Source organism: Roseicella aerolata (assembly GCF_020523605.1).
Taxonomy (GTDB): domain Bacteria; phylum Pseudomonadota; class Alphaproteobacteria; order Acetobacterales; family Acetobacteraceae; genus Paracraurococcus; species Paracraurococcus aerolatus.
On the sequence record NZ_JAJAQI010000026.1, the window covers coordinates 1 to 53,441 of the forward strand.

At 71.8% G+C, this 53,441-nt stretch carries 57 protein-coding genes and 1 tRNA gene (1 of these 58 running past the window's edge); 20 read left to right on the forward strand and 38 right to left on the reverse strand.

Going from position 1 to position 53,441, the window contains the following annotated elements:
* Positions 1–116 precede the first annotated feature (116 nt).
* Positions 117–1,544: an FAD-binding oxidoreductase gene (locus LHA35_RS16715; protein ID WP_226610017.1), complete on the reverse strand. Its 1,428-nt coding sequence runs from the start codon at positions 1,542–1,544 to the stop codon at positions 117–119.
* 141 nt (positions 1,545–1,685) lie between these two features.
* Between LHA35_RS16715 and LHA35_RS16720 the strand changes: the two genes are divergently transcribed.
* Complete coding sequence (locus LHA35_RS16720; protein WP_226610020.1) at positions 1,686–1,877, forward strand: hypothetical protein; 192 nt, start codon at positions 1,686–1,688, stop codon at positions 1,875–1,877.
* A gap of 73 nt (positions 1,878–1,950) precedes the next feature.
* On the opposite strand, the gene LHA35_RS16725 is transcribed toward LHA35_RS16720, so the two are convergent.
* The 4 genes from LHA35_RS16725 to LHA35_RS16740 all read right to left on the reverse strand — a co-directional run bounded on the left by LHA35_RS16725 (position 1,951) and on the right by LHA35_RS16740 (position 4,769).
* On the reverse strand, positions 1,951–2,628 hold the full coding sequence (locus LHA35_RS16725) for a protein-L-isoaspartate(D-aspartate) O-methyltransferase (protein ID WP_226610022.1): 678 nt from the start codon (positions 2,626–2,628) through the stop codon (positions 1,951–1,953).
* 377 nt (positions 2,629–3,005) lie between these two features.
* Positions 3,006–3,566 (reverse strand): DUF2937 family protein, encoded by a 561-nt coding sequence (locus LHA35_RS16730; RefSeq protein WP_226610025.1) that lies wholly within the window; start codon positions 3,564–3,566, stop codon positions 3,006–3,008.
* Between the two features lie 100 nt (positions 3,567–3,666).
* Positions 3,667–4,191, reverse strand: a complete 525-nt coding sequence (locus LHA35_RS16735; protein WP_226610027.1) for a chromate transporter — start codon at positions 4,189–4,191, stop codon at positions 3,667–3,669.
* Positions 4,188–4,769 carry a chromate transporter gene (locus LHA35_RS16740; protein ID WP_226610030.1) on the reverse strand — a complete coding sequence of 194 codons (582 nt, stop codon included), beginning with the start codon at positions 4,767–4,769 and terminating at the stop codon, positions 4,188–4,190. Before LHA35_RS16740 ends, LHA35_RS16735 begins: the two co-directional genes overlap by 4 nt.
* Positions 4,770–5,095: 326 nt before the next feature.
* Here LHA35_RS16740 and LHA35_RS16745 point away from each other — a divergent pair, with 326 nt between their 5' ends.
* On the forward strand, positions 5,096–5,416 hold the full coding sequence (locus tag LHA35_RS16745; RefSeq protein ID WP_226610033.1) for a c-type cytochrome: 321 nt from the start codon (positions 5,096–5,098) through the stop codon (positions 5,414–5,416).
* A 50-nt stretch (positions 5,417–5,466) separates the two neighbouring features.
* Here LHA35_RS16745 and LHA35_RS16750 read toward each other — a convergent pair whose 3' ends face one another.
* Together LHA35_RS16750 and LHA35_RS16755 are read right to left on the reverse strand one after the other, a co-directional pair.
* On the reverse strand, positions 5,467–5,967 hold the full coding sequence (locus tag LHA35_RS16750; RefSeq protein ID WP_226610036.1) for an HdeD family acid-resistance protein: 501 nt from the start codon (positions 5,965–5,967) through the stop codon (positions 5,467–5,469).
* 199 nt (positions 5,968–6,166) lie between these two features.
* Positions 6,167–7,420, reverse strand: coding sequence for a cation:proton antiporter (locus tag LHA35_RS16755; RefSeq protein ID WP_226610038.1), 1,254 nt, complete (start codon positions 7,418–7,420; stop codon positions 6,167–6,169).
* A 293-nt stretch (positions 7,421–7,713) separates the two neighbouring features.
* Here LHA35_RS16755 and LHA35_RS16760 point away from each other — a divergent pair, with 293 nt between their 5' ends.
* On the forward strand, positions 7,714–8,433 hold the full coding sequence (locus tag LHA35_RS16760) for a response regulator transcription factor (protein WP_226610041.1): 720 nt from the start codon (positions 7,714–7,716) through the stop codon (positions 8,431–8,433).
* 597 nt (positions 8,434–9,030) lie between these two features.
* Here the strand turns inward: LHA35_RS16760 and LHA35_RS16765 are convergent.
* Positions 9,031–9,106, reverse strand: a tRNA-Ala gene (locus LHA35_RS16765).
* 139 nt (positions 9,107–9,245) lie between these two features.
* On the opposite strand from LHA35_RS16765, the gene LHA35_RS16770 reads away from it, so the two are divergent.
* From LHA35_RS16770 to LHA35_RS16790, 5 genes are all read left to right on the forward strand, one after another.
* Positions 9,246–9,557, forward strand: coding sequence for a YggT family protein (locus LHA35_RS16770; RefSeq protein WP_226610044.1), 312 nt, complete (start codon positions 9,246–9,248; stop codon positions 9,555–9,557).
* The gene (locus LHA35_RS16775; protein WP_226610047.1) at positions 9,554–9,871 is read left to right on the forward strand and encodes a DUF167 domain-containing protein; all 318 of its coding nucleotides are present in this window, start codon (positions 9,554–9,556) and stop codon (positions 9,869–9,871) included. The genes LHA35_RS16770 and LHA35_RS16775 overlap by 4 nt, the downstream gene beginning before the upstream one ends.
* On the forward strand, positions 9,868–10,731 hold the full coding sequence (gene folD / locus LHA35_RS16780) for a bifunctional methylenetetrahydrofolate dehydrogenase/methenyltetrahydrofolate cyclohydrolase FolD (RefSeq protein ID WP_226610050.1): 864 nt from the start codon (positions 9,868–9,870) through the stop codon (positions 10,729–10,731). Before LHA35_RS16775 ends, folD begins: the two co-directional genes overlap by 4 nt.
* Positions 10,731–11,009, forward strand: coding sequence for a hypothetical protein (locus LHA35_RS16785; protein ID WP_226610052.1), 279 nt, complete (start codon positions 10,731–10,733; stop codon positions 11,007–11,009). Before folD ends, LHA35_RS16785 begins: the two co-directional genes overlap by 1 nt.
* 287 nt (positions 11,010–11,296) lie before the next feature.
* Positions 11,297–12,160 (forward strand): DMT family transporter, encoded by an 864-nt coding sequence (locus LHA35_RS16790; protein ID WP_226610055.1) that lies wholly within the window; start codon positions 11,297–11,299, stop codon positions 12,158–12,160.
* Between the two features lie 65 nt (positions 12,161–12,225).
* On the opposite strand, the gene LHA35_RS16795 is transcribed toward LHA35_RS16790, so the two are convergent.
* The 8 genes from LHA35_RS16795 to LHA35_RS16830 all read right to left on the reverse strand — a co-directional run bounded on the left by LHA35_RS16795 (position 12,226) and on the right by LHA35_RS16830 (position 19,059).
* Positions 12,226–12,861, reverse strand: a complete 636-nt coding sequence (locus tag LHA35_RS16795; protein ID WP_226610057.1) for an FMN-binding negative transcriptional regulator — start codon at positions 12,859–12,861, stop codon at positions 12,226–12,228.
* A gap of 182 nt (positions 12,862–13,043) precedes the next feature.
* Complete coding sequence (locus LHA35_RS16800) at positions 13,044–13,328, reverse strand: hypothetical protein (RefSeq protein WP_226610060.1); 285 nt, start codon at positions 13,326–13,328, stop codon at positions 13,044–13,046.
* Positions 13,328–13,993 (reverse strand): NUDIX hydrolase, encoded by a 666-nt coding sequence (locus LHA35_RS16805; RefSeq protein WP_226610062.1) that lies wholly within the window; start codon positions 13,991–13,993, stop codon positions 13,328–13,330. Before LHA35_RS16805 ends, LHA35_RS16800 begins: the two co-directional genes overlap by 1 nt.
* A gap of 14 nt (positions 13,994–14,007) precedes the next feature.
* The gene (locus LHA35_RS16810; RefSeq protein ID WP_226610064.1) at positions 14,008–14,583 is read right to left on the reverse strand and encodes a hypothetical protein; all 576 of its coding nucleotides are present in this window, start codon (positions 14,581–14,583) and stop codon (positions 14,008–14,010) included.
* Positions 14,584–14,837: 254 nt separating this feature from the next.
* Complete coding sequence (locus tag LHA35_RS16815) at positions 14,838–15,509, reverse strand: potassium channel family protein (RefSeq protein ID WP_226610066.1); 672 nt, start codon at positions 15,507–15,509, stop codon at positions 14,838–14,840.
* Positions 15,502–16,833: a TrkH family potassium uptake protein gene (locus LHA35_RS16820; protein ID WP_226610068.1), complete on the reverse strand. Its 1,332-nt coding sequence runs from the start codon at positions 16,831–16,833 to the stop codon at positions 15,502–15,504. The genes LHA35_RS16815 and LHA35_RS16820 overlap by 8 nt, the downstream gene beginning before the upstream one ends.
* Positions 16,834–17,019: 186 nt before the next feature.
* On the reverse strand, positions 17,020–17,796 hold the full coding sequence (locus tag LHA35_RS16825) for a potassium channel family protein (RefSeq protein WP_226610070.1): 777 nt from the start codon (positions 17,794–17,796) through the stop codon (positions 17,020–17,022).
* Positions 17,797–17,823: 27 nt separating this feature from the next.
* Positions 17,824–19,059: an argininosuccinate synthase gene (locus tag LHA35_RS16830; protein WP_226610073.1), complete on the reverse strand. Its 1,236-nt coding sequence runs from the start codon at positions 19,057–19,059 to the stop codon at positions 17,824–17,826.
* Positions 19,060–19,205: 146 nt separating this feature from the next.
* Between LHA35_RS16830 and LHA35_RS16835 the strand changes: the two genes are divergently transcribed.
* Entirely contained in the window at positions 19,206–20,249 is a 1,044-nt protein-coding gene (locus LHA35_RS16835; RefSeq protein ID WP_226610075.1) for an alpha/beta fold hydrolase, read from the forward strand.
* A 69-nt stretch (positions 20,250–20,318) separates the two neighbouring features.
* Positions 20,319–22,604: a beta strand repeat-containing protein gene (locus LHA35_RS28700; protein ID WP_264185602.1), complete on the forward strand. Its 2,286-nt coding sequence runs from the start codon at positions 20,319–20,321 to the stop codon at positions 22,602–22,604.
* A 238-nt stretch (positions 22,605–22,842) separates the two neighbouring features.
* Here LHA35_RS28700 and LHA35_RS16855 read toward each other — a convergent pair whose 3' ends face one another.
* The 7 genes from LHA35_RS16855 to LHA35_RS16885 form a co-directional block, all read right to left on the reverse strand.
* Positions 22,843–24,063, reverse strand: coding sequence for a urate hydroxylase PuuD (locus LHA35_RS16855; RefSeq protein WP_226610077.1), 1,221 nt, complete (start codon positions 24,061–24,063; stop codon positions 22,843–22,845).
* Between the two features lie 374 nt (positions 24,064–24,437).
* Positions 24,438–25,193 carry a hypothetical protein gene (locus tag LHA35_RS16860; protein WP_226610079.1) on the reverse strand — a complete coding sequence of 252 codons (756 nt, stop codon included), beginning with the start codon at positions 25,191–25,193 and terminating at the stop codon, positions 24,438–24,440.
* 4 nt (positions 25,194–25,197) lie between these two features.
* Positions 25,198–26,283, reverse strand: coding sequence for a malate/lactate/ureidoglycolate dehydrogenase (locus LHA35_RS16865; protein ID WP_226610081.1), 1,086 nt, complete (start codon positions 26,281–26,283; stop codon positions 25,198–25,200).
* A 122-nt stretch (positions 26,284–26,405) separates the two neighbouring features.
* The gene (locus tag LHA35_RS16870) at positions 26,406–27,509 is read right to left on the reverse strand and encodes an ABC transporter ATP-binding protein (protein ID WP_226610083.1); all 1,104 of its coding nucleotides are present in this window, start codon (positions 27,507–27,509) and stop codon (positions 26,406–26,408) included.
* Positions 27,510–27,598: 89 nt separating this feature from the next.
* The gene (locus LHA35_RS16875; protein ID WP_226610086.1) at positions 27,599–28,504 is read right to left on the reverse strand and encodes a carbohydrate ABC transporter permease; all 906 of its coding nucleotides are present in this window, start codon (positions 28,502–28,504) and stop codon (positions 27,599–27,601) included.
* Positions 28,504–29,442 carry a carbohydrate ABC transporter permease gene (locus LHA35_RS16880; protein WP_226610088.1) on the reverse strand — a complete coding sequence of 313 codons (939 nt, stop codon included), beginning with the start codon at positions 29,440–29,442 and terminating at the stop codon, positions 28,504–28,506. Before LHA35_RS16880 ends, LHA35_RS16875 begins: the two co-directional genes overlap by 1 nt.
* Before the next feature lie 76 nt (positions 29,443–29,518).
* The gene (locus LHA35_RS16885) at positions 29,519–30,877 is read right to left on the reverse strand and encodes an ABC transporter substrate-binding protein (RefSeq protein ID WP_226610091.1); all 1,359 of its coding nucleotides are present in this window, start codon (positions 30,875–30,877) and stop codon (positions 29,519–29,521) included.
* A 200-nt stretch (positions 30,878–31,077) separates the two neighbouring features.
* Here LHA35_RS16885 and LHA35_RS16890 point away from each other — a divergent pair, with 200 nt between their 5' ends.
* From LHA35_RS16890 to LHA35_RS16900, 3 genes are all read left to right on the forward strand, one after another.
* Positions 31,078–32,538 carry a YsnF/AvaK domain-containing protein gene (locus LHA35_RS16890; RefSeq protein ID WP_226610093.1) on the forward strand — a complete coding sequence of 487 codons (1,461 nt, stop codon included), beginning with the start codon at positions 31,078–31,080 and terminating at the stop codon, positions 32,536–32,538.
* Between the two features lie 61 nt (positions 32,539–32,599).
* Positions 32,600–33,742 carry an NAD(P)/FAD-dependent oxidoreductase gene (locus tag LHA35_RS16895; RefSeq protein ID WP_226610096.1) on the forward strand — a complete coding sequence of 381 codons (1,143 nt, stop codon included), beginning with the start codon at positions 32,600–32,602 and terminating at the stop codon, positions 33,740–33,742.
* Positions 33,743–33,777: 35 nt separating this feature from the next.
* Positions 33,778–34,758: a threonine ammonia-lyase gene (locus tag LHA35_RS16900; protein WP_226610098.1), complete on the forward strand. Its 981-nt coding sequence runs from the start codon at positions 33,778–33,780 to the stop codon at positions 34,756–34,758.
* A 193-nt stretch (positions 34,759–34,951) separates the two neighbouring features.
* Here the strand turns inward: LHA35_RS16900 and LHA35_RS16905 are convergent, their stop codons facing one another.
* Positions 34,952–35,158 carry a hypothetical protein gene (locus LHA35_RS16905; RefSeq protein WP_226610101.1) on the reverse strand — a complete coding sequence of 69 codons (207 nt, stop codon included), beginning with the start codon at positions 35,156–35,158 and terminating at the stop codon, positions 34,952–34,954.
* 68 nt (positions 35,159–35,226) lie between these two features.
* Complete coding sequence (aceA, locus tag LHA35_RS16910; RefSeq protein WP_226610103.1) at positions 35,227–36,552, reverse strand: isocitrate lyase; 1,326 nt, start codon at positions 36,550–36,552, stop codon at positions 35,227–35,229.
* A gap of 146 nt (positions 36,553–36,698) precedes the next feature.
* Here aceA and LHA35_RS16915 point away from each other — a divergent pair, with 146 nt between their 5' ends.
* A complete protein-coding gene (locus LHA35_RS16915; protein WP_226610106.1) occupies positions 36,699–38,132 on the forward strand; it encodes a helix-turn-helix domain-containing protein in 1,434 nt (477 codons plus the stop codon).
* Between the two features lie 151 nt (positions 38,133–38,283).
* On the opposite strand, the gene LHA35_RS16920 is transcribed toward LHA35_RS16915, so the two are convergent.
* The 4 genes from LHA35_RS16920 to LHA35_RS16935 form a co-directional block, all read right to left on the reverse strand.
* On the reverse strand, positions 38,284–38,841 hold the full coding sequence (locus tag LHA35_RS16920) for a lipid-binding SYLF domain-containing protein (protein WP_226610108.1): 558 nt from the start codon (positions 38,839–38,841) through the stop codon (positions 38,284–38,286).
* A 94-nt stretch (positions 38,842–38,935) separates the two neighbouring features.
* Positions 38,936–39,847 (reverse strand): ABC transporter permease, encoded by a 912-nt coding sequence (locus LHA35_RS16925; RefSeq protein ID WP_226610111.1) that lies wholly within the window; start codon positions 39,845–39,847, stop codon positions 38,936–38,938.
* Positions 39,848–39,962: 115 nt separating this feature from the next.
* A complete protein-coding gene (locus tag LHA35_RS16930) occupies positions 39,963–40,916 on the reverse strand; it encodes an ABC transporter permease (protein WP_226610113.1) in 954 nt (317 codons plus the stop codon).
* A gap of 59 nt (positions 40,917–40,975) precedes the next feature.
* Entirely contained in the window at positions 40,976–42,592 is a 1,617-nt protein-coding gene (locus LHA35_RS16935) for an ABC transporter substrate-binding protein (RefSeq protein ID WP_226610115.1), read from the reverse strand.
* Positions 42,593–42,856: 264 nt separating this feature from the next.
* On the opposite strand from LHA35_RS16935, the gene LHA35_RS16940 reads away from it, so the two are divergent.
* The 3 genes from LHA35_RS16940 to LHA35_RS16950 are packed head-to-tail and all read left to right on the forward strand — an operon-like array spanning position 42,857 to position 45,193.
* Positions 42,857–43,861: a flagellar motor protein MotB gene (locus LHA35_RS16940; RefSeq protein ID WP_226610118.1), complete on the forward strand. Its 1,005-nt coding sequence runs from the start codon at positions 42,857–42,859 to the stop codon at positions 43,859–43,861.
* Entirely contained in the window at positions 43,858–44,724 is an 867-nt protein-coding gene (gene motA, locus LHA35_RS16945; RefSeq protein WP_226610120.1) for a flagellar motor stator protein MotA, read from the forward strand. The genes LHA35_RS16940 and motA overlap by 4 nt, the downstream gene beginning before the upstream one ends.
* A gap of 31 nt (positions 44,725–44,755) precedes the next feature.
* Positions 44,756–45,193 (forward strand): PaaI family thioesterase, encoded by a 438-nt coding sequence (locus LHA35_RS16950; RefSeq protein WP_226610123.1) that lies wholly within the window; start codon positions 44,756–44,758, stop codon positions 45,191–45,193.
* Here LHA35_RS16950 and LHA35_RS16955 read toward each other — a convergent pair.
* The 3 genes from LHA35_RS16955 to LHA35_RS16965 are packed head-to-tail and all read right to left on the reverse strand — an operon-like array spanning position 45,169 to position 48,071.
* Positions 45,169–46,401 (reverse strand): hypothetical protein, encoded by a 1,233-nt coding sequence (locus LHA35_RS16955; protein WP_226610126.1) that lies wholly within the window; start codon positions 46,399–46,401, stop codon positions 45,169–45,171. The two genes, LHA35_RS16950 and LHA35_RS16955, sit on opposite strands and share 25 nt — an antisense overlap.
* Positions 46,398–47,540, reverse strand: coding sequence for a hypothetical protein (locus LHA35_RS16960; protein WP_226610128.1), 1,143 nt, complete (start codon positions 47,538–47,540; stop codon positions 46,398–46,400). The genes LHA35_RS16955 and LHA35_RS16960 overlap by 4 nt, the downstream gene beginning before the upstream one ends.
* A 39-nt stretch (positions 47,541–47,579) precedes the next feature.
* On the reverse strand, positions 47,580–48,071 hold the full coding sequence (locus LHA35_RS16965) for an MmcB family DNA repair protein (protein WP_226610130.1): 492 nt from the start codon (positions 48,069–48,071) through the stop codon (positions 47,580–47,582).
* Between the two features lie 80 nt (positions 48,072–48,151).
* Between LHA35_RS16965 and LHA35_RS16970 the strand changes: the two genes are divergently transcribed.
* Entirely contained in the window at positions 48,152–48,595 is a 444-nt protein-coding gene (locus tag LHA35_RS16970) for an Rrf2 family transcriptional regulator (RefSeq protein WP_226610132.1), read from the forward strand.
* Between the two features lie 104 nt (positions 48,596–48,699).
* Here LHA35_RS16970 and LHA35_RS16975 read toward each other — a convergent pair whose 3' ends face one another.
* Positions 48,700–48,990 (reverse strand): 4a-hydroxytetrahydrobiopterin dehydratase, encoded by a 291-nt coding sequence (locus tag LHA35_RS16975; protein WP_226610134.1) that lies wholly within the window; start codon positions 48,988–48,990, stop codon positions 48,700–48,702.
* A 66-nt stretch (positions 48,991–49,056) separates the two neighbouring features.
* Between LHA35_RS16975 and LHA35_RS16980 the strand changes: the two genes are divergently transcribed.
* Positions 49,057–49,452 (forward strand): metallopeptidase family protein, encoded by a 396-nt coding sequence (locus tag LHA35_RS16980; RefSeq protein ID WP_226610136.1) that lies wholly within the window; start codon positions 49,057–49,059, stop codon positions 49,450–49,452.
* A gap of 2 nt (positions 49,453–49,454) precedes the next feature.
* Here the strand turns inward: LHA35_RS16980 and LHA35_RS16985 are convergent, their stop codons facing one another.
* Positions 49,455–50,207 (reverse strand): trypsin-like serine peptidase, encoded by a 753-nt coding sequence (locus tag LHA35_RS16985; RefSeq protein WP_226610139.1) that lies wholly within the window; start codon positions 50,205–50,207, stop codon positions 49,455–49,457.
* 456 nt (positions 50,208–50,663) lie between these two features.
* Between LHA35_RS16985 and LHA35_RS16990 the strand changes: the two genes are divergently transcribed.
* Positions 50,664–51,623 carry a phytanoyl-CoA dioxygenase family protein gene (locus LHA35_RS16990; RefSeq protein WP_226610142.1) on the forward strand — a complete coding sequence of 320 codons (960 nt, stop codon included), beginning with the start codon at positions 50,664–50,666 and terminating at the stop codon, positions 51,621–51,623.
* A 266-nt stretch (positions 51,624–51,889) separates the two neighbouring features.
* Here LHA35_RS16990 and LHA35_RS16995 read toward each other — a convergent pair whose 3' ends face one another.
* The 4 genes in view from LHA35_RS16995 to thpR are tightly spaced (at most 40 nt apart) and all read right to left on the reverse strand, a layout consistent with a single transcriptional unit that may run on beyond the window.
* Positions 51,890–52,357: a copper chaperone PCu(A)C gene (locus tag LHA35_RS16995; protein WP_226610144.1), complete on the reverse strand. Its 468-nt coding sequence runs from the start codon at positions 52,355–52,357 to the stop codon at positions 51,890–51,892.
* 11 nt (positions 52,358–52,368) lie between these two features.
* Entirely contained in the window at positions 52,369–52,881 is a 513-nt protein-coding gene (locus LHA35_RS17000) for a YcnI family protein (protein ID WP_226610147.1), read from the reverse strand.
* A gap of 33 nt (positions 52,882–52,914) precedes the next feature.
* Entirely contained in the window at positions 52,915–53,256 is a 342-nt protein-coding gene (locus LHA35_RS17005) for a hypothetical protein (RefSeq protein ID WP_226610149.1), read from the reverse strand.
* A 40-nt stretch (positions 53,257–53,296) separates the two neighbouring features.
* On the reverse strand, positions 53,297–53,441 hold the final stretch of the coding sequence (gene thpR, locus LHA35_RS17010) for an RNA 2',3'-cyclic phosphodiesterase (RefSeq protein ID WP_226610152.1). 392 nt of this gene lie beyond the right edge of the window; only the last 145 of its 537 coding nucleotides appear in the window; its start codon lies beyond the right edge, outside the window; it ends in the stop codon at positions 53,297–53,299.

Genomic DNA, 53,441 nt, shown 5'->3' on the forward strand with positions numbered 1-53,441 from the left:
CAGGACCGTCGGCACCCTCTGGGATACCATCGGCAGTCTCCTCGACCGCTTCAGTCCGAGCGAGTGCGCCGCCTACTTCCAACACTGCGGCTATGCACAGTCAGGGCAATAAAGGTCTAGGGCAGCACCTTCCCCGGATTCATCAGCCCCTGCGGGTCCACCGCCGCCTTGATCCGGCGCATCAGCTCCAGCTCCGCCCCGCCGCGCCAGCCCTCCATCATGTCGGTCTTGAGTCGCCCGATCCCGTGCTCGGCCGAGAAGCTGCCGCCGAGGTCGCGCACCACCTCGTTCACCGTCTCCATGATGTCGTGGCTGCGGGCCAGGAACGCCGCCGGGTCCATACCCACCGGCTGCTCCAGGTTCATGTGAATGTTGCCGTCGCCCAGATGCCCGAAGGGCACCGGCCGCACCCCGGGGATCAGGTGGCGGCAGGCCTCGGAGGCGCGGCGGATCAGCTCCGGCACCTTGGAGACGGGGACGGAGACGTCGTTCTTCACGCTCGCCCCCTCGCGCTTCTGCGCCTCCGGATGCTCCTCCCGGATCCGCCAGATGGCGTGGCGCTGCGCCTCGCTCTCGCCGATCGTCGCGTCCAGCACCTCCCCGGCCTCCAGCGCCTCCTCCAGCACCGCCTCGATCAGGGCGCGCAGCCCCGCCTCGGGGCGGGAGGAGGCGAGATCCACCAGCACGTAGTGGTCATGCCCGGGCAGCGGCACCGTGCCGCCCTCGATATGCCGCGCGTAGAAGCCCACCCCCTCGCCCGACATGTATTCGAAGGCGCGCACCGCGCCCTCGTCCCGGTCGCGGAAGCGGCGGAACAGGCCGAGCGCGGCATCCTCGTCCCGCACGGCGCAGAGGGCGACCTCCGTCTCCCGCGGGCGGGGGAAGAGGCGCAGCACGGCGGCGGTGATGAAGCCGAGCGTCCCCTCGGCGCCGACGAAGAGGTGCCTGAGCGCGTAGCCGGTGTTGTCCTTGCGCAGCCGCCTGAGCCCGTTCCAGACCTGCCCGTCCGGCAGCACGACCTCGAGGCCCAGCATCAGCTCCCGCGCATTGCCGTAGCGGACGGTGGTGTTGCCGCCGGCATTGGTGGAGAGCACGCCGCCCACCGTCGCCGTCCCCTCGGCGCCGAGGGAGAGGGGGAAGAGGCAGCCGGCCGCGGCCGCCGCATCCTGCGCCGCCTTCAGCACCACCCCCGCCTCGGCCGTCATGGTCATATCGAGCGGGTCGATGTCCCGCACCCGGTTCAGCCGGGCAAGCGAGACCACCACCTGCCGCCCGCCCTCATCCGGCGTCGCGCCGCCGACCATCGAGGTATTGCCGCCCTGCGGCACCAGCGGCGTGCCGGCGGCGGCGCAGAGTCTCACCGCCTCGGCCAGTTCCGCGACCGTGCCGGGGCGGACCACGCAGGGCGTGCTGCCCCGGTAGAGGTTCCGCCAGTCGGACAGGTGCGGTTCCAGGTCGGCCGGGTCGGTCAGCAACCCGCGCGGGCCGAGCAGGGCATGGAGGCGGTCGAGCAGGGGGGACGGCAGAGGCTGGTCGTCGGGCATGGCCGGACACTCCGCCGGAAGGGCGCGCCGGTCAATTGCGAAGGCCGCAGGGATGACGCGCGGCGCGCTCCACCGCAGGCCGGCCATGGTCGGTCGCGGGCCCTGGCCGCCGGTGGCGCTCGCCCTGTTGCTGGCCGTGCAGTGGCGGCAGCCTTCGCGCATGGGCTAGCGCCGCTCGCGGCCGGGGCCGACGGCCATGCGGTCGAGATCTGCACCGCCGATGGCCTGCAAACCACGGTGCTGGAGGAGGACGGGAAGCCGCCAGCCTTCGCGCCGCATTTCTATCCCGGCGAGGGGCGGAGCCGGTATCTCGGGACGCGGATCGCGTTCTGACGGCGGGGCATCCGCGGGGCTGGACCGCGCCCGCCGCGCGGCCTGCCCGGCGCGCCGCCGGCCCGGGCCATCCTCACAGCACGGTCTCCAGCCGGCCGAAGCGCACCGGGATCGAGCCCCGCATGCGCCCGTGATCCGCGGCGTCCTTGTCGATGGCGATGAGCTGCTGCGCCTCGGCCGGCCCGAGCGGCATGACCAGGCGCCCGCCCGGCTTGAGCTGATCGAGCAGCGCGGGCGGCGGCTGCTCGGCCGAGGCGGTCACCAGGATCTTGTCGAAGGGCGCATGCTCCGCCCAGCCGCGGGAGCCGTCGCCGACGCGGATCCCGACCGTCGCATAGCCGAGCTGCTGCAGCCGTGCCTCGGCCTGGCTCGCCAGTTCCTCGACGATCTCGACGCTCCAGACCCGGTCCGCGAGCTCGGCCAGGACCGCCGCCTGGTAGCCGAGCCCGGTCCCGATCTCGAGCACCACGTCATCCGGCTCGGGCTCGAGCAGGTCCAGCATGAGCGCATTGATGAATGGCTGCGAGATGGTCTTGTCGAAGCCGATCGGCAGCGCCGTGTCCTGATAGGCGAGCGTGGCGAGTTGCGGCGGCACGAAGACGTGGCGCGGCACGCGCAGCATCGCCGCCAGCACCCGCCGGTCGAGCGTCGCATGGCCGAGCTCCTCGTCCAGCAGGTCGGCATGGATCTCGATCACCTCGACCATGTGCCGGCGCAGGGTGGCGAAATGCTTGTCGGTCATCGGCTTCATGGCGGGCGGCCCTTCCTCCGGTCACGCCGTCTGCGGCCTCTCGCGCGCGCCGCCCTCCCCCTTTGCCATGGTGGGCGGAACCTGGCGGGTGGACGCCATCGGCGAGGCTGTCCGTGGCCTGCCCGGTCCGGGGCTTCAGGATGTCCGGCTCCGCCGGCATGGCGGCGACGGCCCTCCCCTCCGCGGGACGAGCCTTGCGCCGCGAGCCCTGCGCCGTCTGGCCGTCACGACAGCCTCGCCTTGGTCTGGGGAGGCCGCCCCTCCCTTGGCAAGGCCCATCACCCGAGCGTGCGGCCCCTGCCGGGCCGCGGGCCTGGCGTCCCGCCTCCGGATGGATGGCTCCCCGGCGGGTGCATCGCGCCTCTGCGCAATCCGCGCTACCTCGCCGGTCGGTGCGTCCCGGCCCGCCCCAGCCCGGCGAGAGTACCGGCCAGCGAGACGACCAGCTCCGCCAGGAAGGATCCCGCCACCAGCCCGACGAGGCCGTAGGTCACCGCCGCGGCGCTCAGGATCACCTGCGCCACATGGGTCTCGAGCGCGGTGCGCAGCACCGCCCGCTTGTCCCCCCGCGGGTCCTCGGCCAGGTCGAGCAGAGCGGTCACCGGCTGCAGCAGCGGCGGGTCGGCCCGAATGCGGTCATGGGCGGCGCGCAGGGCGCCTGCGCGCTCCACCGAGGCGGCCAGCGCCTGGGCATTCGCCGGCTCCACCCGCCGCAGCGCGGCGATGACCGCCTCGTCCGAGATGCCGGCATCGCGGTAGAATTGCCGGGCCGCGGCCTTCCGCTGCTCGATGTCGCGCCTGGCATCCTCGGCGATCTGCAGCAGCGCGGTGGCATAGCCATGGGCGATGGCCGGCACCTGCATGGCCGCGAGGGCAAGGGCGAGCGGCAGGATGAGCCGGAGCGCATCCGACAGCCAGCGCGCGACGAACCCCGCCATCCCTGCCTCCCGCCCTGCACCGGCCCAGCCCCGGCGCGGGAGGCAACGCGCGGGCGATCCGGCGTATCCGGATCGCGCGGCCGGAAGGCGCCCCGTGGCCTCAGCGCAGCAGCACGAGTCCCAGGATCCCCCCGCCCGCCAGCACCCACAGCGGGCTCCAGTTCGTCCGCCACACGAAGAGCGTGGAGGCCGCGACGACGATCAGCGGCAGCAGACCGAACTGGCTCGACGCCTCCGCCATCACCAGCCCCGCCGCCAGCAGCAGCCCGACCGCGATCGGCACCAGCCCGCCCTGCGCCGGCTTCAGCCAGGGCGCGCCGCGCAGTCGGTGCGTCAGCCCGGCGACACCCCAGGCCAGCACCGCCGCCGGCAGCAGCATGCCGAGCGTCGCCATCGCCATCCCACCCCAGGAGGCGATGCGCCAGCCCATGACGCTGGCGACCAGGATGTTCGGCCCGGGCGCCGCCTGCGCCAGGGCGTAGAGCTGGGCGAAGGTGGCGTCGTCCAGCCAGCCGCGCAGCTCGACGAGCTGGCGGTGCATCTCCGGCAGCACGGCGTTCGCCCCGCCGACCGCGACCAGGGACAGGATCGCGAAGGTCAGCAGGATCTGCAGCAGCAGGGTCATCGGGAGGCCGCCCCGTTCAGGATCAGCCCGGCCCGCCAGAGCGAGGCGAAGATGGAGAGCGGCGCCAGCGCCAGCACGATCAGCGGCAGGGGCAGCCGCAGCCAGGCGGCGGCAAAGGTGGCGAGCAGCAGGAGGACCAGCGCCTCCGGCGCCAGCTTCAGCTTCCCCGCCATCTTCATCGCGGTGCCGATCACCATGCCGGCCGCGGCGGCGGCGATGCCCGCCATGGCGGGCGCCACCTCCGGCAACTGGCCGTAGCGGTCATAGAGCAGGCAGAGAACGATCAGGATCAGCAGCGGTGCGCAGTAGATCCCGGCCGTCGCCAGCAGCGCGCCGGCAAGGCCATGGAAGCGCCGCCCGATCATCACCGCCGCATTGCCGACATTGGGGCCGGGCAGCACCTGGCCGAGGCCGAGCACCTCGGCATATTCGCGCTCGGTCAGCCAGCGCCGCTCCTCGACGATGACGCGGCGCGCCCAGGCGGCGACCCCGCCGAAGCCGAAGAGGCCGATCTTGAGATAGCCGAGGAAGAGGTCGAGGCGGGTGGGAACAACGGTCGCTGGCGGCGCTTCGGGCAAGGCATGTCTCTCCGATCGGGCGCCATGCTCGCCGGAAATCGGGAAGGGGTCCATCCGGGCCCGCCGCAACCCGTGTTCCCCGCGCGAACCGGCGGCCAGGGCGCTCCCGCGCGGCCGGTCCGGCCCCCCCATGCCCTTCCGCGCGACAGCAGGCCCGCCCCCGGCCCCCCGGCGGCGCCAAGGAAGTGTTGGCGATTTGAGGCACGACACGGGGTCGATCGGCTTGCCAAGATCAGGGCGTGCCGCCGGGCAGTGGGAGGTTTACCATGAGCAATGCCGCCAGCCCTTGCACATCGCTGCCCGGAGCCCTGGGCCTTGCTCGATGGGTGGGTCCTGCGATCGGGATCGCGGCCCTTGTCCTGCTCGCGCTGCCCGCGCCGGCGCAGGCACAGCGGGCGACGGCCGCCGAGGGGCAGCGCCTGGCGGAGCGGTATTGCGCGCGGTGCCATGTGGTGCGTCCCGAGGGCGGCGCGGGATGGACCGATGCGCCCGCCTTCCGTGACCTGGCGCAGGACCCGCGCATCTCCCGGCCGTGGATGCGGCAATTCGTGACGAAGCTGCACCTGCACATGCTCGACACCGATCGCAGCCCGGCGGAGGCGGATGCGATCACTGCCTATCTGCTGAGCCTCCGCCGGCAGAACTGACCGGACTACGCGTCATCCTGGCCGCCGGGGTCCCTCCCCGCCGGCTTCCGTCAGCCGCGCCCCATCGCCGGCCCGTGCGGGTCGTTGCGGATACGCCGCAGCCGCCAGCCGAGGCCGATCATCAGCGCGCCGGCCACCAGCGCCTCCAGCCCCACCAGCCAGACCAGCGCTAGCAGCCCCGGCCCCGGGTTCAGCACCAGCCAGGCGCCGAGGAAAACGGCGATGGCGCCGAACAGCCCCATCAGGATGCTGCCCAGCCGGAAGGCCATGACGATCCGGGTGACGCCGATCGCGAGGCTCCAGAACCCGGTGACCAGCACCAGGGCCAGGGCCGAGAGGCCGGGGGCCAGCAGCACCACGAGGGCCGCCAGGATGGAGATGATGCCGTCCACCCAGAACCAGACCCCATGGCGCTCCGGCGGGCCCTTTACGGCCTGATAGAGGGTGGAGACGCCCTCGATCGCCATCCAGGCCGCGAGCACGCCGAGGATGAAGGCGAGGCCGGCCCCGGGCGCGGCGAAGGCCACCAGGCCGAAGAGGATCGCCACCACGCCGCGAAGCCCGAAGACTCACCAGCCCGCCGCCATCCGGCGGACCAGGGGGAAACGGCCTTCGAGGCTGGGCGGGTTGGCCGGGCTGGCGGACATGGTTGTGGCTCCCTCGGCTGCATCACCGGAACCAAGGCCGGGCGGCAGCGGCTGCGCCAGGCGGCGGGGATGACAATGCGAGGACCGGCGCCGCGATGGTGCCTCAGCCGCGCCCGAGGGGCAGGACACCCTGCACGCGCCGCTTGTCGTCCAGCATCCGCATGGCCGGCGTCACCGTCACCCCATGCAGGATGATCGAGATCAGGACGGTGAGGCCGAGCACCGCCCAGAGCTGCTCGGCCTCCCGGAAGGGCGCCTCGTTCAGCCCATAGGCCAGGTAGTAGAAGCAGCCGAGCCCGCGGATGCCGAAGAAGGCCACGGCCGCCCGTTCCGGCAGCGGCGCCGGCGCGCCGAGCAGGGAGAGCAGCCCGGCGGCCGGCCGCACCAGGAAGAGAAAGAGCAGCGCCGCCGCCACGCCCCACCAGTCGAGCGGCGCCAGCAGCCCGCCGGCCAGCGCGCCGCCGAACAGCACCAGGATCACCATCATCAGCAGCCGCTCGGTCTGCTCGGCGAAATCGTGCAGGCGGTCATGGTAGCGGTGCTGCCGCTCCGCCGCCCGCATGGCGACCGCGGCCACGAAGACGGCGAGGAAGCCGTAGCCATGGATCATCTCCGTCACGCCATAGGTGAGGAAGGTGACGCCGAGGGCGACGAAGCCATCCCCGGTGCGCGACAGCCGGGCGCGGTTCGGCACCCGGAAGCTGAGCCAGCCGAGCGCCGCGCCGATCGTCAGGCCGGCCCCGATCCCGGCCGACAGCTTCCATGCGACATCGATGGCGACCCATTCCCAGACCCAATCGCCCGCCAGCGCATCGTTCAGCGCCAGCGCGACGGCAAGGTTCACGAAGGGGAAGGCCAGCCCGTCATTCAGGCCGGCCTCGGCGGTCAGGGTGAAGCGGACCTCGTCCTCCTCGCCCGATTGCGGCGGTCCGACCTGCACATCGGCCGCCAGCACCGGATCGGTCGGGGCCAGCGCGGCGCCGAGCAGCACCGCCGCCGCCGCGCCGAGCCCGAGCAGCCAGTGGCCGAGCAGCGCGATGCCGAGGATCGAGAGCGGCATGGCGAGGCCGAGCAGCCGCCAGGTCAGCGACCAGCTCCGCCAGCCGAAGGGCCGGTCCAGCTTGAGCCCGGCGCCGGTGAGGGCGACGATGACCACCAGCTCGGTCAGCCGCTCCGTCACCTCCGGATAGAGCAGCGGGTGCGGCGTATCGCCGGCCGAGAGGCCGAAGGCGGCGAAGCCGAAGGCGACACAGAACATCGGCAGCGAGAGCGGCAGCTCCTTCAGCGCCATGGGCAGCCAGGCAACGAGGAGGATCAGCGCACCGGTCCCCGCCAGCAGGGTGATGTAGGGATCCATGCGTCGGGATGTGTCCGGTCGGATGAGGTGAGAGCCCAACGCGGTTAGGGCAGTCCGGTCGCTGCCGCGCGATTGCCGCTTTCCTGCCCTGGGATCTCCGCATCCCTCGCCGATACTTAAATTGTCTAAATGCTGTGAACACGGCTCGGCCCACAGCATCGTGTTCGCCCGGAGGCGCTTAGTGCTTTGGGCCGAACATGATATCGCGTATTCAATCTCACCGGTTGAGCAGCTGCGCAAATTTTTACCGACTGCGCGATATCACCCCGAACTGCCCAACGAAGGAGAGTTCCATGACGCTGGCCCGCCCGATCCTGATCGTCGAGGATGATGCGACACTGCGCGCCACCCTGGCCGAACAGATCGCCCAGGACGGCGAATTCGCCGCGGATGAGGCCTCCAGCGCCGCCGAGGCCGCGGCCAAGCTGGATGCGCCGGATGCCCGTTATGATGCCATCCTGCTCGATATCGGGCTGCCGGACGGCGACGGGCGTGATTTCTGCGCGCGGCTGCGGCGCGAGGGCCGGAAGCTGCCGATCATCATGCTGACCGGCGCGGATGCCGAGACCGACGTGGTCCGCGGGCTGGAAGCCGGCGCGAACGATTACGTCGCCAAGCCCTTCCGCCTGTCGGAGCTGCTGGCCCGGCTGCGCGCCCAGCTCCGGGTCTTCGACAACTCCGAGGATGCGGTCTTCACCATCGGGCACTATCAGTTCCGCCCGAGCGCCCGGCTGCTGCTGGACCCGGCCAAGAACCGCAAGGTGCGGCTGACCGACAAGGAATGCCGGATCCTGAAATACCTGCTGCGCGCCAATGCCGCGCCGGTGAACCGTGCCACCCTGCTGGCCGATGTCTGGGGCTTCAACAGCGGCGTCACCACCCATACGCTGGAGACCCATATCTACCGCCTGCGGCAGAAAATGGAGTCCGACCCGGCCAATCCGCAGCTTCTGCTGACCGATCGCGGTGCCTACCGGCTGGAGCCGCGGGCGGCGGAACGCCTCGCCGCCTGACGGGCGCAGGGCGCGGGAGACGCGCCCGGGCTCCGCCGCCACGACCTGCGGCGGAAGGACGGTCACGGAGGCACGCAGGCCCGCGCGTAGATCGCGGACGGGCGTGAAGCTCCCGGAGCGCGGATCTGCCCTGCGATCAATGACCTCCGGTGGATTGGCGTACAGTTCCGAACGCCATCCGCCGGAGCCGCCGCGGCCGACCCACGGCAGGAAGGCTGGCAACACGCAGGCCGACAATGCAGCCTCGTGACACCCACAGCTGATGATGCGCCCCCTGATGAAAGCCGCATGGCGTGGTGCCGGTGGCAGCGCATGCCGGTCTGGATGCCGCCGCCGCGCCTCGGGTCCGAAGGCAGCCGTCGGGCAACGGGGCGGCATTCAGGCCGGCCAGCCGGCAACGAGGCTGCCGGCCTCCCCTGCCCCAATCGCGCGCTCGACCTGCGGAGCAGTAGGGGGACGCCCTGGCCGGGCAGCCTGCCCGGTGCGCGGGTGCCGGATGAGATCCTCGCGCCGCTCCGTGACGGGAACTGGCCCGATGGAGTCCGGCAACACGCGATGAAGCGCTATCGGATCAGGTCTGCGAGGAGCGGGGGGAAATGGTGGAGCTGAGCGGGATCGAACCGCTGGCCTCGTCATTGCGAACGACGCGCTCTCCCAACTGAGCTACAGCCCCGTACCACTTCCCGCGGGCTTGGGGTTCCGCGGGGAGCGGCGATATGCCCCAGGGCGCGGTGCAGGTCAAGCGCCCCCTGCGCTTGTCGCGGCGTTTTCCCGTCACTAGGTTGCGCCGGCGTTTCTGGCGGGATCGGCTGATGTTCCTGGATGTGGTGTTCTTCCTGGCGAGCGCGGTGCTCGACCTGCTGTGGTGGGCCGTGCTGCTGGCGGTCATCGTCCAGCTGCTGATCCAATTCGGCGTGCTCGACACCCGCAACCGGCTGGTCTGGACCGTCTCCGACTTCCTCTACCGGGTGACCGAGCCGCTCTTCGGCCGGATCCGGAGAGTGCTGCCGAATTTCGGCCCGCTCGACCTCTCCCCGCTGGTGGTGCTGCTGCTGATCACCGCGGGGCAGATCCTGCTGGGCGCCATCCGCAATTCCCTGCTCCGGGGCGGGATGTATTTTTGAGCAATTGGTGGCGGGCAGAGCCGGGCGGCGTCTCCCTGCGGGTGAAGGTGCAGCCGCGCGCGAAGCGCGCCGGGCTGCTCGGCCTCGCCCCCGGCGCAGACGGGCCGCGGCTCCGCCTTGCCGTCACCGAGGCGCCGGAGGATGGGCGGGCGAACCGGGCGGTCTGCGCCGCCCTCGCCCGCGCGCTCGGCCTGCCGCCCTCCGCGGCGGAGGTCGCGCAGGGACAGGCGGCACGGGAGAAGCTGATTTTCATCGCCGGTGACCCCGGGGCCCTGGCGCCCAGGGTCGAGGCATTGCTGGAGGCGCTGGCATGACATCCCCTCCCCCGGGGCAGATCATCGATGGCAAGGCGGTGGCGGAGCGGCTGCGCGGCCGGCTCGCCGCCCGCATCGCCACCCTGCCCTTCCGGCCCGGCCTGCGGGTAGTGCGGGTCGGGGACGACCCGGCCAGCGGCGTCTATGTCCGCAACAAGGACCGCGCCGCGGCGGCCGCGGGCTTCGACAGCGCCACCATCCAGCTTCCGGCCGAGACGCGGGAAGCCGATCTGCTGACGCTGATCGAGGCGCTGAACCTCGACCCGGCGGTGGACGGCATCCTGGTGCAGCTGCCGCTGCCGCCGCAGATCCGGCCGGACATGGTGATCGCCGCCATCGACCCGGCCAAGGATGTGGACGGCTTCCACGCGGTGAATGCCGGCCGCCTCGCCACGCGGCAGCCGGGCCTGGTTCCCTGCACCCCGAAGGGCGTCATGCACCTGCTGCGGGAGGCCGGGGCGAAGCTCGCCGGCGCCCGGGCGGTGGTGCTCGGGCGCAGCATGATCGTCGGGCGGCCGATGGCGCAGCTGCTGCTGGATGCCGACTGCACCGTCACCATCGCGCATTCCCGCACCCGCGACCTGGCGGCCGAGTGCCGCCGGGCGGAGATCCTGGTGGCGGCGGTCGGGCGGCCGGAGATGGTGCGCGGCGACTGGATCGGGGATGGCGCCGTGGTCATCGATGTCGGCATCAACCGCACGCCGCAGGGCAGGCTGGTGGGCGATGTCGCCTTCGCCGAGGCGGCGGTGCGCGCCGCGGCCATCACCCCGGTGCCGGGCGGCGTCGGGCCGATGACCATCGCCTGCCTGCTGGAGAACACGCTGGAAGCGGCGCTGCGGCGCCGCGGGGCTGTCACCTGATGGTGCTGCACCGGCTGCTGCAGGGGATCGGGATCATCGCCCTGCTGTTCTGCGCCGACCTCGCCTGGGGCGCCACGCCCTGGGGCGGAGAAGGCTGGTCGCGGGCCCGGCTGCTCTATGCCGGGACCGGCGCGGTCTCCGCCCTCGCCCTGGTGGCGATCGGCGGCATCGGCCTGGCGCTGCAGCGGGCGGAGGCGCAGCGGGCGGCGCTGGAGGCGAAGCTCGAGGAGATGCAGTCCCTGCTGGCCGAGATGGCAAAGCGGCTGCCAAGGGACTAGAGCAGATCGCGGAGGGGCGTGAACGCCCGGGAGCGAGGCTCCGCTCGAGAAACAAGGAACACCACCGGATGCGCGTTCAGAGATGAGCGCGATCCGCAGCAGGCCGCCACGGCCCCCGCCGGGTCTGCCGGCTGCGGTCCGCAGCGCTTCAGGTCGGGGCTAGGCGCTGCGCGGCGGCCGTTTCGGGGCGGCACAGGGCAAGGCGCGCGGCGGCCGATGGCGCGCAGGCGCCGATCATCACGGGGCCGGCTGCCGGAGTCGTGCCCCGCCGGCCCGGGGAGGCATCGATGGCGGGGCTTGGCCTCGGGCTTCTCTTCGTCTCGATCTGGGCCTCGGCCTTCACCGCTATCAAGGGCGTTGTGCCGGAATGGCCGGCGCTCTGGGGCCTCGCGGCGCGCTTTGTCCTGGTCGTGCCCATCCTGCTGGCGGTGGTGGCCTGGCGACGGGCGGCGCTGCCGCGCCGGGGCGATGCCTGGCGGCTGGCCGCGATGGGCGTCTTCGGCACGGCGGGGTACCTGGCGGGCGCCTGGACGGCCTCGACCGTGCTGCCCTCCGGCCTGGTCGCGCTGCTCTCCTCCACCGCGCCGCTCTTCGTCGCGGCGGGGGAGGTGCTGTTCCTGCGGCAGCGGGTGCCGCCGCTGGCCTGGGCAGGGCTCGGGCTCGGCTGGCTCGGCGTGGCCGTGCTGGGGGTGGGCCGCGGCCCGGGCGGCATGGCGGACGGCGCCTTGTGGGGTGTGGGGCTGGCGCTGGCCGGGGCGCTGAGCCAGGCGGCCGGCATCCTGGCCTTCGCCCCGGCCCGGCGGCGGGTGGAGCCCTGGACCGCCAATGCGGCCCAGACGGCGGTCGCGGCGGTGACGCTGCTGGTGCTGGCCGCGCTGGCGGAGCCGGCGCTGCCCGGGGCGCCGAGCCTCACCCTGGTGCTCTCGCTGGCCTATGGCGTGCTGGTGGTCGGCGTCGGCGGCTATGCCCTCTATTTCGTCATGCTGGAGCGGCTGCCGCCGGCGACCGCCGCGGCGCTGCAATTGCTGGCGCCGCCACTGGCCGCGGTGTTCGGCTGGGCGCTGCTGGGTGAGCGCCTCGCCTGGACGGACGTCCTGGGCGGCCTCGTGACACTCTCCGGCCTGGCGCTGCTGTTCCGCGCCAGGCGCTGAGCCGGGCCGGGTCCGGGGGGCGCCTGCCCCCTGGCGGGGGTGCCTGGGGGCCGGCGCCCCCTCCATCAGGTGGTTGCCGCGACGGTCCGCATGGCTTCGGCAACGGCCCGGTCCCTTGGATCCGCGCTCGCCGCCAGCCCCGCCTCCGCGCCCGCGCGGTCCGGCTCCGCCCGGTTCTGGCTCAGCTTCCGCTTGCCGGTCAGCCGCTCGATTTTGAGCGAGACGCCGACGATGCCCTTGAGCTGTCCCGCGACGAAGGGCTCGGGCGCATCCGCGACGGCCCAGGGACGCGGCTGCCTCGCCTCCTGCCGGTCGGTCAGGAGGGAGACGATGGCGTGCAGCCGGGCCGGATCCTCGATCAGCTCGACCGGCCCCTCGGCATGCACCGCCTCGTAATTCCAGGTCGGCACCACGCGGTGGTGCTCCGCCTTGGAGGGGTACCAATTGGGCGAGACATAGCCCTCCGCCCCCTGGAACACCGCGAGCGCCCGGCCGGCCTCGCGCAGGCCCCGCCAGTGCGGGTTGGCGCGCGCGACATGGCCGAGCAGCATGCCCTCCTCCTCCAGCAGCACCAGCGGCAGATGGGTCACCTCCGGCACGCCCTGCGCGCCGTTCGAGACGAGCAGGGCGAGGCGGGCGGCGCGGATCAGGCCGTAGAGGATCTCCGGGCGGTCCTCCCGGAAGGCGGGCGGGTTGTACATGCCGGGAGCGTGCCGGAAATCCGGGCGCGCCCGCAACGGCGCCGGACGCGGGGCGGGGTTGCGCGGCGGTGGGCCCTGTCGGCGGCCCGGGCCCGTGCTTCCCGTGCCGGCCCCTCGCCCGCTCCCCTGACTTGCGCCACCCGTCAACCGGCGGCGCGGCGGTCACGGGCGGCGGCGGGCGCTCACCCGGCCTTCGGGGTCCGCTCCCCGCCCTTCGCGGCGTCCCCGGCCTTTCCGTGCTCCCCGGGCTTGCGGCCCTGGGAATGGGCCTCCCGGTCCGCCTCCCGCGAGTCCTGGTCGGTGCGCGCCGCGGCGGATTCCGTTGCGGCGCGATCGCCGCCGCCATAGCCGGCCTTCGGCGCCGCCTCGCCCGCCGCGCCGGCATCACCGGTGTTGGGCGCGCCCCGGCGCTTCTCCTCCCCGGTCCAGCCCGGCTCGCCGGTGCCCTTTCCCTTCACATTCGGCATCACCTGCTCCTTTGGTCCGGCAGCGGAACGCCGGGGGCGCGACGCGGTTCCAAGGCGCCCGGGGATGCCGCAGGGTCGGGCCGGGGCGGCCATGCCTCCCCGGCCGATCCCGGCCCCGAGCAAGCGCCGCGGCCTGCTCCCGCGGGAGCAGGAACGGGGGTGGCGGATCGGGCCAAGGATGGAAGCCGGGCCGGACTCATCCGCCCTTCCAGGTAGCGCCGGACATGCGGCGGCATCCCCGGGTCGAGGAGCGCCTCGGCCGGGTCGAGGAAGCCCGCCCAGACGACCTCGCGGTTGTCGGGGCGGAGCGGCGGCGGGGCGTCCAGCGCCAGTTCGAACACCGTGACCTGGTCGCGGCAGGATTCGAAGCGGGCCATCACGCTCATGGCCCGGCGGAGGCGCGGAGCCGGCGCTGCCAGCCCCACCTCCTCCCGCAACTCGCGGCTGGCGGCGATGGCCGGGTCCTCGCCCCGGCGGAGGGCGCCGCCGGGGAAGGTCAGGCCGGGGCGGTAGGACTGGCGCAGGAGCAGCACCCGGCCGCCATGCCAGACGGCGACCATCCCCCCATGCCGCGCCGGCCGCCGCAGGGCCCACCAGAGCCGGGCCAGCAGGAAGGCGGCGCGGTAGCCCAGGCGCCAGGCCGCATCGGCCCGTGCCGCCGGCACCCCGCCCGGCCGGTTCAGAAGGCCCGCCCGGCCACCGTCTGCCCGATCACCGGCACCACCGCGCCGACCAGGGTGCCGATCAGCGCCGCCTGGTCATTGCCCCGGCGGTCGCAGGAGATCACCGCGGTCCAGACCACGCGGCCGGTGGCGCGGTCGCGCAGCTCGACGCTGCCGTTCAGGCGGCGCACCGGCGGGGCGGCGCGGCGGGCGAGGCGCGGCACGTCCTGCATCCAGTGCAGGTCGTCGCTGTCATGGAAGCGGTCGCTGTCATCGAGGCGGAAAGGGTCGGGCGTCCGCCCGGCGGCGCCATTCGTCCCGATGCTGCCGCGCCAGGAGAGGACATGCGTCGCCGGCTCCCCCACCCGCTTCCCGGCAGCGCGGAGCGCCGCGAAGACCTGCTCCCGCAGCGCCCGGCTGGTGGCGTCGTCGCTGCTGAGCGCGATGCCATAGACCGCATCCCGCGGCACGGGCCGCAAGGCGGTGGCGGAGAGGTGGCCCGGGCAGGCGGGCTGCGCCAGGGCCTCGCCGGCCGGCAGCAGCGCAGCCAGCAGCAGCGCGGCAATCGACATGGTGCGCATCGGGTCAGGCATCCCCCCTCGTCCGGAGCCCGCCGGCGGAGGACCGCGGGCCGGCCAGGGGTAGCGCAGCTTTGCCCGCTGGAACAATGCCCGGACGGGCAGGCCGCGCAGGGACCCAGCCCGTCTCATACCTGCGGCATGAATGCCCCATTCATGCCGGGCGCCCGGACGGGCGCCGCCGCCAGTGCGGCGTAGCCAAGGTTTGCGGAGCAAACCGCCCGGCGATTGAGGGGCCGTTGATGGGTCACCATCAACGGCGTTTCGTATCAGGTGATCGCCGCGAAGGCCTCGACCAGCCTGGTGGGGCCGGAGACGATGAGCAGGTCGCCCTGCTCGATCCGCGTCTCCGGCTTGGCATAGGTGAAGTCCGCCTTCGGCCGCTTCACGCCGACGACGGTGACGCCGTACTTGCTGCGGAGGGCGCACTCGCCAAGGGTGCGGCCGATCGCCTCGCGCGGCGCCCGCGTCTTGACGATGGCGAAGCCGTCGTCGAACTCGATGAAGTCGATCATCTTGCCGGTCACCAGATGGGCGACGCGCTCGCCCATCGCGGCCTCCGGATAGACCACGTGGTGGGCCCCGGTGCGCTCCAGGATGCGGCCATGCTTGGGGCCGAGCGCCTTGGCCCAGATATCCGCGATTCCCAGTTCGCTGAGCGCGAGCACGGTCAGCACGCTGGCCTCGATATCGGTGCCGATGCCGACCACGGCCCGGGCGAAATCCTGCACGCCGAGGCGGCGCAGGGTCTCGCTGTTGGTGGTGTCCGCCTGCACCACATGGGTGAGGCGGTCGGCCCAGGACTGCACCAGCTCGGCATTCTCGTCGATGCCGAGGACGTCGTGGCCGAGGCGGACGAGGGATTCCGCCACTGCGCCGCCGAAGCGGCCGAGGCCGATGACGACGACGCCGTCGCCGCCGGGGGGAGTGTTCCTAGCCAACGATGGGGCGCTCCTCTGGATAGCGGTAGGGGCTCCGCTTGCTGCGCAGGGCGAGGCCGGTGGCCACGGTGATGGTCCCGACCCGGCCGACGAACATCAGGACCACGATCACGACCTGCCCGGCCGGGGGGAGGTCGGGGGTGATCCCGGTGGACAGCCCGACGGTCGCCGCGGCGGAGATGATCTCGAAGACCACCCGCTCCAGCGGGAAGTCGCTGACGCTGAGGAGGATCAGCGTCCCCGTCCCTACCAGGCCGACGGCCAGCAGCACGACGGTCAGCGCCTGCCGTTGCACGTCGCGGGAGATGCGCCGCCGGAAGGCCGTGACATCGGGCTCGCCCCGGATCTCCGCCCAGATCACCAGGCCCAGCACCAGGAAGGTCGTCACCTTGATGCCGCCGGCCGTGCCGGCGCTGCCGCCGCCGATCAGCATCAGGCCATAGCTGATGGTGAGGGTTTCCGGCCGCATCTGCCCCACATCGGTGGCATTGAACCCCCCGGACCGGGTCATGACGGAGTGGAAGGCGGCACCCAGCACCCGGCTCGCGGGGTCGAGCGCCCCGAGGGTCGCGGGGTTGCCCCATTCATAGAGGAGGACCGCCAGCATCCCGCCGAGCAGGAGCGCGCCTGTCCCGAGGAGCGTGATCTTGCTGTGCACCGACCAGCGCCCCGGCCGCCGCGGCTCCCGCCGCAGGTCGTGCAGGACGGGGAAGCCGATGCCGCCCAGGACCACCGAGAGCATGATCGGCCCGAGGATGAGCGGATCACGCGCGAAGCCCATGAGGCTGTCGGAATAGGTGGAGAAGCCGGCATTGCTGAAGGCGGAGACCGCCTGGAACAGGCCGTGCCAGAGCGCCTCTCCCCAGGGTTCCTGATAGGCATGGCGCAGGCGGAGCGCGAGGAGGCCGGCCGTCACCAGCTCGACCCCGACCGTCACCAGCAGGACCAGCTTCAGGATGGCGGTGACATCGCCAAGGGCGAGGCTGCGCGTCTCGGCCTGGGCGATCAGCCGGGTGCTGAGGCTGAGCCGGCGGCTGACCAGCAGCCCGAGCAGCGTGGCGCCGCTCATGATGCCGAGACCGCCGATCTGGAACAGGAGCAGGATCACGACCTGCCCGAAGGGCGAGAAATAGGTCGGCGTGTCCACCACGATCAGGCCGGTGACGCAGACCGCCGAGGTGGCGGTGAAGAGCGCCACGAGGAAGGGGGCGCTCCCCTCGCCCGCCCGGGAGATGGGCAGCATCAGCAGGATGGTGCCGAGCGCGATGGCGAGGAGGAAGGCCAGCGGCACCAGCCGGGCCGGATGCTGCAGCGCAGGGGGCAAGGCGATGCTCTCCGCCGATGGGAACGGGCCTTACGGGGCTGGGCGCGGGACGCGCCGCGGCCCGCGCGGGGCCGGCCGGCCGGTCAGGGCCGCGCCCCGCCATGGCGGGCGAGGCGCGCGCCCTGCGACAGGGCCGGGCGCGCCGGCGGCGGCAGGGCGCTCGGGGCGATGCATGTCGGGTCGGGCCTAGCCCTCATTCGGGATGTTCAGCAATTGGCCGCAGGCCTTGCAGTGCACGGCATCCGGCTCGTGCCGCTCCAGCCCGCAGGCGGGACAGGGATAGCGCACCTTCACCGGGCGGAACAATGCCTGGGCGAGCCGCAGGAAGAGCGTGACGCCGGCCAGCATGATCACCACCGAGAGCATCCGCCCCGTGATCCCGGGCAGGGTGATGTCGCCGAAGCCGGTGGTGGTGAGCGTGGTGACGGTGAAGTAGAGCGCGTCTGCGTAATTATGGATGCCCGGATTGGTGCGGTGCTGCGTCTCGAAGACCACGCCGCTCATGATGAAGAGGAAGACGAGGAGGTGGGCGGCGGCGAGCGTCGCCTCCTCGTTGCGGCGGAAGAAGGGCAGGTCGCTGCGGAGCGTGGTGATCAGCCGGACGGAATGCAGCAGCCGCAGGGTGCGCAGCACGCGCAGGAAGGCGGCCGCCCCCTGCAGGAAGGGCGCCAGGATCAGCGACAGGATGGCAACCAGGTCGGCGAGGTTGAGCGGGCTGAACAGGGTCCGGCGCGGCACGCCGCTGGCCGCGATGCGGAAGCCGAACTCGGTGAGCAGCAGCAGGCCGAGCAGGACGTCCACCGTCAGCTCGAAGGTGGTCAGGGGCAGGAAGGAGGCCGTGACGATCCAGCCGATGCTGAGCACGTCCAGCCCGAGCAGGGCATAGCGGAAGCGCTTGGCCGGCGGCGTCCCCGCCTCATAGAGGTGGCGCAGCACGACCCGCAGGCCGTGCTGCCTCGCCATCTCCCGGACCAAGCGCGCCGGCCCGGCCTAGAGGGCGCCGCCCTTGCGGCCGGCCATGGCGCCGAGGCGGAGCCGCAGCGCGTTCAGCTTGATGAACCCTTGCGCATCGAACTGGTCGTAGGCGCCCTGGTCCTCCTCGAAGGTGACGTGCTTCATGGAATAGAGGCTGTTCGGCGAACGCCGGCCGGTGACGATGACATTGCCCTTGTAGAGCTTGAGCCGGACCTCGCCGGTCACGCTCTTCTGGCTCTCATCCGCCATGGACTGGATCATCCGGCGCTCCGGGCTGAACCAGAAGCCATTATAGACCAGCTCCGCATAGCGCGGCATCAGGCTGTCCTTGAGGTGCGCCGCCTCGCGGTCGAGCGTGATGCTCTCGATGGCGCGGTGCGCCTGCCAGAGGATGGTGCCGCCGGGCGTCTCGTAGCAGCCGCGGGACTTCATGCCGACGAAGCGGTTCTCCACCAGGTCCAGCCGGCCGATGCCGTTGGCCTTGCCGAGCGCGTTCAGCTCGGTCAGCAGCGCGGCGGGGGAGAGGCGCTTGCCGTTGATGCCAATGGCATCGCCGCGCTCGAACTCCATGACGATCTCGGTCGGGCTGTCCGGCGCGTCCATCGGGCTGATGGTGCGCTGCCAGACCATCTCGTCCGGGGCGTCCCAGGGCTCCTCCAGGATCTTCCCCTCGGAGGAGGAGTGCAGCAGGTTGGCGTCCACCGAGAAGGGCGCCTCGCCGCGCTTGTCCTTGGCGATCGGGATCTGGTTCTGCTCGGCGAACTCGATCAGCTTCGTCCGGCTGGTCAGGTCCCATTCGCGCCAGGGGGCGATGACCTTCACATCCGGCTTCAGGGCGTAGTAGCCGATCTCGAACCGGACCTGGTCGTTGCCCTTGCCGGTCGCGCCATGGGCGACGGCGTCCGCCCCGACCGCTTCGGCGATCTCGATCTGCCGCTTGGCGATCAGGGGGCGGGCGATGGACGTGCCCAGCAGGTACTGCCCCTCATAGAGGGCGTTCATCCGGAACATCGGGAAGACGAAGTCGCGGGTGAATTCCTCCCGCAGGTCGTCGATGAAGATGTTCTCGGGCCGGATGCCGAGGAGCAGCGCCTTGTCCCGGGCCGGGCCGAGCTCCTCCCCCTGGCCGAGATCGGCGGTGAAGGTCACGACCTCGCACCGATAGGTGGTCTGCAGCCACTTCAGGATGACGCTGGTGTCAAGCCCGCCGGAATAGGCGAGCACCACCTTCTTCACGTCCTTCACGCGCATCGAAAGATTCCTTGGCCGGCCGAGGGGACACCCTTCGGCCCGAGAAGCAGCGGTGTCCTGCCCCGACCGCGTCCATGCGACAAGAGGCTAGTTGCAAGCGGCACCGGTGATGTGGTTTCCTCACCTTTATGGGATATCACATACTCTTGTATTTTATCCTGTGTGCCGCCGCCCTGGCCCCCGCCCGGGCCGAGCCGCCACGCGCCCCGGTCCTCGATATCGCCGCCGTGCCGCATCTCGGCCGGGAAGGGCGGGAGGACTATGCAAGCTTCCTGTTGCAGGCGACGCCGCGCGCCTTCGCCCTCAGCCCCGAGGGCGCCTGGGGCTGGGCCGCGGCGCTGCCGACGGCCGCAGCGACCGAGGCGCGGGCGCTGGAGCTCTGCGCCTCCTGGGGCGGCGGGGGCTGCCGGATCTATGCCCGCGACCTGGCCGTGGTCTGGCCAGGGCGCGAAAGCCCGCCGCCGCCGGTCCCGGACGCCACCCCCATCAAGGCGGGGCCGGGCTGGACGCTGGTGCCGGATGGGCGCTTCCTCTGGCAGGGGCCGCAAGCCGCGCGCGGCGCCTATGTCTGGGCGCATGGCCGCGCCGCGGGCGGGCAGGACAGCCGCGGCAGCCAGCCCCAGCCGCACGTCCGCGTCTTCAACAACGAAGGCTATGACGTGCTGCGCTTCGACCGGGCGCCCGCGACCGATGAGACCGACATCGCCGCGGACTGGTTGCGGAACGCCCTGCAGGTGCTGCGCGCCCAGGGCTATGCGCGCATCGTGATGGGTGGCCAGTCGCGCGGGGCCTGGAATGCGCTGCAGGTGCTGGACACGCCCGGGCTGGTCGATGGGGTGGTGGCGATCGCCCCCGCTGCCCATGGCGCGCGCGGCAGCCCGGCCTGGGCCTGGGCGCTGGAGGATCTGCAGCGGATCGTCACGGCGGCGCGCAGCCCCACGGCCCGGGTGGTGGTCGCCAATTTCGCCCAGGATGAATTCGACCCCGATCCGGGCGGGCGCGCGACGCTATTCCGGTCACTCGCCACGCCGAAGATCGGCAGTTTGCTTTTTTTGGATCGGCCGAACGGACTTGTCGGCCACGGGGCCGGTGCCGACTGGCGTTTCACACAGAGCTACGGGGAATGTTTGCTGCACTTCATTGAACGCCAGGCACCGGACTGCATCGGGAGAACACAACCAGGGCGATAATTTCGCGATGGAAATTCCTCACATTTAGTTTATCAGGCGCCCCGTCACATCAGCGTATCGGGGTTTGCCATGGCGGTCATCACAGGAACGGCGGGCGCCGACACCATTCTGCCGACCGGGGTTTCGGCCGGCGTCACGGGTGGCGTGCCGACCGGCGCGGATGACACGATTGATGGTGGCGCGGGCGATGATCGCCTGAATGGCGGCCATGGCAACGACCTGATCCTCGGCGGCGCTGGTGCTGATACCATCATCGGCAGCACCGGCAACGATACGGTTGATGGCGGCGAGCTGAGCACCCGCAACACCATGGATTACCGCGGGGCCGCGGGTTATGGCGGGGCCGGGGTCAGCGTTGTCTTCACCAGCAGCACATCGGCCACCGTCACCAAGACCGACGGCACCGACACGCTCAGCAACATCAACCAGGTCTTCGGCAACAGCCAGGCCGATAGATTCGATCTCTCCGCCATCGGTGCCACTGGCGGTCTCGCCTTCATCATTCGTGGCGGCGCCGGCGACGATACCATCATCGGCAACGGCACCGACCGGGTGGTCGCCGACTACAACGGCGTCACCACGGCGATCCGCGTCGATCTCGGCGCCGGCACCGCCTCCGACGGCCAGGGCGGCACCGACAGCCTCGTCAATGTCCGCGCCGTGCTCGCCTCGAACGGCGGCGCCGACACGCTGATCGGCAGCAGCGGCGATGATACCTTCATCCTCTCCGGCGGCGGCAACAAGACCATCGCCGGCGGCGCCGGCACCGACACCTGGCGCTACCAGGGCTCGGCCGCGGTGGTCGTCGATCTCGGCACGGATTCCACCGGCGGCGCCTATGCCGGCTTCGCCACCCATGCCGGCAGCCAGTCCAGCCTGAGCTCCATCGAGCGGGCCTATGGCGGGCTGGGCAACGACACCATCAAGGGCTCGCACGGCGACAACACCCTGGCCGGCGATGCCGGCAACGACCTCATCGACGGCCGGCTCGGCTTCGACGTCCTCGACTACTCCGTCTGGAGCACCAGCCCGATCACCACCGGCGTGATCGTCAACCTCAGCAGCGCCACCGAGACGGTGAGCGGCGCCGGCCTCGCCGCCGGCACCGCCCGCGACAGCTGGGGCGGCACCGACACCATCACCGGCATCGAGGGCGTGATCGGCACCGACTTCGCCGACACCCTGCTCGGCTCCGATGCCGAGAACCTGCTCACCGGCGGCACCGGCAACGATCTCCTCAGCGGCGGCGGCGCCGATACCCTGCTGGGCGGCGAGGGCAACGATACCCTGCGCGGCGGCGACGGCAACGATCTCCTCCAGGGCGGCGCGGGCTTCGACATCGCTCTCTATACCACCCTCTCCAGCGCCGCGACCTGGTCGCGGAATCCGACCACCGGCAGCTGGACGGTGACGACCGCCGAGGGGACGGACACGCTGACCGATGTCGAGGCGCTGCGCTTCAGCGACCGCACAGTCATCGTCGTCGGGGCGACGGCGAACGACTTCAACGGCAACGGCACCTCCGATATCCTCTGGCGCCATTCCAGCGGCGCGATCACCACCTGGTCGATGCAGGGCACCGCCGGCACCACCGGCTTCAGCGCCGATGTGGGCGCGGGCTGGACGGCGGCCGAGGTCGCCGATTTCAACGGCGACCGGAAGGCCGACATCCTGTGGCGGCATACCGATGGCTGGGTCGCGCTCTGGCAGATCGACGGCGGTTTCGTCAGCGGCGGCGGGACCTTCGCCCATGTCGATGCTGCATGGTCCATCGCGGCGGCCGGCGACCTGAACGGCGACAGCTTCGCCGACATCGTCTGGCGGCACACGGATGGCACCCTCGCCGTCTGGCTGATGCGGGGCACGGTGTTCTCCGGAGGGGCGAGCATCGCCCAGGTCGATACGGCCTGGACGGTCGCGGGCCTCGCCGATTTCGACGGCGACGGCCGCGGTGACATCCTGTGGCGCCATGACGACGGCAGCGTTGCCGTCTGGAGGATGGACGGGACCACCGGCCTCGGCGGGGCCACCATCGCCTCCCCCGGCGCGAACCAGCGGATCGCCGGCACCGGCGACTTCAATGGCGACGGGAAGGCCGACATCCTGTGGCGCGCGGATGACGGGAGGGTCGCCGTCTCGATGGTGGACGGCTTCACGGTCCTCTCCACGACCGAGGTCGCCGCGCCGGGCACGGCCTGGACGGTGGCACAGGTGGGCGACTTCGACGGCGACGGAAAGGCTGACATCTTCTGGCGCAGCACCGACGGCTCGGTCGCGCTCTGGCTGATGGACGGCGCGACAGTGAAGTCGGCAACCCCGCTCGGCAATCCCGGCACCGAGTGGTCCGTCATCTGAACAGAAACCGGCGCCGCCAGGTGGAGGGGCGCGCCGGTCCCCATCCCCGGCGAGACGGCCATCCCGGTGGGCAACTGATACCGTCCCGCAGGCATGCGGATGCATGTCTGCGTCCCCGGCCCCCTCATGGCGGCTGCCGGTCAGGATCTATGCCGGCCTGACATCGGGTGCGCAGGGCCGGCCCGCCGCCATGCCGGCCGCCGGGCACCGGGGCGGAGGCGCCTCGCCCTCCCCTCCTTCAACGCGCCAGCCAGGTGGCCAGCGCGCGGCGCTCCTCCGGCTCCATCCGCGTGATGTTGTTGGGCGGCATGGCATTGCTCAGCACCGCCTGCAGGCGGATTGCCGCCGCCTCCCGCGCGATATGCTCCGGCGTGTCCAGCCGCACGCCCTTGGGCGCGATCGAGATGCCGGCCCAGACCGGCGCCGCCGCATGGCACATGGCGCAGCGGCCGGTCACGATCTCCACCACCTCGGCCGGCGGCGGCGCCACGCCGCGCGGCAGCGCGGTGCCGGATGCCTCGACCGCCGCGAGGCCCAGGCGTTCCCGCCCGACCGGCGAGGAGGTCAGGCTGACGATGCCCGCCAGCAGGATGCAGGCGGCGGCGACGGCCCAGCACCACCAGGCATTGCCGCGGCCGCCGTGGCGCAGGTTGTAGAAGACGCGGATCACCGCCCCTGCCACCAGGATCAGCCCGGTGATGACGAAGGCGAAGGGCGTGGACCACAGCATCGGGTAGTGGTTCGCCAGCATCAGGAACAGCACGGGCAGCGTCAGGTAGTTGTTGTGCGTGCTGCGCAGCTTACCGATCCTGCCGAGGGCGGGGTCCGGCGCCTCCCCCCTCATCAGCGCGGCGATCACCTTGCGCTGGTTGGGGATGATGACCATGGCGACATTGCCCGCCATCCAGGTCGCCATCACCGCCCCGGTATGGATCATGGCGCCGCGGCCGCTGAAGACCTGCTGGAACAGGAAGGCCAGCAGCATGACGAAGCCGAGGCCGATGGCGGCCAGCCCCGCCTCGCTCTCGCCGATCCTGGACCGGCAGAGCCGGTCATAGGCAACCCAGCCGAGCCCCAGCGAGCCGATGCCGATCGCCGCCGCCGTCACCGGGCCGATATCCGCGACCCCGGGATCGATCAGGAAGAGTTCGGAGGCGCCGTAATACATCCACGCCAGCAGGCAGAAGCCCGAGAGCCAGGTCGTGTACGCCTCCCATTTGTGCCAGAGCAGTTGCGGCGGCAGTTCGCCCGGCGCCACCAGCCATTTCCGCACCTGGTAGAAGCCGCCGCCATGCACCTCCCACATCTGGCCGCCCTTGCCGGCAGGAATCTCCGGCACGGGCTTCAGCAGGGCGTCGATATGCATGAAGTAGAAGCTGCTGCCGATCCAGGCCATGGCGGCCAGCACATGCAGCCAGCGGAGCAGCATGCCGCCCCATTCATGGAGATAGGGATCCATCAGCACCCCGCCCCCCGAGCGCGGTGGCCCCGTGGCGACGGTGCCCCGACCACACTCCATCCCTGATCCGACAATTCCGGTCCCCTTCGGCCAGACTGCGCGAGGTCCCGGCGTCCATCCCCCGGCCGCCCTGTTACGCCCTGGCCGCTGCCGGCGGCAAGCGACATGCCGGCAGCGGAGCGGGCAGAGGCCCGCCCCCCGATCCGCTGGTGCCCCTTGTTTTTCGGGCAGAGTCACGCTTCCCGACGTTCACGCCCGTCCGCGATCCGCTCTACAGCGGATTGGCGTTCAGAACTGAACGCCAATCCGCTGTAGAGCGCTGTTTGTAAAGCAGCTTCACGCTGCGGGGCGTTCACGCCCCTCCGCGATCTGCTCTAGGCGCCGCGCGGCGGCATCGCCTCCGGCGGTGTCCGGCCGGGGATCGCCCCCATCAGGCCGAGATCGATGGCCGTGCGGGTGACCATCACCGCGAAGCCCGGCCCGTTCCGCAGGGCGGCGAGACGCATCCGCGCCGCCGGCTCCGCCACCAGCCGTTCCAGCGCCGGGCCGTCATCGGGTAAGGGCAGGCTGGGGAAGACCGGGCCGCGCTGCGGCGGCGTGCCCAGCAGCAGCCGCTCCACCGCCCGGCTGTCGAGCGCGATGGCGGTGCCGCAGGTCATCGCCAGGTCGTCCTCCGGGAAGGCCAGACGGGCGCCGACCAGCGTGCCGGGTGCGCGGCCGCGCATCAGGTGGTTGTCCCAGATCACCACCGGCGCACCATCCGGGAAAGCTTCCGCCGCCACGCCACCCTCCGGCCGCGGGCCGAGCAGCCGGTACAGGCCGAAACGCGCCTCCATCAGGGCGCGCAGCATGCGGTCCTCCTCGCTGCCCGGCAGCGGCGGCTCGGCCCTGGCCTGGCGTTCGATGGCGCGGCCATGGCCGCCCACCGGATCGAGCACGCCGAGGTCGAGGACGGCGGCGAGTTGCATCTCATCCGCCGGCACCACCTGCTTGCCGTCCCAGAGCGTCAGGGCGCGCGCCTGGCTGGCGACGCTCGCCAGTGGGATGCGCTTCGACGCCTCCGTCAGGAGGTGCCGGCGAATGGGCGCGTAGCGGGCATAGCGCGCCGCCGCGGTCAGCGTCCCGGACACGCGCTCAGTTCGGGGTGGCGACGCCGAGGGAACGGGCGCAGCGGACGATGCCTTCCCAGGTATCCGGCTGCAGCGGCACCCCCTTCGCCAGGCGCTCGGCGCGCAGCCGCGCTTCCGGCTCGCCGGGCGCCAGCACCTCTCCGCCCGGGGTGTCGGGGCGGCAGGACTTCACCCAGGCGACGTAATCCTCGGCGGTCTTCCGGAACTCGGCATCGGTGCCGAAATGCTGCGGCGAGATGTAGATGGAGAGCATGCCATTGGCGATGCGCCCGCGCGCATCCACCGGGCCGGAGCACCCGCCGCCGGTGAAGGCGCCGGCCAGCAGCTCGCACATGAAGGCGAGGCCGGAGCCCTTGTGCTCGCCGAAGGCGCGGATGGCGCCGAGGCCATTGGCCGGGTTGCGCGGCCCGACCGGCGGATAGTCGCCGTAGAGCGTATGCGGGTCGGCGGAGAGGCGGCCGTCCGGCTCGATCAGCGCGTCATGCGGCAGCGGCTTGCCGCCGTTCGAGGCGACCAGCACCTTGCCCTCCGCGACGCGGGAGGTGGCGAAATCCAGCACCACCGGCGGGTCGGTGGGCACGCCGACGCTGAAGGGGGCCGTGGAGAAGCGCCGCTCCGTCCCGCCGAAGGGCGCGACCAGCACGCTGCCTGCGACATTGACGAAATGGATGGAGATCAGTCCGGCCTCGATCGCCTGCTCGGCATAGGCGCCGATGCGGCCGACATGGCCGGCATTGCGCAGCGCGATGACGGCGGTGCCGTGCTTCCGCGCCCGCTCGATGCCGAGCGCCGTCGCCTGCGGCGCGACGGTCTGGCCGAAGCCGAATTTCCCGTCCAGCAGGGCGAAGGCGCCGCCATCCGTCACGACATCGGCGCTCTGGCCCGCGAGGATGTAGCCGGCCTGCTGCCATTCGACATAGCGGGGCACCCGGACCACGCCATGGCTGTCATGCCCGGCCAGGTTGGCGCCGAGGAGGTGGTGGGAGATGCGCCCGGCCTCGGCATCGTCGCAGCCATTGGCGCGGAAGATGTTGGCGACGAGCGTCTCGAGCGTATCGGCGCCGATCAGCACCGGGGCGTTGGTGTCCATGCTTCCCTACTCATGCCAAAAGGGCGCGGAGGGCAAGCCCCGCCGCGCCCTTTCCCGCCAGAATGCGACATGCGGCCGGCGACGGAGGGCGGTTCTGCGTGCCGGCACATAGGCGCCGCCCCCTAGATGACCTTGTCGGTCTGCGGGTCGATCAGGTGCATCTGGCTCATATCGGCGGCCAGCGGCAGCGGGCGGCCGGGCTCGGCCGGGATGGCCGGGTCGATGCGGGCGCTGACCTCGGTGCCCTGCAGCCAGAAATGCACCAGCGTCTCCATGCCCATCGGCTCCACCACCTCGGGCGTCAGCTGCACGGGCGCCAGGTTCGGGCGGTGGTCGTTCGGCCGCACCTCGGTCAGGTGTTCGGGCCGGAGGCCGAAGAGAACCTCCTTGCCGGCATAGGGCTGGTAGCGCTGGGTGCGCTCGGCCGGCACCGGCAGGGTGATGCCCTCCGGCAGTTGCACGTTCAGCGCCGCGCCACCGTTCACCAGCTTCGCCGGCAGGAAATTCATCGCCGGGCTGCCGATGAAGCCGGCGACGAATTTGGTCGCGGGGCGGTGGTAGAGCTCGGTCGGCGGGCCGACCTGCTCGATCACGCCGTGGTTCATCACCACCACGCGGTCGGCGAGCGTCATCGCCTCCACCTGGTCGTGGGTGACGTAGACCGTGGTGGTCTTGACGGTCTGGTGGACCTTCTTGATCTCGGTCCGCATCTGCACGCGCAGCTTGGCGTCGAGGTTGGAGAGCGGTTCATCGAAGAGGAAGACCTTGGGGTCGCGCACGATGGCGCGGCCCATGGCCACGCGCTGCCGCTGCCCGCCCGAGAGCGCCTTCGGCTTGCGATCGAGCAGCATGCCGATATCGAGGATGCGGGCGGCATTCTCGACACGCCGGCGGATCTCCTCCTTGCTGAACTTCCGCAGCATGAGCCCGAAGGCCATGTTGTCGTAGACCGTCATGTGCGGGTAGAGCGCGTAGTTCTGGAACACCATGGCGATGTCCCGGTCCCGCGGCGGGATGTCGTTCACGATCGTGCCGCCGATCGCGATCTCCCCGCCCGAGATCTCCTCCAGCCCCGCGATCATGCGCAGCGTGGTGGACTTGCCGCAGCCGGAGGGGCCGACGAGCACGACGAATTCGTGGTCGTCGATCTCCAGGTCGATGCCCTTCACGGCCTGGACGCCGCCTTCGTATTCCTTGACGACCTTGCGGATCGATACCTGTGCCATTGTCCCGAACGCCCCCTTGTCTTTGGGCCATCCGCTCCGGACCTCCGCGGCGGCCGCCAGGGCCGCCGCCGCTCCGGTCCACCGGATGGCTAGCCCTTGGTCGCACCGGCGGTCAGGCCGGCGATGTAGTAGTCCATCAGCAGCGCGTAGAGGATGACGGGCGGCAGCGCCGCCAGCAGGCTGCCGGCCATGATCTGTCCCCAGGCGAAGGTGTCCGCGCGCACCAGCTGGGAGACGATGCCGATGGTCAGCGGCATGGAATCCGGCGTGGTGATGAAGGAGGTCGGGTAGACGAAGGCGGCCCAGGAGACGGTGAAGGCGAAGATCGTCGCGGCGATGATGCCGGGCAGCGCGACGGGGATGAAGATCTTCGTCAGCATCTGCATCCAGTTGGCGCCGTCGATCAGCGCCGCCTCGTCCAGCTCCTTCGGGATGGATGCGAAGTAGCCGATCATGATCCAGGTGCAGAAGGGCACGGTCAGGGTCGGGTAGACCAGCACCAGCCCCCAGATCGAGTTCAGCAGGCCGAGGCCACCGACGATCTGGTAGAGCGGGATGAAGAGCAGCGTCTCCGGCACCAGGTAGGTCAGGAAGACGCCGGTCGCCAGGGTCTGGCTGCCCCAGAACTTCATCCGCGCCAGCGAGAAGGCGGCGAGCACCGAGATCACCATGGTGACCGAGACCACCAGCACGGTGACGATGGCGCTGTTCAGGAAGAAGCGCAGGAACATCGGGTCGCCGAGGATGGCGCCGTAATTCTCCAGCGTCGGGTCGCGCACCAGCCAGGGGCTGCCCGACATGTTCGCCACCTCGGCGCTCGTCTTGAAGCTGGTGATCAGCATGTAGATGGGCGGCGCCAGGAAGAAGAGGGCGAAGATCACCAGGCAGACATAGGCCGAGACGAGCGCCCAGCGCCGCTCCTTCGAGAGCGAGCCGACCTTGCGCCCGAAATAGGAACCCGCCGGCGCGGCGGCGTTGGCGGTGGAGGCGGACATCACATCTGCTCCTTGTTCCGCTTGGTCACGTCGCGGAGGATGAAGAAGGCGAAGATCGCCAGCAGCGGGAACATGAAGAGCGAGACCGCCGCGCCGCGCGGCACGTTGCCCGAGAGGATGCCGACCTGGAAGGCATAGGTGGCGAAGAGGTGGGTCATGTCGCGCGGGCCGCCATTGGTCAGCACCCGGACGATGTCGTAATTGGCGAAGGTGACGATCAGGCTGAACAGCACCGTGATGCTGATGATGTTGCGCATCATCGGCAGGGTGATGTGCCGCAGCCCCTGCCAGCCCGTCGCGCCGTCGATCGCCGCCGCCTCATAGAGCTGGTCCGGCACCGATTTCAGCGCCGCCAGGTACATGATCATGAAGAAGGGCGCGCCGACCCAGACATTCACCAGGATGACGGCGAAGCGGGCCCAGTTCGGCTCGCCCAGCCAGGGCACCGCCGGCACGCCGACCACGCTGAGCAGCCAGTTGATGGAGCTGTAGGAGGGATCGAACATCCACCACCAGCCGAGGGTGGAGAGCGCCGGCGGCATGACCCAGGGGATCAGCAGCATGCCGCGCCACTTCTTCTGGCCCTTGGCCGGGATGTGGTGCAGCTGGTGCGCCAGGATGAAGCCGATCAGCGCCTTCAGCAGCACGGCGCCGACAGCGAAGATGCAGCTCTGCCAGATCACCATCCAGAAGGTTTCGGTATCCAGCAGGATCTCGAAATTGCCGAGCCCGATGTTCCGCACCATGGTGCGGTTCAGGGTGGAGAGGTAGAGCGCATAGAAGAACGGGTAGACCACCAGCCCGCCGATGACCGCGAGCAGCGGCAGCGCCATGACGAAGGCGATGGTGGATCGCCGGCGCGCGAAGCGCTGGAGGCTGTTGACCCCCGGGCTTACCGCAGCCGGCGCGGTGGCTGTCATTGTTCCGTCGGCGGCCATGGCGCACCTCCCCCCAACTCGGGATTCCCTTGGGCACGGGCAGGGAAGTTCCCCGCCCGGCCGGTCACAAAACCACTCAGCCGCGCGCGAAGTTGCGCAGTTCCCGCTCCGCCCAGGCCAGCGCCTGGTCGATGCTCTCGCCACCCTGCGAGATGCGCGCGATCACCTTGGTGTTGATCGCCTGGTTGTAGGCCTGCACCGCGATCTCGGCCGGGGCCGGGGCGAAGGCGACATTCAGCTCGCCCTTCTGGTGCGGCTTGTTCGGGTAGTTGTAGACCACGCCCTGCGGCGGGCCCTCCGTCTCCCAGACCTTGAAGTCGGACATGCTCTGGAAGGGCGGGATGTCGTAGCCGCTGCTGGTCGTGGTCTGCCGCTCGGCGCTGCTGCGCTCGGAGAGGAATTCCAGCAGGCTCTTCGCCGCGGATTTGTTGCGGCTGAAGCTCCAGATGCCCCAGAAATAGGGCAGGTAGGGCACGAAGCGCCCTTCCGGCCCGGCCGGGATCGGCGCCTGCCAGATCTTCTCGGCCACCTGGGGGTTGTCGCGCTTGGCCACCGCCCAGGCGGAGGGCGGGTTGAAGATCAGCGCGCCGCGGCCGGAGATCATCCAGCGATTGTTGGAGGCGTCGTCCCAGGCCCAGACATCATTGGGCAGGAACTTGGAGAGGCGCACCAGGTATTCCACCGCCTGGCGCAGCTTCGGGTTGTTGCGGACGGTGACGTTGCCCTTCTCGTCGAGCATGCTGGCGCCATAGCCGCGGAACAGCGCGCCGACCCAGTCCACCGCATCGGTGAACTGCCCCATCGGCAGGCCGAAGGGCACGCCAGCGGCGTGGCACTTCTCGGCCGCCATCAGGAAGGTGTCCCAGTTCCAGCGGTCGGCGCCCGGGCCCATCTCCGGCTTCGCCGGCCACATCTCCTGGATGTCGATGCCGGCATGCTGCTTCAGCAGGTCGAAGCGGATCATGGCGGGCTTCAGCTGCGTGCCGGAGACGGCCGGGACGGCGCGCCAGGCGCCCTCGCGCTTGCCGAGGTATTCCGCCGCCGGGGCGATCTTGCCGTATTTCTGCTCCAGGCGGCCGACCACATCGTCCACCGGCTCCAGCAGCCGGGCATGGGCGGAGGGCTCCCAGGTCGGGAAGGCCAGGATGTCGTGGCCGCTGCGCGACTGTGCCTGGGCCGCGATGGTCAGCAGGTTCTGGTTGCCGACCGAGGTGATGAAGTCGCTGACGACCTCCACGCGGTTCCGCTCGCCCCACTCCCGGCAGAGCTCCCGCATGATGTTGTTGCCGACCGGCACCCAGTGGTCCCACCAGCCGCAGCGAAGCGTGCCGCCGGTACCCTGCGCATGCACCATCGGGGCGGAGAGCGCGCCCGCCGCGATCACGCCGGCGCCATTGCGCAGCAGCCTGCGCCGGGTCAAGCGATTGCCTGCCATTCCTTGTCCTCCCGTTGCGGCGGGAAGTGCCCGCCGGACGTCCCACTGGGCCTGTTTCGGCCCTGGCGCGCAACATGGCGCGACGCGCAAGCCATGACAACGGGGGGATGGCCTGAGGCGCCGCCCTGACGATGCGCTGCCGGTCGGAACATCCGCGGTAGCGGCGCCGTTGGGGACGGGTCCCGCCAAAGGAATGATGCATGGAGGGGGAATCGGCCGAATCGGTCATCCCGCTGCTCGAAGAACATCTTCGAATTGCGAAGAACCAGCGCGCGACCGGCCGCGTCCGCATCGCCGTCACCACCGGGGAGGAAACCCGGCTGGTGGAGGAGGTGCTGCGCGACCGCCGCGTGGAGATCGAGCGCGTGCCGGTCGGGCGCCCGGTGACCGAGGCCCCGCCGGTACGGGAGGAGGGTGACACCCTTGTCATCCCGGTGCTGGAGGAGGTGCTGGTCGTCGAGCGCCGGCTGGTGCTGCGGGAGGAGGTCCGCCTCCGCCTGCGGACCGAGGAGCGGCGCGAGTCCGTCCCGGTCACGCTCCGCCGGCAGCAGGCCGCGGTCGAGCGCCTGCCCCCCCCTGCATCCCGGCTGGCGCCCAACCAACAGGAGGCCCAAGGCATGCGCACCATCACCGGACTGTTCGACAGCAGACCCGACGCCGAGCGCGCGGTGGAGTACATGGTCCAGCACCACGACATCGACCGGAACGCCATCCAGGTCCATGCCGCCGGCAGCGAGAACGTGACCGCCGGCACGCATGAGCGCCGGGACGAATCGCATCACGGCTTCGTCGCCTCGCTGCACGATCTCAGCCTGCCGGAGGAGGACCGGATCACCTATGCCGAGGGCCTGCGCCGCGGCGGCATCTTGGTCTCGGTGCGGGCGCCGGAGGACAGGCTCGACAAGGTGGCCGATGCCTTCGAGAGCAACGGCGCCGTCGACCTGGAGGCGCGGGAGGCGGAGTGGCGCCAGGGCGGCTGGACGGGCGGTGGCGGCGGCGTGATCGGCGGCATGGCCGGGGGGAAGGATGCCGCCGGCCCTGCCTCGACCGGCACCGGCCAGGGCGGCGCGCGGGCCACAAATGCTGGCACCGCGAAGCCGGTCGATGCCGGCATCGCCCCCCCGCCCGTTCGGCCGGTCGGCCCGGCGGCGCAGGCCGTGGCAGGCGCGGGCACCGGCACCTCCGCGCCGCGCGGCACGGCGGCAGGCGTGAGCGGTGGCGCCGGCGGCCCGCAGGCCCCCGGCATGGCGGCGGGGCGCGACGAGGCGATCCCGATCGTCGAGGAGCAGCTGCGTGTCGGCAAGCGCGACGTCACTCATGGCCGCGTCCGCGTGCGCAGCTACATCGTCGAGACGCCGGTCGAGGAGCAGGTGCGCCTGCGGGAGGAGCATGTGCAGGTGGAGCGCCGCCCGGTGGACCGGCCGCTCGGCGCGGGCGAGCGGGCCGATTTCCAGGACCGCGTGATCGAGGCGAACGAATCGACCGAGGAGGCGGTGATCGACAAGGAGGCACGGGTGCGCGAGGAGGTGGTGATCCGGAAGGAGGCGACCGAGCGGACCGAGACCGTCTCCGACACCCTCCGCCGTACCGAGGTGGAGGTGGAGGTGGAGGACGAGCGCCGCCGCGGCGCCGGCACCCCGCCGCGCGACCCGGGGCGGTAACCGGCCGGGCGGCGGCGGCGATGGCCTTGCCGCCGCCGCCGCCCGGATGGACGATGGCGGGATGGAGACCCGTTCCGTCGAGGCCATCGTCATCGGCGCCGGCATGGCCGGCGCCACCGCCGCCGCCCACCTCGCCGCCACGCGCCACGTCGCGCTGCTGGAGGCGGAGGAGAGCGCGGGCTACCACGCCACCGGCCGTTCCGCTGCCATCTGGATCCGGAATTACGGCAGCCCGGATGCCCGCATCCTCACCGCCGCCTCCCGCGCCTTCTTCGATTCGCCGCCCGCCGGCTTCGCCGCCGCGCCGCTGATCCGCGCACGGGACGTGGTGCACCTGGCGCCACCGGGGCAGGTCGGGCACCTGCAGGCGATGATGGCGGCAGCGCCGGACCTGCGGCCGCTCGACCTCGCCGCACTGCGCGCCCGCGTCCCCGTCCTGCGGCCCGGCTATGCGGCCATGGCGGCGCTGGAGCCGGACTGCTTCGACATCGACGTCGCCGCCCTGCACCAGGGCTTCCTCCGCCAGGTCGCGGAACGCGGCGGCACGCTCGCGCTGCGCCACCGCGCCGGCCGGATCTGGAAGGAAGCCGGGCTCTGGCGGGCGGAGGCCTCGACCGGCGCCGTCTTCGCCGCGCCCGTCCTGGTGGATGCCGCCGGCGCCTGGGGGGACGAGGTCGCGGCGCTGGCGGGCGTGCATATCCTCGGCCTGCAGCCGAAGCGCCGCACCGCCTGCATCATCGACCCCGGCCCGCATGACTGCACGGACTGGCCGCTGCTCGGCGATGTGGACCATAGCTGGTACGTCCGGCCGGAGGCGCGGCGGAAGCTGATGGTCTCCCCGGCCGACGAGACGGACAGCGCGCCGCTCGACGCCCAGCCGGAGGAGCTGGACGTCGCCGTCGCCATCGACCGGATGCAGCAGGCGCTGGACATACCGGTGACCAGGATCGAGCACAAATGGGCCGGGCTGCGCAGCTTCACGCCGGATCGCGGCCTCGCCATCGGCGAGGGCAGCGAGGCCGGCTTCTTCTGGATGGTCGGCCAGGGCGGCTACGGCATCCAGACCGCGCCGGCGGCGGGCCGGCTGCTGGCGGCGCTGGTGAACGGCACGGCGCCGGAGGCGGATATCGCGGCCGCGGCGCCGCTGACCGATCCGCGCCGATTCGAGCGGATGGCCGGGGAGAGGCAGCGCCCGGAGGCGTGAGGCCGATCGACGAACACAGGCTTGAGGACATCCCGATGAGCGAGACGGTCAGCTTCGCCGATGTCGAGGCCGCGGCGGCCAGGCTGCGCGGCAAGGTGGTGCGCACGCCGATGCTGCGCCACCGGCTGCTGGACGAGATTACCGGCGGCACCGTGCTGGTGAAGCCCGAACCCTTGCAGAGGACCGGCAGCTTCAAGCTGCGCGGCGCCACCAACGCCTCCCTGCTGCTGGACCCGGCGGCGCGGCGCGCGGGCGTGGTCACGCATTCCTCCGGCAACCATGGCCAGGCCCTCGCCTGCGCCGCGCACATGCTGGGCATGCCGGCGCTGATCGCCATGCCGAGCGACGCGCCGGCCATCAAGGTCGAGAGCACGCGGCGCTGGGGCGCCGAGATCCATCCCTTCGACCGCCACGGCGTGGACCGGGACGCGCTGGCGGCGTGGCTGGCGGCGGAGCGCGGCGCGACGCTGATCCCCCCCTTCGACCACCCGCATGTCATCGCCGGCCAGGGCACGGTGGCGCTGGAACTGCTGGAGGACGTGAAGGCGGCCGGCCTCGCGCTCGATGCGCTCGCGGTGTGCACGGGTGGGGGCGGGCTGATCGCCGGCTGCGCCCTGGCGGCCGAGGCGCTGGCGCCGGAGGCGGAGGTCTGGGCGGTGGAGCCCGAGGGGTGGGATGACACCCGCCGCAGCCTGGAGGCGGGGCGGCGCATCCCGGCCGACGGCAGGGGCGAGAATTTCTGCGACGCGCTGCTCTCGCGGCAGCCCGGGGCCCTCACCTTCGCCATCAACCATCCGCGCCTCGCGGGCGGCATCGCGGTGACGCGGGCGGAGGTGCTGCGGGCGATGCGCTTCGCCTTCGATCACCTGAAGATCGTGGCGGAGCCGGGCGGTGCCGTGGCGCTGGCGGCGGTGCTGGCCGGCAGGCTGGACACCAGGGGACGCACGGTCGGCATCGTCATCAGCGGGGGCAATGTGGATCCCGCGGTCTTCGCGGAGGCGCTGGCGGCGGGCTGACGCGCCTCCGGCGGGGACGGCAGGCCCCGCCGGGAAAGCCTTGCCTCCGACGGGCTCCGGCGAGGGGGCTAGAACAGATCGCCAGAGGCCGTGAACGACCGAAGGCGTGAATCTGCTCGGAAAACAAGGAGCTACAGCGGATGAGCGTTCAGTTCTGAACGCAATCCGCTGTAAGCCCCCCCACCGGCCCGCCTTACCGCTGCGGGGTCTGGCCCTGCTCGCTGCAGGCCCAGCCATGGCAGTGGACGAGCCCGTCGTCGTAGGGCTCCTCCTCCGGATGGGCCGACATGGCGGCGGCGATGGTCGCGCCGCGGCGCATCGGGCCGGTGGGGGCGGGCAGCGGCTCGGTCGCCCAGGCGTGGGAATGCACCAGGCCGTCGTCGTAATCGTCGTTGGACATGGGACGTTTTCCTTTTCGTGGGGCCGTGGGGGTGTCCCGCGCCGGCCGCCCGGCGCGGGGCGGGGTGGTCAGTGGGCGTGCGCCTTCTCGCCGTCGTGGAACTGCGCCGCCTCGGTGCTGGTCGCCAGCGCGGTGGTGCTGGACTGGCCGCCGCCCGCCGCCGTGGCGACCGCGTCGAAATAGCCCACCCCCACCTCGCGCTGGTGGCGCACCGCGGTGAAGCCCTCGGCCTCGGCGGCGAACTCCGCCTGCTGCAGCTCGGAATAGGCGCCCATGCCGCGGTCCTTGTAGCCGCGGGCCAGCTTGAACATGGACAGGTTCAGGCTGTGGAAGCCGGCGAGGGTGACGAACTGGAATTTGTAGCCCATGGCGCCCAGCTCGCGCTGGAACCTGGTCGCCGCCTCGATGCCCATCTTCCGCTGCCAGTTGAAGGACGGGCTGCAGTTGTAGGCGAGCATCTTGCCGGGGAATTCCTTCTGGACCGCCTCGGCGAAGTCGCGCGCATCCTGCAGGTCGGGGTCGGAGGTCTCCCACCACAGCAGGTCGGCATAGGGCGCATAGGCCAGGCTGCGGGCGATGGCGTATTGCTTGCCCATGCCGGGCCTGATCCGGAAGAAGCCTTCCGGCGTGCGGTCATCGGTGATGAAGGGCCGGTCGCGCTCATCCACGTCGCTGGTGAGAAGCTGGGCGCTCTCGGCATCCGTCCGGCAGAGCAGGACGGTCGGCACACCCTCCACGTCGGCCGCGAGGCGGGCGGCGTTCAGCGTGCGGATATGCTGCTGGATCGGCACCAGCACCTTGCCGCCGAGATGGCCGCATTTCTTCTCGGACGCCAGCTGGTCCTCGAAGTGGACGCCCGCCGCGCCGGCATCGATCATGGCGCGCATCAGCTCATAGGCGTTCAGCGCGCCGCCGAAGCCGGCCTCGGCATCGGCGACGATCGGCGCCATGTAGTGGGTGTCGTCGCCCTTCCCTTCCTGTACCGCGATCTGGTCGGCGCGGCGCAGCGCGTTGTTGATCCGCCGCACCACGTTGGGGACGCTGTCCACGGGGTAGAGAGACTGGTCCGGGTACATGGTCGAGGCGGTATTGGCATCCGCTGCCACCTGCCAGCCCGAGAGATAGATCGCCTTCAGCCCGGCCTTCACCTGCTGCAGGGCCTGCATGCCGGTCAGCGCGCCGAGGGTGTTCACATAGGGTTCGGTCTTCAGCAGCTGCCACAGGCGGCGGGCGCCCCTGTCGGCCAGGGTGTGCTGGATGCGGAAGCTGCCGGCGAGCCGCGCGACATCGGCCGGCGTGTAGTCGCGGCGGATGCCATCGAACCGGCCGGGCTCGGGCCGCTCGCCGCCGAAGCTGCCATCCGGCGCGAAATGGGGGGCGGGTGTCTGGCGCATAGGTGATCTCCTGATCGGGCTGGCCCCGGTGTGCAGGTCAATAATTCACATTGCGGCGCCGAAGTTCAGGTCTTATTGGTGTGAAAATCGGCAAACCAGTCGTCGCTTTCACAATCCACTTGTGAAATTTGTAAAGGCAGTGAAGCATGGCGCGAGCGCTGATCGGCCGTACCGTCCGCCGGCTCCGGCAGGAGAAGGGCCTGGCGCAACAGGCGCTGGCCGCGCGGCTCGGCATCTCCGCCAGCTATCTGAACCTGATCGAGCATGATCAGCGGGCGGTGACCGCGACCCTGCTGATCAAGCTGACCGAGGCGCTGCAGGTCGACATCACCGCCCTCTCCGGCATGCGGGAGAAGGCGATCGAGACCGGGCTGCGCGAGGTGCTGTCGGACCCGCTGCTGGGGCTCGACCAGGTGCCGGAGGAGGAGGTCGCGACCCTCGCTGGCAGCGCGCCGAATGCCGCGCGCGCCATGCTGGCGCTCTATCGCGCCTGGCGCGTGGCGCGGGAGGATTCCGGCGGCATCGCCCTGCCGACGGGGCGCCGCATCCTGCTGCCGACCGAGGAGGCGCGCGATTTCTTCCACGACCGCAGCAACCACTTCGCCGAGCTGGAAGCGGCGGCCGAGGCGATCGCCGCCGAGATGGGCGTGACCGCCCCATCCGAGATGAACCACGCCGTCGCGCAGCGGCTGCGGGAGAAGCACGGGCTGGTCGTCACCGTCGGCGCCCTGCCCGGCGCGCTGCGCCGCTACGACCCGGTCGGGCGGCGGCTCGACCTCTCGGAGACGCTGCCGCGCGAGAGCCGCGGCTTCCACCTCGCCTTCCAGCTCATGCTGCTGGAAGCGGGCGAGGCCGTGCAGGCGGCGATGCAGGGCACCGAGCCGTCGAGCACCGAGGCCGGGCAGCTCATCCGCATCGGCCTGCTGAACTACGCCGCCGCCGCGCTGATGATGCCCTTCGGCCCCTTCCTCGCGGCGGCGCGCGAGTTGCGGCATGATGTGGAGGCGCTGGCGGCACGCTTCGGCGTCTCCTTCGAGCAGGCCTGCCACCGCCTGACCACGCTGCAGCGGCCGGGCGAGCCGGCGCAGCGCGGCGTGCCCTTCTTCTTCCTGCGCGTGGACCCGGCCGGCAATGTCGGCAAGCGCCTGGCGGCGGCGGGCTTCCCCTTCGCGCGCTTCGGCGGCTCCTGCCCCAAATGGGTCGTGCACCAGGCCTTCGCCACGCCGGGCACGCTGCGCGTGCAGCTCGCGCAGCTGCCGGATGGCGGCACCTTCCTCTGCTTCGCCCGCACCGTGCATGGCGTGGCGCAGCGCTGGGGGGAGCCGCCGCCCGTCTATGTCGTCGCCATGGGCTGCGACATCTCCCGCGCCACCGAGGTGGTCTATGGCGACGGGCTGGACCTGGAGAAGGCGATGGTCGGCATCGGACTCTCCTGCCGGCTCTGCGACCGGATGGATTGCCGCAGCCGCGCCTTCCCGCCGCTGGAGCACCGGCTCTCGCTCGACCCCATGGTGGCGAGCGACGCGCCCTACAAATTCGAGCCGCCGCGCCGCCGCGCCGCGCCGGCCGGACCGGGCTGACACCTGGCCCACCGGGTCCCGACCTGCGGCCTGCGGAGCGCGCCGGACGAAGGCGCATCGCGGCACGTGCCGCGACGCCAGGGCCCGGAGGGCCGCCGGATGTCCGGGGCATGGCACGCGTCAGCCTGCCATGCACCAGGTATGAGGCGGCTCAGGCCTCCGGGTTGATCCGGGTGATCTTGGTGCCGGTCAGCGACAGGGAGGCCATCAGGCCCTGCTGGCCGAAGGTGATGGCATAGACCGGCTCGTTCAGGGTGGTGGAAGTGGCATTGGCCTGCACGCCGCGGTCGAGCACGACGACGCTCGGGCCGGTGCCGATCTCCCAGCCATCGGCCCGCGCGAGGGCGCCGACCGCTTCCTCCGTCATGAAGAACATGGCGAGCCCCGCCGATTGCGCGCCGGCGAGCAGGCCGAGCGAGACACCCGCGATGGAGTAGTAGCCCTGGGTCCGGCCGTTCTGCAGCGCCGCGCCCTCGCCGTACTGGCCGCCGACGATGAAGCCGCCGCTGATGATGCGCGGGAAGATCAGCATGGCCTTCGCCTGGCGCAGCAGCGGCTCGGTATTCGGGAGGTCCCGCAACCGGGTGAGCGCGGCCTGCACCTCGGCATCGATCTCCCGGCGGCTCGCGGCGCGGGCGGTGGCGGGCAGGGCAAACGCGCCGGCGGCAAGGAGGAGGCCGCCGAAATGGCGGCGCGTGGGGTGGGGCATGGGGGGTCTCCGGACGGATGCTCGCCCCCGCAACGTCCCCCCTCGCGCCGGGTTGCCGCCCGGCCGCTTCCGGCCGGACGGCAGCGGCTGGTGCTCAGCCCTTCACATCCATCGCCTGCCGCAGCCCGTCCGCGAGCAGGTTGAAGCAGATGGAAGTGACGAAGATGCAGACGCCGGGCAGCACCGCCACCCAGGGCTGCACATAGATCGCGGTGCGCAGCGTGTTCAGCATCAGCCCCCATTCCGGCTCCGGCGGCTTGGTGCCGAGGCCGAGGAAGGAGAGGCCCGAGGCCAGGATCATGCAGACCGAGATGAGCGAGGTCGCGTAGACGAAGATCGGCCCGAGCACGTTGCCCAGCACATGCACCCGCACGATGGTGAAGCCCGAGGCGCCGGAGGCCCGCGCCGCATCCACGAAATCGAGGTTGCGCACGCCCTGCGTCACGCTTTCCGCCACCCGGATGATCTGCGGGATGAAGACCAGGGTCAGGGCCAGGATGGCGTTGAAGATGCCCGCCCCGAGCGCGCCGGAGATGGCGACCGCCAGCAGCACGGAGGGGAAGGCGTAGAAGATGTCCGTCGTGCGCATGATGGCCATGTTGACCTTGCCGCCGACGAAGCCTGCGAGGATGCCGAGCGTCGAGCCGATGACGAAGGCGAAGACCACCGGCACGATGCCCATGAACCAGGAGAGGCGGCCGCCATGGAGCAGGCGGGTCAGGATGTCCCGCCCCAGCTCATCCGTTCCCAGCGGGTAGTTGGGCGTGCCGATCGCCCGCAGGCGGCGGATCATGCTGCCCTGGTAGGGGTCGTGCGGCGCCAGCAGCGGGGCGAAGATGATCGCCAGCAGCATCAGCAGCAGGATGGCGCCGCAGACGATGGTGACCGGATCGCGCCGCAGGCGCTTCCAGACGCCGGCCCAGTAGCCCTCGGACCGCGCCGTGGCCTGCCTCGCCTGAACGGCGAGTTCGGCTTCCGCGGCCGTCGGAGTGGTGGCGGTGCTCATGCTCCTGTTCTCCAAAGAGGTTGGGCGGGCCGGCTCAGGCCGCCGCGCCCTCCGGGGCACCCCGCGGGGCGGTGTCTCATGGGAGCCCTGCCGGCGCTCCGCTCACCAGGGCGCCTCATGCCCGCTTGATCCGGGGGTCGAGCGCCGTCTGGACCAGATCGACGACCAGGTTCAGCGCGACGAAGAACATCGCCAGCACCAGGATGGTCCCCTGCAGCACCGGCAGGTCGCGCTGGAAGATGGCGCTGTTCAGCAGCAGGCCGGTGCCCGGCCAGGAGAAGACCGTCTCCACCAGGATCGAGCCGCCCATGAGGTAGCCGAGCTGCAGGCCCATCACCGCCAGCGCGTTGGGCGCGGCGTTCTTCACGACATGCAGGAAGATGTGCCAGCGCGTCAGCCCCTTGCCCCGGAGCGCCGTGACGAATTCCTGGTTCATGGTCTCGGCGACGATGCCGCGCACCGTGCGCGTCACGATGCCCATCGGGATCACCGAGAGCGTCACCATGGGCAGGATCAGGTGCTTCATGTGCTCCCAGTTCCAGGCCCAGTCGGAGGAGCCGCCGGGCCCCGCCCCCATGGCCGGCAGCCAGTTGAGCTGCACGGAGAAGATGACGACCATCACCATGCCGAGCCAGTAATGCGGCACGGAGACGCCCGCGACCGCGAGGCCGACCGCGCCACGGTCGATCGCCGAGCCGCGGAAGGTGCCGGCAAGGCCGCCCAGCACGCAGCCCAGCACGAAGCCGAGCATGGAGGCGGCGAAGGCGAGCGTCAGGGTATTGGCGATGGCGGTCTGCAGGTCGGCCCAGACCGGCCGCCCCGTCGCCAGCGACCGGCCGAGATCGCCGACCACCACCTTGGAGAGCCAGAGGCCGAACTGCACCGGCAGGGGCTTGTCCAGGCCGTAATCCTTCCGGACCTGCTCCACCACATCGGCGGGCGCATCCGGCGGGACGATGGCGTTGATCGGATCGCCCGGGGCGATCTGCACCAGCATGAAGCAGACGAAGCCGACCGCCAGCGCGATCGGCACCGCGTACAGCACTCGGCGCAGCAGGTAGAGGATCATGGGAACTCCCCGGGCTGTGACGGGGCGGGCCGCCTGGGCGGCCCGCCCCGCCTCGGTGGTTACTGGATGAAGGGCAGGCGGAGGTCGACGAACCAGCTCTGCGGCTGGACGTATCCCTTGATGCGCGGCGACATGGCGCGCGGCGCCACGTCATGCGCGATCCAGATGAACAGCGCCTCGTCCACGCCCGCCGCGTGCAGCTTCGCCAGCGCCGCGTCGCGCGCCGCCGGGTCGAAGGTGCTGCGCGCCTCGCGGATCATCTGGTCGAAGCGCGGGTCGTTGAAATGGCCCCAGTTGTTGCTGGCCGGCGGGGCCATCTTGCTGTCCCAGAAGCGCACCATGGCGAAGAAGGGGTCCATGGCGGCGAAGGAGACGTTGGTGGCATGCGCGCCGCGGGCCGAGGCCGCCTGGCAGCCCTGGCGCCAGTTGGTGAACAGGGTGTTCCAGTCCACCACATCGAACTCGACATTGACGCCGACCGACTTCAGGTCCTGCTGCAGGAACTCGTTCATCGGCAGCGGCTGCATCTGGCCGGAGCCGCTGGCGCTGATCTGCACCTTCAGGTTCAGCGGGCGCTGCGGGCCGTAGCCGGCCTCGGCCAGCAGGCGCCTGGCCTCCGCCTTGTCCGTGCGGATCTGGAAGGAAGGGTTGCCCCACCAGGGATGGCCGGGCGCGACCGTGCCGACGGGCGCGACCATGAAGCCGTTCAGCAGCTGCTTCATGCCCTCCCGGTCGATGGCGAGGTTGAGCGCGCGGCGGACGCGCACATCCTTCAGCGGGCTGTCGCCGACGAAGCAGGGCTGCCAGGGCCAGACATGCGGCTGCAGGTTCTGGGTGATGGTCATGCTGCGGCTGCGGAGCTGCGGCACGGCATCCGGCGCCGGCGCCTCGATCCAGTCCACCTGGCCCGACAGCAGGGCGGCGGTGCGGGCATTCGCCTCGGGGATCGGCAGCAGGACGATGCGCTCGGCCTTCGCCTTGGTGCCCCAATAGGCGTCGTTGCGCGCCATCTCGACGCGCTCGCGCGCGACGAAGCGGGTCAGCCGGAAGGGCCCGGTGCCGGAGGGCTCGCGCGCGAAGGCGTTCCAGGCGGCTTCCGCATTGGGCTGGGCGGCGCGGTGCCTCTCCCACTGCGCCGGGCTGGCCATGAAGAGGTTGGTCAGGTTGATCGGCAGGAAGCTGTCCGGCTCGCTGGTGAAGAGCGCGACGGTCAGGTCGTCGATCTTCTCGGCCCGGCGCAGCGTCGGCATGCGGGTCGCGGTGAGCCCCACCTGGCGCGGGTCGTAATGCGGTGCCTCCCGGTCCAGCACCTTGCGGACGTTCCAGACCACGGCATCGGCGTTGAAGTCCGAGCCGTCGTGGAATTTCACGTCCGGGCGCAGGCGGAAGATCCAGCGGGTCTTGTCCGCCTCGTCCACCCGCCATTCGGTGGCGAGGCCGGGAATGACGGAGGAGGGCTTGTCGGCGGCCGAGAGATCCCAGGCGGTCAGCCCATCATAGAGCGGGATGCCGGTGAAGCGGTTGCCCTCGAAGCCCTGGTCGGGCTGGCCGTGGGTCAGCGGGATATCGGCCGCGGTCATGCCGATGCGGATGGTCCCCTGCGCCTGCGCCAGGATGGGCGCGGCGGCCAGGGGAGCGGTGATCGCGGCGGCGAGCAGCAGGCGCCGGAAACTCATGAAGGGCGTCTCCAGGTTCGGAGTTTGTTGTGCGTGCCGTGGGCACCGGAGCCTGAGTCGCAAAGCGCATGCCACGCGCCCGGGCCGGATCATGGCCCTGGGGGAGGTCGCGCATGCCCAAGCACGCGCCAGATTGCCCGCATTCTCGGCGGATCGGCCTGCCGGGGCACCGACCTTCGCGGGCTGCGGGCCGGAGAGGCCGCGTTAGAGCGGCCTTAAACCCGCCTGCCGCACTCTGTCCGCGAGATCAGCGGCGCGGGGGACATGGCGGGCAAGGGCAAGGGCGGGCGCAACGGGGCGCCGACCATCGTCCTGAGACGGGAGGAAGGTGGCGAGCATGGCCATCATGGCGGCGCCTGGAAGGTCGCCTATGCCGATTTCGTCACGGCGATGATGGCCTTCTTCCTGCTGATGTGGCTGCTCAACGCCACCTCGGACGACCAGCGCCGCGGCCTCGCCGACTACTTCGCGCCCTCCAACGCGCTCGGCCGCAGCGCCACCGGCTCGGGCGACCCCTTCGGCGGCAGCAGCCCGAATTCGGACGGCGCCATGGTCTCCGACGCCGGTGCCATCCGGGTCGAGCAGGGGCGCGCCCCCGTCCGGCTCGACATCGAGGATGAGGGCGAGTCGGACGCGCCGCCCGAGACCGCCCGGCCGGCACCGCCGCAGCCGCCGGGAGAGGCGGCGCCGCAGACCTCGGACGCCGCGCCCGCCCTGCCGGCCATGGCGGAGGCGCTGCCCGACCCGGCATTGCGCGCCGAGCTGGCACGGCGCGAGGCCCGTGCCTTCGAGCAGGCGGCCGCGGAGCTGCGCAGCGCGGTGCAGGAGGATCCGGCGCTCGGCGATCTCGCGCGGCAGCTGGTGATCGAGCAAGTGCCGGAGGGCCTGCGCATCCAGATCCTGGATGCCGAGCGGCAGGCCATGTTCCCGGTCGGCAGCGCCGCGCCGAATGAGCGCGCGCGCGCCCTGCTGGCCAAGGTGGCGGCGGTGACGGCGAAGCTGCCGAACGGCCTTGCCATCGCCGGCCATACCGATGCCACGCCCTTCCGCGGTGGCGAGCGCAGCAACTGGGAACTCTCGGCCGAGCGGGCCAATGCCGTCCGCCGCCTGCTGCTCGATGCCGGCATCGCCGAACCCCGGCTGCAGAGCGTGACCGGCCATGCCGAGCGCCTGCCGCTGCTGCCCGACCAGCCCATGGCGGCTGCCAACCGCCGTGTCGCCATCACCCTGCTGCGCAGCCAGCCCGCCGAGGCCAGCCGCGCGCCATGACGACGATCGCCGGCCTGGTCTTCATGCTCGCCTGCGTCTTCGGCGGCTACATCGCCGCGGGCGGCAAGATGGAGATCATCATGAAGGCTCTGCCCTTCGAGATGCTGATGATCGGCGGCGCCGCCATCGGCACCTTCCTGATGGCCAACTCCATCGCCGACATCAAGCACACGCTCGGCGGCTTCGGGAAGATCTTCAAGGGGGCGCGCTTCAAGAAGGCCGACTACGTCGAGATGCTGAGCCTGCTCTACTTCTTCGTCCGCCTCGCCCAGACCAAGGGCGCCATGGCGCTCGAGCCGCATATCGAGAAGCCGGAGGAGAGCAGCGCCTTCGGCAAGTTCCCGAAGATCCAGAAGGACCACCACGCGGTCGCGCTGATCTGCGACTACCTGCGCATGGTCGGCATGAACGCCGACGACCCGCACCAGATCGAGGATGTGATGGCGCGGGAGCTGAAGAAGCTCCACCAGGAGGAGATGCACCCCTCGCACGCCATGCAGACGGTGGCGGACGCGCTGCCGGCCCTTGGCATCGTCGCGGCGGTGCTCGGCGTCATCAAGACCATGGGGTCGATCGACCAGCCGCCGGCCGTGCTCGGCAAGATGATCGGCGGCGCGCTGGTCGGCACCTTCCTCGGCGTGCTGCTGGCCTATGGGCTGATGGCGCCCTTCGCCGGGCGCCTCAAAGGCGTGGTGGAGGAGGAGTCGAAGTACTACGAGGTGATCCGCGCCGTGCTGGTCGCGCATCTGCACGGCAACGCCCCGCAGGTTGCGGTCGAGACCGGCCGCAAGATGGCGCCGAGCGGCCATATGCCGAGCTTCCAGGAGCTGGAGCAGGTGCTGCAGGAGCTGCAGATCGCTTGACGGCCCCGCCGCATGCCGGCAGGCAGCCGGCATGGACCTGCCCGATTTCCCCCATGCCCATTCGCCCTACCACGCCCATCTCGGCGTGCACCTCGCCGAATGGCGCGATGGCTATGCGAAGCTGATCTGCGACACCGCTGCGCAGCACGCCAACCGGTCCGGCATCGTCCATGGCGGCGTGCTGCTCTCGATGATCGACCAGGCCGCGGCCTTCGCCGGCCTCTTCTGCCCCTTTCCCGGCCGGGTCCGCCGGGCCGTCACGCTCGACCTCGATTGCCGCTTCACCGGCCAGGCGGCGATCGGCACGCGGCTGGTGGCGGAAGGCCGGGTGGTGACCGGCGGCCGCAACATCTTCTTCGCCCGGACCGAGGTCTCCGACGCGGCGGGCACGCTGCTCGCCTTCGGCGCCTCCACCCATCGCTACCGCGCCGGCAGCGGCGACCCTCAGGGCGTGCCGGCGGAGGGCTGAGGGCCCAGCAGCGCCGCGGCCGCATCCGGCCCCACCAGGATCTCGATGCTGCGGGCCAGGTCCACCGGGCGAAGCCCCGCCGGGTTGCGCGCCTCTGCCGCGAGCGTGAGGAGGCTCCCGGTCAGATCGCGCAGCGCCCGGTCATAGGCTGCCGCGCCGCCGAGCCGTCGCCCGGCCGTCTGCAGCGCGCGCAGCCCGCGGGCGCCCGCCTCGATCGCCATGACATCCGCATCCGTGACGACCGGCGCCGTCGCCAGCCGCAGGGCAGGTGCCACCAATTGCCGCTCGGCCGCCGCCAGGAAGCCGGCGCGGCAGGCCTCGTCCGCCGCGCGTCGCCAGGCCTGCACCTGTCCCTGCCGCTCACCGGCGAGCAGCGCGCTGCTCTCCAGATCCGCCAGCCGGCGGGCCGTCGCGGCCGCCTGCTCGGCCGCCGCATGGGGGTCGAGCGCGGCGAAGTCCGGCGGCGGCTGCGCCAGCATCGCCTCCAGCGCCTGCACCGCGACCGGCCGCGCCGTCGGGTCGAGCCCGGCGGCGATCCGTGCCACCGCACCCGGCGCGGCCGCGCGCTTCAGCAGCGTCGCCAGCACTGCCGAGAGCGGTGCCAGGCCCGCAGGCGCCACGGCCCGCAGCGCGGCCTCGGCCAGTTCCTCCGGCGGGCCGATCTCGGCCGCCGCCAGCGCCGCCCAGATCGCCGGGCCCGCCCGCCAGACGGGGCGGCACAGCGCGGCGATCGCCGGGTAGTCGGCCGGCGCCAGGCCGGTCCGCTCCCAGCCCGGCGGAGGGGCCTCGGGCAGGGCATCCGCCGCCCTGGTCCAGAGCCGTCCCCCCAGGACCGCAACCTGTCCCGCATCGGCCGTGGAGAGGGCGGCACAGGCGGTGGCGATCGCCGCCGCCTCCTCGCCCAGCGCCGCCCCGACCATCTCGGCCAGCACGACCAGCGCGCTGCGCGGCACCGCCGCCGCCCCGCGCGTCCAGCGCGCGGCCGGCTGGATCGCGCCATCGAGCGGCAGGAAGAGCAGGCGCGGCAGTCCGAGCGGCCGCAGCAGGCCCAGGGCGCGCAGGCGCGGCCGTACCGGGTCCAGCACCCGGTCGGCCTCTCCGCGCCTCGGCACACGGTCGAGCAGCGCGACCAGCCGGGCCAGCGCGGCATCATCCGCCGCGGCGGCGGCCTGGCCGAGCTGCCGGATCTCGCGCAGCGCTCCGCTCATGTGCAGAGCGCGCGCATGGTCTCGTTGCGCGCGGTCAGCTCCAGCAGGCGGCCGGTCATCCAGTCCTGGTTCGGCTGCACCATCCGCCGCCAGTGCCGCAGGCCGGTGCGGTGCGTCTCCATGGCGCCCGGCGCATCGAAGCCCATCCATTCCGCGACCTCGGCCGGCATGATCGGCACCATCGCCGCCATGTCGAGCAGCGCCGCGGGGCGGTGCCCTTCCTCCGCCGCGCGCCAGAGGCCGCAGATCAGCTCCCATCCGTCCAGCAGCCATTCCGGCCGGGCGGCAAGCCGCGCGATCGGCTCCGGCGTCATCCGCCAGCGCTGCACCAGCATCCAGAGATCGCCGAGCTGCGCATGCACCTCCTTCATCGCGGCGCGGACGCAATGCTGGGTCAGGGCGGCGCCCTCGGCCAGCAGCCTGATGCAACTGCGCTCCGACGGGCCGGCCGGCTCGGCCCAGCGGGCGAGGTCCTCCATGACCGCGGCGATCTCGAAGCCGAGCCGCGGCAGGCGCGCCCGGGTCGGGTCGCCGGGCAGGCCGCAGGGTTCGAAGACCGCCGCCAGCTCGGCCAGGGCTTCGAAGGCCGCGGCGGGGCTGAGGCTGGTATCGGTGCGCCGGGCCACCAGCACGGCGCGTGCCCGCTGCTCGAGCGTCTTCAGGTCACCCGGCCGCAACGGCTCGCCCTGCCCGTTCGGGTCGGCCTGGCGCACCAGCTCGATCAGCAGATGGTAGTGCGTGAAGGTGCAGGCATCCCGGGTCGCCCGCTCCGCCTCCGCCGCCGCCCGTGCGGCGGCGCGGCCGGCCAGCCCTTCCGCGGCCACGGCCCGGCTCGCCTCGCGCACGCTCCGCGGCGTCAGCATCGGCAGCTGTGCCACCCGGTTCCAGAGGGCACGGTCATGCAGCGTCGGCGTGCAGACATCCGGCAGGCCGGACCAGGGAAGGATATAGACCCCCTCCACCCCCGCAGGGTTGGCCAGCACCAGCTCGGGCGTCTTGCGCTCCCCGGGGCGGATCCGGCCACCCAGCAGGGCGGGCGTGGTGAAGGGCAGGACCACCCCGCGTTCGAGGAAGGTGACCGGCTTGTACTTTCCGGCCTCGAACCGGGCGAGCCAGGAGAGTGTCTCAGGGGGGGCCATGCCACCAGGATGCGGCCGCCCGGTGAAGAAAGGGTTGGCCTACTCGACCCGGAGCGCCGCCCGCAGTTCGGCATGGGAGTCCGGGTCTGACAAGGCCGCGAGGCGTCCCGCCGCAACCCGCGCATAGCGCTGCAGCAGCGCCCGCCGCCGCGCCGGCGCCAGGGGGTGCGCCGGCGCCTCGCGCAGCAGCGCGGCTTCCCGCCCCTGCGCCACCAGCAGGCCGGCCTCCCCGGGGAGCAGTTCCTGCGGGAAGTCCAGATCGACGGCGAAGTAGAGCCGGTCACAGAACTCCCGGTAGTCGGGCCATTTGCCGTCCGACAGGAAGTCGCGCGCGCAGGACTTCACCTCGACCACCGCGAAGCCGCCATCCGGCAGCAGGGCCAGGATATCGGCGCGCCGCCCGTTGGGCAGCGGCATCTCCTGCACCGGGGCCCAGCCGCGCAGCGCGCAGAATCGCATGGCCGCGCGGCAGATCATGAAGGTCCGCTCGGCGGGTGCGGCCGATCCGCCACGGGTGCCGGAATTGCTCATGCGGTCTTTCCACTCGGAGGCTGCTCCCCTGTTCAGGGTTGCCAGGACCTGTAAATGTCGGGCGTCATACATTCCTGGACATGATTGCAACACGCTTCTCCGTCGCTCTCCATATCCTGCTCCTGATCGCCCGCGATGCCGCAGGCGATTCCACCAGTGCGCGGCTGGCCTGGAGCATCGGTACCAACCCTGTGGTGGTGCGCCGCATTGCGGGCCAGTTGTCGCGGGCGGGGCTCATCGCCGTCCAGCGCGGGCCCGGCGGCGCATCGCTCGCCCGTCCGGCCACGCAGATCACCCTGCGCGACGTCTGGCGGGCGATCCACCCCGAGAAGGAAAAACTCCTTGGCGTGCACAAGAAGACCAATGCCGAATGCCCGGTGGGAAGCCAGGTGCCGGATCTGCTGCGGCGCCGCTTCGACCAGGCGGAGGTCGCGCTGCTGACCGATTTCGGCAGCACCACCCTGGCCGAGCTCACCCATGGGCTGCGTGTGGAGCGCGACACGGCCACGGCCGCGGCCGGCTAGAGCAGAGCGCGGGAGGCCGCGAACCACCGGCCACCTGAATCCGCCCGCAGGACGAGAGCTGCAACGGACCGCACCGGGGCGCTCCCCTGCTCCGGGCATCCGCATCAGGCCAGCAGCGCGTCGATCGAGCGGGCGAGGCGAAGGTCCCGCTCCGACAGACCGCCGGCATCATGCGTGCTGAGCACGATCTCCACCCGGTTCCAGACATTCGACCATTCCGGGTGATGGTCCTGGGCCTCGGCCAGCAGGGCGACCCGGGCCATGAAGCCCCAGGCTTCCGAGAAGTCGCGGAAGCGGAATTCGCGGCGGATGGCGTCCCGCCCCGCCACCATGTGCCAGTGCGGCAGGCCCTCCGCCAGCCCCGCCCGCGCCGTCGCATCCAGCCGCTCGACCATCGCCCTCTCCCCTTGCCCAGCCGGTTGCCGCTTGACGCCGCGCTCGGCAGGGCTTCCGGTGGCGGCATGCGCCACAGCACGCCGCCGAGCCTCGACGACATCCTGGATATGGCGGAGGCCGCCTTCGCCGCCATCCCCGCCCCGCTGCGCGACCTGGTGCGCGGCACCGCCATCACCGTCGAGGAGACGCCGGATGAGGAGACGCTGGCGGAGATGGGGATCGACAATCCCTGGGAGCTCACCGGCCTCTATCGCGGCGTGCCGCTGACCCAAAAGAGCGTGCTGGACGTGCCGCAGGGCCCGGACACCATCCTGCTCTTCCGCGAGCCCATCCTGCTGGAATGGATCGAGACCGGGGAGGATCTGTTCCGCCTGGTCCGCAACGTGCTGATCCACGAGATCGGCCATCATTTCGGCCTCTCCGATGCCGACATCGCCCGGCTGGAGGGCGAGGAGGAGTAGCCCTACTCCGCCGGGCCGATCGCCGCGGCCGGCACGGCGAGGCCCATCGCGACATCCCCCAGGACGGAGGAGGCGATGCCGGCGATGCCCCAGCGCCCGTCCGGCCCCCGCGCCAGCAGCGGCCCGCCACTCGCCCCATGCGTGCCGGCGCAATCATGCGCGAGCATGGGCTGCCCCGTGGCGCTGCGCACCAGGCCGAGCGCGCGGCAGCCGGTATCGGCCAGCACCACCTCCCGCCGGTCCTGCTGGTAGCCGCCGAGCATGAGCGGCGTCCGTGGCGCGGGCGGCTGGCGCAGCATGGGCAGGATGCGGTCCGGCCCGCCGATTGGTCGGTCGAGCGTCAGCACCGCCCAGTCGCTGCCGGGCGGGCCGGGCGGGTCGGGCCGGAAGCCCGGGCCGGTGCGGTAGGCGGTGACGCGGGCATGCGCCACCGCCGCGCCACGCTCATAGCCGAGCAGGACATGCACGCTGCCCGGCTGGACCATGGCGCGCGCCCGCCGGGCCACCAGGCAATGCGCCGCGGTCAGCATCAGGCGTGGGCCAATCAGGGCGCCGGTGCAGGTGCCGCCGATCTCCAGTTGCACCCGGCCGAGGGCGCGCCAGGGCGCCTCCGCCAGATCGACCGGCCGGCGCGGGTCCGCGGCGCCGATGCCGGGCAGCAGCGGGCGCGGCGCCTCCGCCGCGGCCGCAAGGGGCAGCAGCAGCGGGAGGGCAGCGAGCAGCCGGCGGATCAGGCGCCGTGCTCCCGCAAGCACGCGCGGCGCGCATCGTCGAAGGCCCGGTGCCGCCCCGGGCCGACAAGGGAACATCCGGACCCGGCGGTACCCTCGCTGCACTGTCGCTGGCCACCCGGCCCGCGGGAGGTTGCAAGGCCGGGGTCGCAGGGAATGCCCATGCCGGTCAGGACGAAGGCGGTGCGACGGGCGGCCATGATCGTCCAGGTGAAGGGGGTTGGACGGTCCAGGCCCCGGTGCGCCTTGCGCGGCCCCAACCGCAGCGGCAGGCGTGCCGGCGCGAGGCGCTGACGGTTCCCGCCCCGCCTGCGCTCCCGCCGCACCTCAAGCCTCACAGATATTGATGACGTGGCCGTCATGAATTTCCACGTGAACGCGCAAGTCATTGCGTAACAACCTGCCAAAAAGTTCTGGCTATGCAAGAAAAATACAGGCCCTACCGTTCCGGCATCGAACTTCGATCGCTGGAGAAACACCATGCTTCTCGGACAGGCCGCCACGGACCGGGAATGGGGGCGCGGACCGCGACTTGTCTCGCGGATCCCGCGCCTGCTGCACGACGTCCAATCGCATCCCGGTTGGCTGCCCTTCTTCGTTTTCGCCCGCTTCCTGCCGGCGCGCCGCCTGGTCGCGGCGGCGATGGCGCGGCGTGCCGCGTTGGCGGTGCCAGCGGTCGGCGCCTCGAAGGGCCTGCTGGAGGCGCCACCGGTGGCCTCGGCCGTGGCAGCGTTGCGGCAGGACGGCATCTGCCCGGACCTCCGCCTCTCCATGCCCTTCGTGGCTGCCGTCCGGCAATATGCCCATAGCCGCCCCTGCGAAGGCGGGCTCGACTGGTCCACGCGCTTCTGGCCCGAGGAGCGGGAGGAGGTCGAGCGGCGGACCGGCCAATCCCTCGTCGTCGGTCATTTCCGGGACAGCGAGCGCCATTGCCGGGAAATCGGCCGCCTGGCCGCCCATCCGTGGCTGCATGCGGTGGCCAGCGGCTATTTCGGCGCACCGGCCAGCGTTCTCGACGTGCGGCTGTGGTGGAGCTTCCCCAGCAGCACGCGCAGCCGGGCGGCGTTGAAGCTCGCCGGCCAGGACACCTTCCATTTCGACCTGACGGACTGGAAGCAGCTCAAATTCTTCTTCTACCTGACGGATGTCGGCCCGGACTCGGGGCCGCACCGCTTCGTGCGCGGCAGCCATGCGCGGCGGCCCCTGCTGCACCAGCTCAGCCCCTTCAGCTCGAAGACGGATGCCGAGATCCTCTCCGCCTACGGGCCGGAGGCGATCCAGACGCTGACCGGCCCCGCCGGCTTCGGCTTCGGGGAAGACCCGTTCGGCTTCCATACCGGCGCCCTGGTGCGCGAGGGCCGGCGGCTCTGCCTGGAAGTCTCCTTCGGGATCACCGGCATGCTGCGCCGCCGCGACTACGGGGGGCCCACACCACCGTGACCATGGCTGACGTCCTGATGGACGCGCGGGACTTCCCGGGGGCGCCGGCAACCGGGCGCCCCGCCCGAGACGAACGCCGTTGCTGGCGCCCCATCAACGGCCCCCTCATCGCCGGGCGGTTTGCCCCGCAAGCCCTGGCTTCGCCGCCCTTGCGGCAGCGCCTGTCCGGGCGCCCGGCATGACTGGGAAATTCACGCCGCTGGCAGGAAAGCAGATGGCGGGCCCGGATGGGCGCCGGCCGTGCCGCACACGGCCGGCGCCGCCCGTCAGTGCCGGTGCCCGCCCGGGCCGCGTGCCCCGGCGGCCTCGACCACCAAGTCCACCCGCACCTCCCCCGCCCGCGCGAAGCGCAGGGTGAGCGGCACCGTCTCGCCCTGCCGCAGCGGCTGGTTGAGGCCGATCAGCATCAGATGCAGCCCGCCGGGCTGCAGCGTCACGATCTGGCCGGGCGGGATGTCGATCCCCTCGACCGGGCGCATCCGCATCACCTCGCCGTCCCGGATATGGGTGTGCAGCTCCGTCACCCGCGCGACCGGGCTGCTGGCCGCGACCAGCCGGTCGCCGGCCGCGCCGCGATTGCTGATGGCGAGGAAGCCGGCGCCCGTGCCGCCCTGGCCGGCGGCGCGGGTCCAGGGCCGGGCGATGGCGAGGTCGCCCGCCCCGGCCGGCGCATGCTGCGCGGCGGCGGGGAAGGCGAGCAGGAGGGGCGAGGCGAGGAACAGGCGACGATGCATGGCGGGGGCCCTCAACGGGGGGTCAGGCGCAGCGTGGGCGCCGGGCGGGCGAGGTCACGGGCGGTCTGGCCGGCAGCGGGGCGCTCGACCCAGGCCTCCGACCGGCCACCCTCGCAGCTCTGGAGGATGGGCAGGAAGAGGGTTCCGCCCGGCTCGTTCGGCGCCTGCAGCATCAGGATGAACTCCTCATACTGCTCATTCGGCAGCGGCCCGCCTTCCCAGGTGATGCGGGCAACCTCCTCCTCCAGCTCCCGCCCATGTGGGCCGCGGACGGCCTGGGCCAGGCGGCGGCGCTCGATGGTCAGGCGCCAGCCGGGCTTGGGGCTGGGCTTCGCCGAATAGACGCCCTCCGGCAATTCCACCGCGATGCGGGTGGTGGCGGCGCCGGCGCAGCCATGCGGCACGCGCAGCGCGGCGCGCACATGGCTGCCGGCCGGGGCGGCCGGGGGATCCAGGGTGACATGGGCGGCGGCAGGCAGGGCGCAGAGCGCGCCCGCGGCCGCCAGGGCCAAGGCGATACGCATGAAACTCTCCTGAGGGTTCGTGGCGGGGAACGCTCAGGCGGCGGGCGGTGCGCGGGCCTGTTCCGGCGGCAGCGCAGGCGGGGCGGGGTGGCGGGCGGCCTTGGCCAGCCGGGCCTGGCCGGGCGCGAAGGGCGCGCGCAGCAGCACGGGCGGCGCCGGCAGGGCGGGCGGCGCGGCCAGGCAGGCCTCGCAATGGGCATGGGCTGGCAGGTCGGGCGCCAGCGGGTCCGGCACCTGCCGCACCCCGCCATCGGCCGAACAAACCGGCATGGTGGCGGCCGGTGCCGCCTGCCAGGCGCCGAAGGGCGCGAGCAGCAGCGCGAGCGCGAGCAGCGCCCGCGCCGCCAAGCCGGCCGCGCCGGGGCTGCGGCCCATCGGGGCGCGCGTCCCCGAAGCCACCACCCGGCGGAGCGCCTCAGGCCAGCTCGTATTCCACCTCCGGCACATAGACCGCCGCATCCTTGCCGAGGCGGGAGGAATAGAGGGTGAAATGCTCCACCGCCACCGGCGGCAGGCGGAAGAGATTGTGCGCCTGGACGAAGCCGATGAGCTTCTCGGGC

Excerpts from the sequence above, each read along its gene's own strand:
- LHA35_RS16715 (WP_226610017.1), bottom strand. The coding sequence starts at position 1,544 with ATGCCCGACGACCAGCCTCTGCCGTCCCCCCTGCTCGACCGCCTCCAT.
- LHA35_RS16725 (WP_226610022.1), bottom strand. The coding sequence starts at position 2,628 with ATGAAGCCGATGACCGACAAGCATTTCGCCACCCTGCGCCGGCACATG.
- LHA35_RS16730 (WP_226610025.1), bottom strand. The coding sequence starts at position 3,566 with ATGGCGGGGTTCGTCGCGCGCTGGCTGTCGGATGCGCTCCGGCTCATC.
- LHA35_RS16735 (WP_226610027.1), bottom strand. The coding sequence starts at position 4,191 with ATGACCCTGCTGCTGCAGATCCTGCTGACCTTCGCGATCCTGTCCCTG.
- LHA35_RS16755 (WP_226610038.1), bottom strand. The coding sequence starts at position 7,420 with ATGGATCCCTACATCACCCTGCTGGCGGGGACCGGTGCGCTGATCCTC.
- LHA35_RS16760 (WP_226610041.1), top strand. The coding sequence starts at position 7,714 with ATGACGCTGGCCCGCCCGATCCTGATCGTCGAGGATGATGCGACACTG.
- LHA35_RS16770 (WP_226610044.1), top strand. The coding sequence starts at position 9,246 with ATGTTCCTGGATGTGGTGTTCTTCCTGGCGAGCGCGGTGCTCGACCTG.
- folD (WP_226610050.1), top strand. The coding sequence starts at position 9,868 with ATGACATCCCCTCCCCCGGGGCAGATCATCGATGGCAAGGCGGTGGCG.
- LHA35_RS16785 (WP_226610052.1), top strand. The coding sequence starts at position 10,731 with ATGGTGCTGCACCGGCTGCTGCAGGGGATCGGGATCATCGCCCTGCTG.
- LHA35_RS16790 (WP_226610055.1), top strand. The coding sequence starts at position 11,297 with ATGGCGGGGCTTGGCCTCGGGCTTCTCTTCGTCTCGATCTGGGCCTCG.
- LHA35_RS16795 (WP_226610057.1), bottom strand. The coding sequence starts at position 12,861 with ATGTACAACCCGCCCGCCTTCCGGGAGGACCGCCCGGAGATCCTCTAC.
- LHA35_RS16800 (WP_226610060.1), bottom strand. The coding sequence starts at position 13,328 with ATGCCGAATGTGAAGGGAAAGGGCACCGGCGAGCCGGGCTGGACCGGG.
- LHA35_RS16810 (WP_226610064.1), bottom strand. The coding sequence starts at position 14,583 with ATGCCTGACCCGATGCGCACCATGTCGATTGCCGCGCTGCTGCTGGCT.
- LHA35_RS16825 (WP_226610070.1), bottom strand. The coding sequence starts at position 17,796 with ATGGCGAGGCAGCACGGCCTGCGGGTCGTGCTGCGCCACCTCTATGAG.
- LHA35_RS16830 (WP_226610073.1), bottom strand. The coding sequence starts at position 19,059 with ATGCGCGTGAAGGACGTGAAGAAGGTGGTGCTCGCCTATTCCGGCGGG.
- LHA35_RS28700 (WP_264185602.1), top strand. The coding sequence starts at position 20,319 with ATGGCGGTCATCACAGGAACGGCGGGCGCCGACACCATTCTGCCGACC.
- LHA35_RS16855 (WP_226610077.1), bottom strand. The coding sequence starts at position 24,063 with ATGGATCCCTATCTCCATGAATGGGGCGGCATGCTGCTCCGCTGGCTG.
- LHA35_RS16865 (WP_226610081.1), bottom strand. The coding sequence starts at position 26,283 with ATGGACACCAACGCCCCGGTGCTGATCGGCGCCGATACGCTCGAGACG.
- LHA35_RS16870 (WP_226610083.1), bottom strand. The coding sequence starts at position 27,509 with ATGGCACAGGTATCGATCCGCAAGGTCGTCAAGGAATACGAAGGCGGC.
- LHA35_RS16875 (WP_226610086.1), bottom strand. The coding sequence starts at position 28,504 with ATGTCCGCCTCCACCGCCAACGCCGCCGCGCCGGCGGGTTCCTATTTC.
- LHA35_RS16880 (WP_226610088.1), bottom strand. The coding sequence starts at position 29,442 with ATGGCCGCCGACGGAACAATGACAGCCACCGCGCCGGCTGCGGTAAGC.
- LHA35_RS16885 (WP_226610091.1), bottom strand. The coding sequence starts at position 30,877 with ATGGCAGGCAATCGCTTGACCCGGCGCAGGCTGCTGCGCAATGGCGCC.
- LHA35_RS16890 (WP_226610093.1), top strand. The coding sequence starts at position 31,078 with ATGGAGGGGGAATCGGCCGAATCGGTCATCCCGCTGCTCGAAGAACAT.
- LHA35_RS16895 (WP_226610096.1), top strand. The coding sequence starts at position 32,600 with ATGGAGACCCGTTCCGTCGAGGCCATCGTCATCGGCGCCGGCATGGCC.
- LHA35_RS16900 (WP_226610098.1), top strand. The coding sequence starts at position 33,778 with ATGAGCGAGACGGTCAGCTTCGCCGATGTCGAGGCCGCGGCGGCCAGG.
- LHA35_RS16905 (WP_226610101.1), bottom strand. The coding sequence starts at position 35,158 with ATGTCCAACGACGATTACGACGACGGCCTGGTGCATTCCCACGCCTGG.
- aceA (WP_226610103.1), bottom strand. The coding sequence starts at position 36,552 with ATGCGCCAGACACCCGCCCCCCATTTCGCGCCGGATGGCAGCTTCGGC.
- LHA35_RS16915 (WP_226610106.1), top strand. The coding sequence starts at position 36,699 with ATGGCGCGAGCGCTGATCGGCCGTACCGTCCGCCGGCTCCGGCAGGAG.
- LHA35_RS16920 (WP_226610108.1), bottom strand. The coding sequence starts at position 38,841 with ATGCCCCACCCCACGCGCCGCCATTTCGGCGGCCTCCTCCTTGCCGCC.
- LHA35_RS16925 (WP_226610111.1), bottom strand. The coding sequence starts at position 39,847 with ATGAGCACCGCCACCACTCCGACGGCCGCGGAAGCCGAACTCGCCGTT.
- LHA35_RS16930 (WP_226610113.1), bottom strand. The coding sequence starts at position 40,916 with ATGATCCTCTACCTGCTGCGCCGAGTGCTGTACGCGGTGCCGATCGCG.
- LHA35_RS16935 (WP_226610115.1), bottom strand. The coding sequence starts at position 42,592 with ATGAGTTTCCGGCGCCTGCTGCTCGCCGCCGCGATCACCGCTCCCCTG.
- LHA35_RS16940 (WP_226610118.1), top strand. The coding sequence starts at position 42,857 with ATGGCGGGCAAGGGCAAGGGCGGGCGCAACGGGGCGCCGACCATCGTC.
- motA (WP_226610120.1), top strand. The coding sequence starts at position 43,858 with ATGACGACGATCGCCGGCCTGGTCTTCATGCTCGCCTGCGTCTTCGGC.
- LHA35_RS16950 (WP_226610123.1), top strand. The coding sequence starts at position 44,756 with ATGGACCTGCCCGATTTCCCCCATGCCCATTCGCCCTACCACGCCCAT.
- LHA35_RS16955 (WP_226610126.1), bottom strand. The coding sequence starts at position 46,401 with ATGAGCGGAGCGCTGCGCGAGATCCGGCAGCTCGGCCAGGCCGCCGCC.
- LHA35_RS16960 (WP_226610128.1), bottom strand. The coding sequence starts at position 47,540 with ATGGCCCCCCCTGAGACACTCTCCTGGCTCGCCCGGTTCGAGGCCGGA.
- LHA35_RS16965 (WP_226610130.1), bottom strand. The coding sequence starts at position 48,071 with ATGAGCAATTCCGGCACCCGTGGCGGATCGGCCGCACCCGCCGAGCGG.
- LHA35_RS16970 (WP_226610132.1), top strand. The coding sequence starts at position 48,152 with ATGATTGCAACACGCTTCTCCGTCGCTCTCCATATCCTGCTCCTGATC.
- LHA35_RS16975 (WP_226610134.1), bottom strand. The coding sequence starts at position 48,990 with ATGGTCGAGCGGCTGGATGCGACGGCGCGGGCGGGGCTGGCGGAGGGC.
- LHA35_RS16980 (WP_226610136.1), top strand. The coding sequence starts at position 49,057 with ATGCGCCACAGCACGCCGCCGAGCCTCGACGACATCCTGGATATGGCG.
- LHA35_RS16990 (WP_226610142.1), top strand. The coding sequence starts at position 50,664 with ATGCTTCTCGGACAGGCCGCCACGGACCGGGAATGGGGGCGCGGACCG.
- LHA35_RS16995 (WP_226610144.1), bottom strand. The coding sequence starts at position 52,357 with ATGCATCGTCGCCTGTTCCTCGCCTCGCCCCTCCTGCTCGCCTTCCCC.
- LHA35_RS17000 (WP_226610147.1), bottom strand. The coding sequence starts at position 52,881 with ATGCGTATCGCCTTGGCCCTGGCGGCCGCGGGCGCGCTCTGCGCCCTG.
- LHA35_RS17005 (WP_226610149.1), bottom strand. The coding sequence starts at position 53,256 with ATGGGCCGCAGCCCCGGCGCGGCCGGCTTGGCGGCGCGGGCGCTGCTC.